Here is a 44,051-nt window from a genome sequence, read left to right on the forward strand (position 1 = left end):
CTCCGGAGGACCTGTTCGCGCCCACGGATGCGGCAGGGGAAGCGGAGTGATGGTGACGCAGCTTTGCTCCGGCGAAGCGGGATGACCGGTCCTGACCGCGTCACCCTGGTGGATCGGGAATATCATTTGCCGGCATGACCTTCCGCGCCACCATCCTGACCATTCTCCCTGAAATGTTTCCGGGCCCGCTCGGGCATTCCCTCGCGGGAGATGCCCTCGCGCGAGGCGTATGGTCCCTCGAGACCCGTGACATCCGGGAGCACGGCATCGGACGTCATCGCGCCGTGGACGATACGCCGGCCGGCGGCGGTCCCGGCATGGTCATGCGATGCGACGTCGTCGCGGCTGCGCTCGACGCCCTTGGCACGGACGAGCGCCCCCGCCTCGTGATGAGCCCGCGGGGCCGCCCTCTCGGGCAGGATCGTGTCCGTGATCTTGCCCGCGGTCCCGGCGCCGTCATTCTCTGCGGTCGTTTCGAAGGCATCGACGAGCGGGTGATCGCCGCGCGCGGGCTCGAGGAAGTCTCGATCGGAGATTACGTTCTGTCGGGTGGCGAAATCGGCGCCATCGTGCTACTCGATGCCTGCATTCGCCTGCTCCCCGGCGTGATGGGGAAGGAAGCGTCGGGCACCGAGGAGAGCTTCGAGGGCGGGCTCCTCGAATATCCGCACTATACCCGGCCGCGCGAATGGGAGGGGCGTACCATCCCGGACGTGCTCCTGTCCGGCAACCACGCCGAGATCTCGCGCTGGCGGCGCGCGGAGGCGCTGAGGATCACGCGCGAGCGGCGGCCGGATCTTCTCTCCGATACTCCGGATCAGGATTGATCACGGGCGGTGACGTCAGGCTGGACTTCGTTCACGCAGACGGTCGGATGCGGACTTTGCCTCGACAAGCTTTGTGAAACGCTGTATAGCGCGCGCCAATTCACAACAGGATGCCGAAATCCCGCGGGGCTCCAGAGGTCTGGTGCCCGGCCACGGTAGGAGTTTTGACGATGAACATCATCGAGCAGCTCGACAAAGAGCAGATCGCACGGCTCAACAAGCAGATTCCGGATTTCCAGCCGGGCGACACGGTCATCGTGAATGTTCGCGTCAAGGAAGGCGAACGGACGCGCGTTCAGGCCTATGAGGGCGTGTGCATCGCCCGCTCGGGTGGCGGCCTCCACGAGAGCTTCACGGTCCGCAAGATTTCCTACGGCGAAGGCGTCGAGCGCGTCTTCCCGATCTACTCGCCGATGATCGAATCCGTGAAGGTCGTCCGTCGCGGCGCCGTGCGCCGGGCGAAGCTCTATTATCTGCGCGACCGCCGCGGGAAGGCGGCGCGCATCGCCGAGCGCAAGGACAACGAGGGCGGGAAGGGCAAGACTCCTGCAGCCGCAGAGTAACCCTTACGACATCAACTTCGAGAGCGCGGCTTCGGCCGCGCTTTGCGTTCGGGGCGTTGCGTCGCGGGTTCTTTTCCTGAGGCGAGGCAGCGATTAGAGAGGGACAAGGTGCTGTCCCGGCCCGGCCGGTCGGGGCACGAGAATGGGCAGGGACCTGGCGATGAAGCCGCGCACACTCTACGACAAGATCTGGGACGACCACGTCGTCGACACGCAGCCTGACGGGACCTGCCTTCTCTACATCGACCGGCACCTCGTCCACGAAGTGACGAGCCCCCAGGCTTTCGAGGGGCTGCGGCTCGCGGGCCGCAAGGTGCGCCAGCCCGAGCGGACGCTGGCGGTCGTCGACCACAACGTTCCGACGACCGATCGCAGCCACGGGATCGAGGATCCCGAATCCGCGGTCCAGGTCGCGACCCTGGCCGAGAACGCGCGCGACTTCGCGATTGAATATTACGATGAGCTCGATCGTCGTCAGGGGATCGTCCACGTCGTCGGTCCCGAGCAGGGCTTCACGCTGCCCGGCATGACGATCGTGTGCGGCGACAGCCATACCTCCACGCACGGGGCCTTCGGAGCCCTCGCGCACGGCATCGGGACCTCCGAAGTCGAGCATGTCCTCGCCACGCAGACGCTGATCCAGCGCAAGGCGAAGAACATGCGCGTCCTCGTCGACGGAAAGCTGCCTCCGGGCGTCACCGCAAAGGACATCGTTCTCGCGATCATCGGCGAGATCGGCACGGCCGGCGGCACGGGTCACGTCATCGAGTATGCCGGCGAGGCGATCCGCGCCCTCTCGATGGAAGGCCGGATGACCGTCTGCAACATGTCGATCGAGGGCGGCGCCCGCGCTGGCATGGTCGCGCCGGACGAGAAGACTTACGCGTATCTCAAGGATCGGCCGAAATCACCGAAGGGCGAGGCATGGGATGCCGCAATCCGTTACTGGGATACGCTTCGCACGGATGAGGGCGCGGTCTTCGATCGCGAGATTCGTCTCGATGCAGCCAACCTGCCGCCGATCGTGACCTGGGGAACGAGCCCCGAGGATGTGGTGTCGGTCAACGGCGCCGTGCCGGATCCGGATGCCATTCCCGACGAGAACAGGCGCCAGTCGAAGAAGCGCGCTCTCGACTATATGGGGCTGACGCCGGGCACGCGGATCACGGATATCACGCTCGATCGCGTCTTCATCGGGTCGTGCACGAACGGACGGATCGAGGATCTGCGCGAGGCCGCTGCGATCGTCGCTGGACGCAAGGTGAACGAGGCCGTCAAGGCGATGGTCGTTCCGGGATCCGGGATCGTGAAGATGCAGGCCGAGGCCGAAGGACTTGACCGCATCTTCCGCGAGGCCGGATTCGAGTGGCGGGAGCCGGGCTGCTCGATGTGTCTCGCCATGAACGCGGATCGCCTCGCGCCACTGGAGCGCTGCGCCTCCACGTCGAACCGCAACTTCGAGGGACGCCAGGGAGCGCGCGGCCGCACGCATCTGGTTTCCCCCGCCATGGCGGCGGCGGCGGCGATCGCAGGCCGCTTCGTTGATGTGCGCGAGTTTGGGCGCTCCTAATACGGCGTATGGGATTTGAATGCAGAAGGCCGCCATCTGGCGGCCTTCGTTTTATCGGGCGCGGTGATCTCTACCGATAGTAGCGGTGACCAGTCGTGTAGACGCGTTCGCAGACCTGCCGCGGGGTTCGGACGATGACGCCGGAGGGCCTCACGCGCTCCCGGACGACGGTACGGCACACGACGCGGCTGCGTGGCCGCACGACGCGACGCTCGACGACACGGCCGCGGGGCCTCACATATTCGCGGTGGTACTGAACAGTCCGATAACCGGGATCGCCTGTGCGGACCCGGACATCGAAGCCCTGCGCAGATGCTCCCGTGGAGCCAACCGCCAACAACCCCGCAAGGAGCGGGAGAATCAAACGACGCATTGCACAACCTCACAAGCTCTGGCTTTGGTGAGTATGAACGCAGCTGGGCATGTCCTGTTCCGAAAGACGCAACAGTGTCACGTAAAGACGACGCGCAGCATCGCGAGCAGGAAGCCCGCGAGGTGCTCGACAGACTGGCTCGGGAATCTGAGACGCTCGGCTCGTCCGCCGCCGCGCGTGCCGCTGGATGGCGAAGCCGACTGTCGGATCATTTCAGCGGCCGGGACGCGGTCGACGAGGCGCAAGGCGGGACCGCAGACCCGATCGAGCTCTGGGGCCGCCGGATCGGGCGGATACTTTCACTCATCGGCGTCGTCGTGCTCGGTCTCTGGCTTGCTTTTCAACTCCATTGGCTCTGAGGCGCGAGTAGTGGCGTGACGGACTGGGCACAACTCCAGGCTCCAAGCCTGGATGAAATGGAACGGCTCGCGGAGACAGCTTTCGCGGGATTGCCCCTGGAGTTCCGGCAACTCTGCCGGGGAATCGTCATCCGGGTGACGGATTTCCCGGATGACGATGTCTTGGAAGCCATGAACTGCGAGAGCCCGTTTGATCTCCTCGGCCTGTTCCAGGGCGTGGGTCTCGCGCAGGCCTCGGCCACTCCGGTGACCGGCACGTTCCCGAATATGATCTGGCTCTACCGGCGTCCCATCCTCGATTACTGGGCCGAACACGAAGAAGCGCTCGGCGATCTCGTCACGCATGTTCTGGTGCACGAGATCGGGCATCATTTCGGCCTTTCGGACGAGGATATGGAGGCGATCGAGGCCGCAGCCGGCTGAACGAGATCGGCGCTCCCGCGAGTGGGTTTCGGGCAGAGCCGGATTTCACTTTCGATCGCTAAGCGCTATTGAGCCACGAGAGAGGCTTTTCATGGACAAGTTCACGGTTCTCACCGGCGTCGCGGCGCCCCTCCGCGTGGTCAATGTCGACACCGACATGATCATTCCGAAGCAATATCTGAAGACGATCAAGCGCACGGGGCTCGGGACCGGGCTGTTCGCGGACAAGCGGTATCACGAGGACGGCTCCGAAGACCCGAATTTCGTGCTGAACCAGCCGGCCTATCGCAAGGCGCAGATTCTCGTGGCCGGCGACAATTTCGGCTGCGGATCGTCCCGTGAACACGCGCCCTGGGCGCTGCTCGACTTCGGAATCCGCTGCGTGATCTCCACGAGCTTCGCGGACATCTTCTACAACAACTGCTTCAAGAACGGCATCCTCCCGATCGTCGTCTCGCCGGAGGACCTCGAGAAGCTGTTCGACGATGCGGAGCGCGGCGCCAACGCGACGCTCACGATCGATCTGCCCAACCAGGAAATCCGCGGGCCGGACGGGGGCATGATCAAGTTCGACATCGACGCTTTCCGCAAGCACTGCCTGATCAACGGCCTCGACGATATCGGTCTCACCCTCGAGAAGGCGTCGGCGATCGACTCGTTCGAGCAGAAGCTGTCGGAGCGGGCCTGGGTCTGACGCTCGGGCTTTCTCCGCCGTCATCGCGAGCACAGCGAAGCGATCCGGACGTCGGCGCTCCCGATTCCCCGATCGCTTCACCTCGTTCGCGGTGAAGAGGAGGGCTTGGGGTCGAAGCAACGCGCCCGGTGATCTGACCGGACGCTTCAGCCAGCGCCGCACTCCTGCTTGGCCCTGCCCACCGCATCGGTAAAGCCGGTGAGCGAATATGTGTCGGTGAGCTGGTTCCCGCGCGCCGACTGCACCTTCACGGTAAGGTCACGGCCCCGGATCATCGCCTGGACGGCGCGGCCTTCCTCCGCGGGATTCCTGAGCCACGCGCTCTCATTCTTCGTCAGGAGGTCGAAGCTCGTCGTCCCGACTTCCGCCTGCGCGGGCGCGTCCTCGCGGGCTGGGAAGCCTAGCACCAGCGCGACCTCGTTGCTGACGTTCTCGGCCGGACGGAACGAAACGAAAAGGTAAGCCGGGTCCCGGTTCAGGTTCTTCGGAAGCCGCTCCTTCGGCTGAGCCAGCGCGTAGCAGATCTTCGATCGGCCGACCTGGGCGGTGTAGACCTTCCAATCGCCCGAGGAGGTGACGAGGGATGCCTGCGCTCCGCCTGGCCCCGCGCTTGGGGCCTCCTGGCCGGATGGCGCTGATTGCCGGCGGCGCCTCGAGGAGCCGGCCTGAGCCAGGCGAGCCCCAGCGGCCGTCGAGACTTCCGAGCCCACGGGAGGTCGCGCCGAGTGAGGGCTCGACTGCGCCTGGACGGCTGGTGACACGAGGAGGGCGAGGGAGAGCGCGACTGCCGAGGCCGGCGCCCGCTTGTCAGAGGTGCGTCGAATCATCGGGCGAGACAATAAAGCGATAGTCTCCGAATGCCACCACCTTGGCCATGACGGCTCGGCGAACGGCGTGTGCATCCGGCGATACCCTCAATATCGGCGCAGAAGAACACGTAAAGGACGGAGCCTATTCGATCCCGGCCACTGGTCCGCAAGCTTGTTTCACGCTTCCGTGCGGAGCAGCTCGCGGGCCTGCTCGCGATGGCGGTCGGTGATGGATCCCGCGACTTGGGCGATGGCCGCTGCGAGGACCGCCGCATCGTCTGCAAGCCCGATCAGCGGCAGGAAATCCGCGATTCCGTCGAACGGCAGGATGAAATAGGCGAGGGCCCCGAACAGAACGAGCTTCACGCGGCTCGGAGTCTCCGGATCGATCGTGCAGAAATAGGCGGCAACGAGATCCTCCACGAACGGGACATGCCGTCCGAACCGCTTCAGTTTCGCGAAGAAGGCGTGCCGCCAGCGCGGCTCCGCGGCCCGTCTCTCCGCTTCCTGCTCGGCCTCGGGTCCGGCCTCGCCGCGGGCTGCGGCGCGGATCGCCTCAATCTCCGCTTTGGTGAAATGATTCCAGAAGCCCTCGGTCATCACTGATGTTCCAAAACCAAGCCTGTCGAACGTCGGCACCGCCGCGCGTGAAGCCAATCCGTCCTGCCAGCGCTCGTCTCGTACGGTAACGCGCAAATCCGCGGGAGTTCGTGGCGCATGGTGTCGCGATCCTTCAAAGCCGGGTTCGGCCGCCGCTCCCGGGGCTGCGGCGAGGCCGGTTACGCGAGCGGGTAGGCGGCCTCGACCACGTAGGGGCCGCCGCCGGTGGTGCCCCTCGACGAGAACAGGACGAACCGGTCCGCCATGAACGACAGCTTCGGAAAATGACCGCTTGTCGCGATATATCCCGCAACGTCGCGTGCCGAGCCGCTTTTCAGGCGCGCAAGGGTGACATGCGGGAAGAATTTGCGCTTTTCGGGCGGCAGTCCGGCCTTGCGTACCAGCCTTTCGATCTCGGCCTGGAGATCGTTCAGGTCGCTCGTCGGCACGGCGCGTGCAAACACGGCATGGGGCCGCGCACCCCCGAAGCTGTCGAGCGCATCGAAAGTGACGGCAATCGGGTCTCGTTGCCGTCGGCCGCCCAGGATCGAGAGGACATCGTGTGCGGTCGGCTCATCGATGTCGCCGATAAAGCGCAGGGTCATGTGGTAGTTGTCCGGATCGACCCACCGTGCGCCGGGCAGCCCGCCCCGAAATCCGGACAGCTGAAGGCGGATCTCGGGGGGAATTTCGAGGCCTGCGAACAGCCGCGGCATGCACAATCTCCTCAGCCCGCAACCTCGGCCGAGATGCAGTTCGCCGGTGCGGCTGTCGAGAGCACGACACGCTTCCGGCCCGGCGCCCCTCGCAGCAGGGACGGCCCGGCCGAGGGTATCAGGGACACGCAGGGCGATGAGCTCTGCGTGTCCGGTTTCCTGTCGGGCCCGCCCGTTGCCGACCGGGCCCGGTTCACACAGCGATCAGCCCTTCACGAGGGGGCAGCCGCCTTCGTTGAGTGGCCGGAACGCTTCTTCGGCCGGGATCGTCGCGAGGAGCTTGTAGAGGTCCCATTCTCCCTTCGATTCCGCAGGCTTCTTGACCTCGAAGAGATACATGTCGTGGATCTTGCGCCCGTCGGCGCGGATCTTGCCCTTGCCGAACAGCGGATCGTCGGTCGGCATCTCCTTCATCTTGGCGATAACCTTGGTCGGGTCCTTGTCCTTCAGGCTTTCGACTGCCTTGAGGTAGTGCAGGACGCCAGCATAGACGCCGCCCTGAACCATGGACGGCATGGCGCCGCCGTGCCGCTCGGCAAAGCGCTTCGAGAAGGCGCGCGTGCCGTCATTCTGATCCCAGTAGAAGGCTTCCGTGAGCACGAGTCCCTGTGCGGTTTGGATACCCAGAGCGTGAATGTCGTTGATGAAGATCAGGAGGCCGGCCAAGCTCTGCCCACCCTGCGTGATCCCGAAATCGGCCGCAGCCTTGATGGCGTTGATCGTGTCGCCGCCGGCATTGGCGAGGCCGATCACCTTCGCTCCCGAGCTCTGTGCGGAGAGCAGGAAGGACGAGAAATCGGTCGCCGACAGCGGATGCCTCACGGATCCGAGCACCTTGCCGCCATTCTTGGTTACCACGGCTGACGTATCGCGTTCGAGCGCATGGCCGAAGGCATAATCGGCCGTGATGAAGAACCAGGTATTGCCGCCCCTCTGCACCATCGCCTTGCCGGTGCCGTTGGCGAGCGCCCAGGTGTCATAGGTCCAGTGGATCGTATTCGGCGAGCATGCCGAACCCGTGAGGTCGGAGGTGCCGGCGCCGGAATTGATGAAGACCTTGTTCTTGTCTCGCGAGACCTGGGCCACGGCCAGCGCCACGGACGAGGTCGGGACGTCCAAGATCACGTCGACGCCGTCCTGATCGTACCAGCGCCGCGCGATCGTTGCGCCGATATCCGGCTTGTTCTGGTGGTCCGCGGAGATGATCTCGACCTGGATTCCCTTCTCGGCGGCCTTGAAGTCTTCGACGGCCATCCGGGCCGCAACCACGGAGCCTTCACCCGACAGGTCGGCATAGAGGCCGGATCGATCGTTTAGGACGCCGAGCTTGACCTGGATCTGCGCCTGGGCCGCGCTGCCCAGGGCGAGCGCGCCGCACAAGGCAGCGAGCGAGACCAGTGACTTGAATTTCATCTCGTTGAACCTCCGCTTGATTGAGTCTTGTGTCCTGGACCATCGCAGGGCGCACGAATAGGGCGTGTTGTCGATTCGAAGATGTCTCGCCCCACCGGAACTCCTGCCGCCACACCGTCCCCGTCACGACGACGGCCTCGGGCCCATTCCGGCCCATTCCGGACCGGTTATGGCCCATACACCGAAGCCGATCTCCCGGTGAATGTCGAGGGCCGTGATCGCGCGAACCTCTCCACGCTTTTGTCATCGGACAACCTTTGCGGAGATCGATTGTCCGCGCCGGCCGAAAATGCAGGGATCGGATCCGCCGTGCAGAGCTGCCCGTCGTGCCGGATCGAACGGTATCAGCGCTGCAGCGGCGGATGGCCGGCCTCGATCCGGGACAGGAAGAGTTCGACGCTCGGAAGTATGCGCTCGACGATAACCTCGACGCCTCGCGCGGTGGGATGGAGCCCATCCGGCAGGTTGAGACCGGGTTCTCCGGCGACGCCGTCCAGGAAGAACGGGTAGAGCACCAAGCCATGCTTCTCCGCGATGTCCCGGTATAGCCCGTCGAATGCACGGACATATTCGGGGCCCAGATTGCGGCTTGCGAACATGCCCGCGAGCATGACGGATATCCCCCGAGCCTTCAGGCGTTCGACGATCGTCTCGATGGCGCGACGCGTCACGGCGGGATCGATGCCGCGAAGCATGTCGTTGGCCCCGAGTTCCACGATGACGCCGGACGTGCCTTCCGGAACGGACCAGTCGAGCCGCTCGAGGCCTGCGGAGGCCGTATCGCCCGATACGCCCGCATTGGCGATCTCGACATCGTGACCTCGCGCCCGGAGGGCCTTTTCGAGGACCACGGGGAACGCCGCCTGGGCCGGGAGGCCGTAGCCGGCCGTCAGGCTGTCTCCCAGCGCCACGATCCTGAGGCGATCGCCGGAGGCAGGGCTCTGCGCGAAACAGGGCAGCGGCTGGACAGCGAGGAAGGCAAGGACGCAGGCCGCGAGACATGCGCGGACCCGTCCGACTTGGCGCATCATGCGTGTCAGTCCCATATGTGCGGGGCCGGCGAACCGGAGCGGGTCACCGGCAGGAAGGCTCTGGTGGCCCATATGAGGCCGGGGCCATACGGTGAACAGGCCACCGACGCGAGTTCGGATGAGCCTGGGGCGAGGCCGGCCGGAGCGGATCGGCGCAGGAAGTCGGGTGGACCAGGATGAATGACAAGACGATCGCGCTGCACGACGTGGAGTTGAGTCTCGGCCGCGGGGCAGCGCGGGTCCACATCCTGAAGGGGATCTCGCTCGAGGTCGAACGCGGTGAGGCGGTGGGCCTCGTCGGTCCCTCGGGGTCCGGCAAGTCGACGCTCCTGATGACCATCGCGGGCCTCGAACAGCCGGATTCCGGGCAGGTCGTCATCGACGGAACCGATCTGTCGCGCCTCGACGAGGATGCGCTCGCCCGGTTTCGGGGACGCCGGATCGGGATCGTGTTCCAATCCTTTCATCTCGTGCCGACTATGACGGCGCTCGAGAATGTCGCGCTTCCTCTTGAGCTCGCAGGACGCGACGATGCGTTCGCGAAGGCGGAAGCGGAACTCGCGGCCGTGGGCCTCGGCGAGCGGCTGCATCATTACCCGGCTCAGCTCTCTGGCGGTGAGCAGCAGCGCGTGGCGATTGCCCGCGCCCTCGTGCCGAACCCCGCGATCCTGGTCGCCGACGAGCCGACCGGAAATCTCGACGAGGGGACCGGCTCATCGATCATCGACCTCCTCTTCGCCCTGAAGGCGGAGCGGGGCGCGACGCTCGTCCTCGTCACGCACGACCTGTCCCTGGCTCGCCGCTGCGACCGCACGATTCGCCTGCGCTCCGGGCGCATCGAGGCGGATGCGACCGCCCCTGCACCCGTCCTCGTCTGAAAGTTTCCCGATGCACGGTTCGCTCGCTGCAAGTCCGCGCCCGGTTCGCGGCGTCGCACTCCCCCTCGTGCTGCGCCTCGCCTTGCGCGAGCTGCGCAGCGGGCTGAAGGGATTTGGCATCTTCCTGGCATGCATTGCGCTCGGAGTCGGGACGATTGCCGGCGTGTCGTCGGTCTCTCGCTCCTTGACCGAGGGACTCACGCGGGAGGGCCGCAAGATCCTCGGCGGCGATATGGCGTTCAATCTCATCCACCGTGAGGCGAGCCCGGCCGAGCGCGCCTGGTTCGAGACGCAGGGTGATCTGTCGGTCATCGCCATGATGCGGGCCATGGCCATGGCCGGCGAGAAAGGGTCCGGACTCGTCGAGCTCAAGGCGGTGGACAATTCCTATCCGTCGAGCGGCGAGGTTGTGACGGAACCGCCCGGCGCGTTGCCGGAGGTTCTCGCAGAGCGCGACGGCGCATTCGGCGGGATCGTCGATTCGGCGCTTCTTGCGCGTCTCGACCTGAAGCTCGGTGAGCGGATCACCGTCGGCCAGGCCACGATCGAGCTGCGCGCGACCCTGGTATCCGAACCCGACAAGATCGCGAGCGGGATCGGGTTCGGGCCGCGCCTGCTGATCTCTGACGGAGCCTTGCGCGCGACCGGGCTCCTGGAGCCGGGGAGCCTCGTCCGGTGGAGTTACCGCATAAACCTGCCGGAGGGCGCCTCCGATGCGGCCCTCGCGCGCGTCGAGGCGGAAGCCGGAACGCGTTTCCCGGAGGCCGGCTGGGGAATCCGCACGCGCACCAACGCCGATCCGCGCTTCGCGCGCAATATCGAGCGGTTCACCCAGTTCCTGACGCTCGTCGGCTTCACTGCCCTCCTCGTCGGCGGCGTGGGCGTCGCCAATGCCGTGCGTGGCTTCGTGGACCGTAAGCGCGCCTCGATCGCGACGCTGAAGAGTCTCGGCGCGCCGGGCAGCCAGGTCGTCGGCCTCTATCTCGTCCAGGTGCTGCTGATCGCTTCGCTGGGCATCCTCATCGGGCTCGCCTTCGGAGCCATTCTTCCCTTCGCGGTGGATGCGGCCTTCGGGTCATTCCTGCCGATCCCGCTCGAGCCGACGCTCGCGCCGGTCGAACTCGCAACGGCGTTACTCTATGGGCTCCTGACGGCTTGCGCCTTCGTGATCGTCCCGTTGGGGCGCGCCCATGATGTTCCGGTTTCGGGGCTCTTCCGGGACCATGTCGATCCGGGACGGCGCTGGCCGAGGCGCCGTTATCTCGTTGCCGTTCTCGTGTCGGTCGTGAGCCTCGTCGGCCTGTCGCTGGTCGCGGCTTATGACCGCAAGATCGCGCTGATCTTCATCGGAGCGGCGGCCGGGGCCTTCGTGCTCCTGCGCCTCGTTGCATCGGGCGTGATGGCGCTCGCCCGCAGGCTGCCGCGGCCGCGTACCGCCGCGCCGCGGCTTGCCCTCGCCAATATCCATCGGCCCGGCGCCCTCACGCCGTCGCTCGTCCTGTCGCTCGGACTCGGGATCACGCTGCTCGTGACCCTGGCCGTCGTCGACGGCAATCTCACCCAGCAGCTCACACGGACGCTGCCCGCGAAGGCGCCGAGCTTCTTCTTCCTCGATATTCCGAATCGAGAAGCGGAGCGATTCGAGGCTTTCCTGCACGGCAAGGTGCCGAACGCGGAGATCGATCAGGTGCCGATGATGCGCGGCCGGCTCGTGTCGCTGCACGGAGTGCCGGTCTCTGAGATCAAGGCTGCCGAAGACATCGCATGGGTGCTCGAAGGCGATCGCGGCATCACCTACGCCCGAGACGTGCCCGAGGGCTCGACCATCGTCGCGGGCTCCTGGTGGGAGCCCAATCATACGGGCTCGAATCTGGTCTCGTTCGACAAGCGCATCGCCGACGGGCTGGGTCTCGGTCTCGGCGACGAGGTCACCGTCAACGTGCTCGGCCGCAACGTGACAGCGAAAGTCGCGAGCCTCCGCACCGTGGAATGGCGGACCCTCGGAATCAATTTCGTGATGGTCTTCTCCCCGAACACCTTTGCGGGCGCCCCGCACACCCACCTCGCGACGATTACCGTGCCGGACGGAGATGACAGGAGCTTCGAGGCCAGCCTCCTGCGCGACGTCGCCCGGGAATATCCGTCGATCACGAGCGTCCGGGTCAAGGATGCCCTGGAGGCGGTCAATGACGTCGTGTCTCAGCTCGTCACGGCGATCCGCGGGGCGAGCGCGATCGCGCTGATCTCGAGCCTCCTCGTCCTCGCCGGAGCCCTCGCGGCGGGGCACCGGGCGCGCCTCTATGATGCCGTCGTGCTGAAGACGATCGGGGCGACCCGGTCCCATCTGCTGCTCGCCTATGCCCTCGAATATGGAGGCCTCGGCGCAGCCACCGCGCTGTTCGGCCTGGTGGCCGGGACCACCGCGGCCTGGTTCATCGTCACCGACGTGATGAACATGACGTTTGCACCGTATCTGACGGGCGCGCTACTTGCCGCAGCCTTGGCGGTTCTCGTGACGGTTACGCTCGGCCTTGCCGGCACCTGGCGTATTCTCAGTCAAAAGCCGGCACCATACTTGCGAAATCTTTAACCTACTCTGCTCCTGAACCACAGATGCCGGTCGTTCAATCAGCGGAACGAAATCCCTCGACTTCGTTTTTTCTTGCGGGGGCGAGAACTAGAGGCGCAAGCCTCTTGCGTAGCTTGATCTGAGCGCTCATATTCTTCTCAACGCTGGAGGTCGGCGGACCAGGGCATCGTACGCCCTCGAGGCTCGATCCATGCGGAGAGCCATTCTTTCGAGAGGACTCTGATGCAACAACCGTATCAGCAGAAGCAAGCCTACGGCGCTGGCTTTGCCCGAAGCGCCGTGCAGGTCGACCAAGGCCTGCGGACGTTCATGCTGGGCGTCTACAACAACATGATTCTGGGCTTGGCGATCTCTGCGGTCGTCGCGCTCGGCATCAACATGCTCGCCGTCGCCGATGCCTCCACGGGCGTTGCGCGGATGGGAGGCGTGTACCTGACAGAGTTCGGTCGCCTGCTCTACGGCACCCCGCTGATGTGGGTTGTCGCGCTGGCGCCGCTCGCGTTCATCTTCCTGTTCTCCTTCCGGATGGACCGGATGACGGCCGCCTCCGCGCGGACAACGTTCTTCGTCTTCGCGGCGGTCATGGGCGCGTCGCTGTCGACGCTGCTCATCCGCTATACGGGCGCGAGCGTCGTGCAGGTGTTCTTCATCACGGCGGCCTCATTCGGTGCGCTCAGCCTGTGGGGCTACACCACGAGCCGTAGCCTGTCCGGCATCGGATCGTTCCTGATCATGGGCGTGGTCGGCCTGATCATCGCCTCGATCGTGAACATCTTCCTGGCCTCGAGTGCGCTGCAGTTCGCTATCTCGGTGATCGGCGTCCTGATCTTTGCGGGCCTGACCGCCTACGACACGCAGAAGCTCAAGGAGATGTATCTCTACGGGAACTATGACAGCGAGGCTGCGGCGAAGGTGTCGGTCTTCGGTGCCCTGACCCTCTACCTCGACTTTATCAACATGTTCCAGTTCCTGCTCGCCCTCTTCGGGAGCCGCAACGAGTAAGCGGCACGGCAGAGAAGAGCCTTTGGAGGCGCTCCGGTTTCGCACCGGGGCGCTTTTTCTTTGGCGGGAGGTCGTCGGGCGGGACTGCATGACTTGCGGTGGCCCATCGAGTAGGAACCCGAGCTCGCTATTCTACCGAGCGCCCCGCGATGAATCTGACGATTCGCCCGAGCCGGGATGATGATCTTCCTGCGGTGACCGCCATCTACGCGGACGCAGTGTTGCACGGCACCGCATCATTCAAACTCACTCCGCCCTCCGAGGACGAAATGACCCGGCGCCGGGCTGTCCTGCTCGACTCCGGCTATCCGTTCCTCGTCGCGGAGTGCGATGGAGCCGTCGCGGGCTACGCCTATGCGGGGGCCTATCGCAGCCGCCCAGCCTATCGTTCGACGGTCGAAGATTCGATCTATGTCGCCCGCGAGGCCCGTCGGCAGGGTGTCGGTGCAGCGCTCCTGCCGGCGCTGATTGCAGCCTGTGAGCAGCTGGATTTCCGCACCATGATCGCCGTGATCGGCGACAGCAACTCCGCCGGATCGATCGGTCTGCACCGCCGTTGCGGCTTTCGGGAGGTCGGCATCCTGGAGGGAGTCGGCTACAAGCACGGCCGTTGGCTCGACAGCGTGCTGATGCAGCGAAGGCTCGGGCCCGGCATGGGCGCCCCCCCGCCCTGGCACGAGTCGATGACCCGGTGATCGTACCGTCATCACGAGCACAGCGAAGTATTCCGATCCGGCGCGTCCAGGCTGGATCGCTTCGCCTGCGGCTCGCGATGACGAGGGAGCAGTTGAGGGACCCGGCCAAGCCGGGATCTGTTTACGAGACGAGACGGACCGGTTTGTCGATCACCCGCAGGACGCGGTCGAGTTCGTGCCCGCGTTTCAGGATGAGGCCCGTGGCAGACACGACCGAGTATGCTCCCTGTCGCCGGGTCAGGCTCGGGTCTTTCACGATCCGGTAGAGTGGGACTTCTGACGACCGGCGGAAGACCGAGAACACGGCCCGATCGCGGGTGAAATCGATGGCGTAATCCCGCCACTCACCCGCCACGACCTTGCGTCCATAGAGATCGAGGATGAGACGCAGCTCGGCTCGGGTGAAGGAAACCTGGTGGTGCGCGGCGGGAAGACTGACCCCAGGGTCGAGACCGCCGCGCAGCGGCTCCACGCTCTCACCCTCGCTCATGCCCCCTCCCTCTCCTGATCAGTAACATTTCCGTCTTTATGATGGGCTCCACCGGCAATGGGTGCAACAGGCCCGAATGCCGCTTCGGGTCGGCAACGCCGAATTCCACAATCCCGCCTCAATCGCGCCTTTCGCCGGCCCCACTGCATGGCGATACGTAAGCCGTTGCCTCGACGGCCCGGCGTTCTGTCTCGCCGGACACGTCAGCCCCCCAGCCCCCCGGGGTTTCGGAGCGTCGGGCCACTCTTCTCGAGGCATAGGCCGCCCACCGGGCGGCCTTTCTTTTGCCCGTTTTCGGCATCGTTGCACGGCCTACCGCGCCTGGGCGTGGTATTCCGGATTGGGCCGCATATCGACGGCGGATGCCATCCGGTTCGACATATTGAAGAAACTCGCCGTGGCGGCGATGTCCCAGATGTCCCGGTCCGAAAAACCGTGATCGCGAAGCCGCTGGCGGTCTTCCGCCTCGACGGCCCATGGTGCCTCCGAGAGCTTGTGGGCGAAATCGAGCATCGCTCTGTGCCGCGGATCGAGGTCGGCCGAGCGGTAATTCATCACGAGGAACTCTCCGAGCACCGGATCGCCCGAGAGCTGCCGGACCGCTGCTCCATGCGCCGTGAGGCAATAGAAGCATCGGTTGTGGCTCGAAACGACGACGGCGATCATCTCCCGCTCGAGTTTCGACAGTCCCGAGGGCCCGAGCATGAGGTCATTGTAGAAATCGGCAAAGGCTTCGAGCTTCGCGTTGTCGAGGGAATAGGCGCGAAGCACGTTCGGGACGAATCCGATCTTGCCGTCGCATTTTTCGAAATAGGCTTTCATCTCCGCCGAGAGCTCGCCCGGCGGGCAATCGAGATCCATGACCCTTTCATTGTTCTGAGGTCTGGGCCGGAGGCCGGATTCGGGCTTCTTGGGGCGTGGCTGGTCCATATCGGCCTCCTTGTTTAATCGCCGCGGCAGCCCGGACGAAAGCTCCGGTGCCGACGCTATCGGTTTGCTGCTGTATTCTGGACTGGTGCGTCGGGGTCCTGAATGGACGATTTCCGCAGGCTACGCGACCTCGGCCTGACCGCCGAACCGGTTAGAGGCTGTTCCGGAGGCTTCCGAGTTTGTTCTGCCGACATCCGCGGGAGCTGACGGTTGCAGGGCTCCGCCGGTTCCACGGCCACGCGGGAACTGACTGTTGCGAGGGCTGCACGTTCGTGTCAACGCTTGCGGCGAGGCGCTTGCGTTTCCGTTGAAGCGCTTCCCGTCTTGGTTTCGAACGCCTTTTCCGGGGCAAGCCGGCTGGTTCCACGGAAAGGGTTCCGGCGCCGCCGGAGGGCGGTGCTGGCCGCACAGGGGAAGACATGGTCAGCGACGAAGTCACGACGTATGGCGAATCCGCGAATGCGGGGGTCATGACGGAAATCGAAGCGGCATCCACGGATACGCCACGCGATTTCGTGCGGGATCTGTTCGGGCGGGTGCCTGCGGAAGATCTCGCAGCATATAGCCCTGCTACGCTCGCAGATCTCGCACATCACGCCTTCGAGCACCTGAAGGAACGCCCGTCGCCGGGTGCGGACATCCAGCTCCTGGATCTCGACATCGAACGTCATGGACGGACGCGCGAGCTCACCATCGTCGAGGTCGTGAACGACAACATGCCGTTCCTCCTCGATTCAACGCTCGCGGAGATCGTCGACCAGGGTTACGAACCCGTTCTGGTCGCGCATCCGATCCTGGAGGTCGAGCGCGATTCGTCCGGGCATCTCGTCCGGCTCGGGGGCGACGCGACGGCCCAGATGCAGGGTTCCTCCCGCCGCGAGAGTTTCATCCATATCCATCTCGACCGGGTCGACGATGAGGAGGCCCGTCGCCGTCTGATCGAAGGTCTCCGGCAGGTCTATGCGGATGTCGCCGTCGCGGTCGCGGATTGGGCGCGGATGAGGGCACGGATCGCCGAGATCGTCGTCGAATACCGCCGCTCTCCGCCTCCGCTTCCCGCCGACGAGGTCGCGGAAGCGATCGCCTTCCTGGACTGGCTGGCAAACGACAACTTCACGTTCCTGGGGCTTCGCGAGTATCGCCTCCCGGCCGGCGATACCGCAGCCGATCCGATCGAGGGATCCGGCCTCGGCCTCCTGCGTGACCCTTCCGTGAAAGTTCTCCGGCGCGGCCGCGAACTCGTCGTCATGACACCGGAAGTGCGCGCCTTTCTGGCTCGCCGGCATGCGCTCTTCATCACGAAGGCGAACGTGAAGTCACGCGTCCACCGGCGTGCGCACCTCGACTATATCGGGATCAAGAATTTCAATGCCCGAGGCGTGCTGGAAGGCGAACTGCGTCTCGTGGGCCTGTTCACCGCGAGCGCCTACACGAACACCACCGCGGAGGTGCCTTATCTCCGGCACAAGGTCGCGAAGCTTCTCGCCCGCGCGGGCTTCGATCCGGCGAGCTATGCGGGCCGCGCACTGCGCAATGTCGCAGAGAGTTACCCGCGCGACGAGCTCTTCCAGGTCGATGACGAGACTCTTTACCGCTTCGCGCTCGCGATTCTGAATCTGTCGGAGCGCCCGCGCGTGCGGGCCCTCGCCCGGCCGGACGAATTCGAACGCTTCGTCTCCGTTCTCGTCTTCATCCCGAAAGATCACTACGACAGCCAGATCCGGCGCCGGGTCGGAGATTTTCTGGCCCGGGTCTATGGCGGCCGCGTTTCTGCGGCCTATCCCGCCTATCCCGAAGGGCCGCTGGCGCGCACGCATTTCATCATCGGCCGCGATGGCGGGCCCATTCCGCAGATCGACGAGCAGACGCTCGAACGTGGCATCGGGGCGATCGCCCGGACATGGGGCGATGCGCTCCGGGATGAGCTCATGTCCGGGATCGGCGAAGCACGGGCGCGCGCCCTCGCCCAGTCCTATGCCGGCGCTTTCACGGCTGCTTACCGCGAGGCCTTCGATGCCCGGCACGCGATCGGCGACATTCTCATTCTCGAGCAACTCTCGGACGCGCGCCCGCGCGCGGTCGACCTCTACCGGCGCGAGGGTGATGATGAGACGCGCGTCAACCTGAAGGTCTTCTCGCGCGGCGCTGCGCTGCCGCTCTCGGTCCGGGTTCCGCTTCTGGAGAATCTCGGCTTCCGCGTGGTGAACGAGAGAACCTACCGGGTGGTGCCGGCAGGAGCCACGGATGCCGACCGGATCTGGCTGCACGATATGACGCTCGAACGAGCCGTGGGCGGGCCGATCGCGATCGCCGAAATCCAGGGGCCGATCGAGGCCGCGCTCCTCGCGCTGTTCAGAGGACTGGCGGAATCCGACGGCTTCAACCGTCTCGTGCTCGAGGCGGGGCTCGGCTGGCGCGACGTCGCGATGGTGCGAGCGCTCGCACGTTATCTGCGCCAGGCCCGGATCGCCTTTGCTCAGGAATACCTCGCCGAGACATTGGCGCGCCACGCCAGGATCACCCACAAGATCATCGAACTGTTCTATGCACGGTTCGATCCCCGGGAGGATGCCTCCGGGAGATCCGACAACGAGGCACGCCTGCGACGCGAGCTGGAGCAGGATCTCGCGACGGTCACGAGCCTCGACGACGATCGCATTCTCAGACGCTTCGCCAATCTCGTAGAAGCGGCAGTCCGTACGAATTTCTTCCAGATCGACCCGAGTGGTCTGCCGCGGCAGACCATCGCCTTCAAATTCGAGTGCGCGCGGGTAGATGCGCTTCCGCTCCCGCGTCCTCTCTACGAGATCTTCGTGTATTCGCCGCGCGTCGAAGGCGTGCACATGCGCTTCGGAAAAGTCGCGCGCGGCGGATTGCGGTGGTCCGATCGCCCGCAGGATTTTCGCACCGAAGTGCTCGGGCTCGTCAAGGCGCAGCAGGTCAAGAATGCCGTGATCGTCCCGGTCGGTGCGAAAGGCGGCTTCGTTCCGAAGCAGCTGCCGCCTCCGAGTGATCGGCAAGCCTGGCTCGCGGAAGGCCAGGAAAGCTACAAGATCTTCATTCGCACGCTGCTGCAGCTCACCGACGATATCGAAGGCGATACGATCGTGCCGCCGGTCGATACCGTTCGCCATGATGGCGACGATCCATACCTCGTCGTTGCCGCCGACAAGGGGACCGCGACGTTCTCGGACATCGCGAATGCGCTCTCCGCGGAAAAGGGCTTCTGGCTCGGGGATGCATTCGCGTCCGGCGGGAGCCACGGCTACGACCACAAGAAGATGGGCATCACCGCCCGCGGCGCCTGGGTCGCGGTGAAACGCCATTTCCGGGAAATGGATATCGATGTCCAAACGATGCCGGTGACGGTCGCGGGAATCGGAGATATGTCCGGCGACGTCTTCGGGAACGGCATGCTGCAGTCGCGGGCCGTCAAGCTCGTGGCGGCTTTCGATCATCGTGACATCTTCCTGGATCCCGATCCGGATCCGGAGGCCTCGTTCCGGGAGCGAGAACGCCTGTTCGATCTGCCCCGATCGAGCTGGCAGGATTACGATCGCGCTCTGATCTCCGCCGGTGGTGGTGTGTTCTCCCGGCAGGCGAAGTCGATTCAGCTCTCGCCTCAAGTACAGGCCGTGCTCGGGCTCGACCGGGCGGAAGCAACGCCGGCCGAGGTAATGAGCGCAATCCTCAAGGCCCCCGTCGACCTCCTCTGGTTCGGTGGAATTGGGACCTATGTACGCGCGTCCTCCGAGACGGATGACCAGGTCGGCGATCGCGCGAACGATGCCATTCGCGTCACCGGAGCCGAGCTGCGCGCCAAGGTCGTCGGTGAGGGCGCTAATCTCGGGTGCACCCAGCGCGGGCGGATCGAGGCGGCCCTGAACGGCGTCCGGTTGAACACGGATGCGATCGACAATTCGGCAGGCGTGAACACCTCCGACCTCGAGGTGAATATCAAGATAGCCCTTGCTCCGCCCGAACGCGCGGGCCGACTCGATCCTACAGCGCGCGATGCGCTCCTCGTCGACATGACGGACGAGGTCGCGGCGCTCGTCCTGCGCAACAACTACCTGCAGACGCTCGCGCTCTCGCTGGCCGAACGGCGCGGAAATGCGGAGCTCGGCTTCGCCAGCCGCCTCATGCAGAATCTCGAGCGGGCCGGTCGCCTCGACCGAAGTGTCGAACAGCTTCCGGGTGAAGCAACGCTCGCGGAACGGGTTCGTACCGGCAAGACCCTCACGCGGCCGGAACTCGCCGTGTTGCTGGCTTATGCAAAACTCTCCCTCCACGACGAACTGCTCGAGAGCCCCGTTCCGGACGATCCGTATCTTGGAAAGGAACTCGATCGCTACTTTCCGACGGAGTTGCGTGAACGCTTTCCGGAAGCGATCGGCAACCACCGGCTGCGGCGCGAGATCATCGCGACGCAACTCGCAAATGCGATCATCAATCGCGGCGGACCCGCGGTCGTGCCGCGCCTCGCCGATCAGACCGGCGCCGACGGCCCGACGATCGCTGCGGCCTATACGGCGACGCGCGATACGTTCGACCTGATCGAGCTGAATGCAGCCGTCGATGCCCTCGATGGCCGCATTGCCGGAGCTCTGCAGCTTCGCCTGTATGCCGATCTCCAGGATCTCGCGATGAGCCGCACCGTCTGGTTCATCCGCCACGTCGACCTCACCAAGCCGCTCGAGCGGATCGTCTCGCGGTATCGTGGCGGCGTCTCGGAGATCGAGCGCAATCTTCCGCGCATCCTCTCCCCGGAGGCACGGGCTATCTGGGAACAGCGGACGAAGGTGCTGACCGATCAAGGCGTGCCTCAACATCTTGCGGAGCGGATCGCCGCGATTCCCGATCTCATGGCCGTTCCCGACATCGTCCTGGTCACCGACAGAACCGGGCATGATGTTCTCGACGTCGGGGCCACCCATTTCGCAGTCGAAGCCGCGTTCCGTCTCGGTGCGCTCATCAGCGCCGCACGCGAGGCGCCCACGATCGAGCATTACGACCGCCTGGCCCTCGAACGCGCCATCGACGGAATCGCCACGTCGCACCGGGCTCTCACGAGCGAAGCCATGGCTACCGGCCTGCAAGGCGCTGAGGCCGTACGGGCGTGGAGCGAAGAACGGAGCGCCGAGGTGAACCGGATCCGGACGGCGGTCGAGAGCATCGCAGCATCCGGCTTGACGGTCTCGAAAGCGAGCGTTGCGGCGAACCTTCTGGGTGACCTGACGCGGATCTGATGCAAACGGTCGAAGCGTCATCCGAGCTGCGGGAGCGATCTCTCGCGTCCGCGCATGCCATTGCGCCGGCTGCAGTGCCGCGCCGCGCCATTCTGGGCTGGATCCTGTTCGACTGGGCGTGCCAGCCCTTCTTCACGCTGGTGACGACCTTCGTCTTCGCGCCTTACTTCGCGGCATCCCTCGCGCCGGATCCCGTTACCGGCCAGAGCCTGTGGGGTTACGCGACCGCGTTCGCAGGGCTGACTCTTGGCTTTCTCTCGCCGGTCCTCGGCTCGATCGCCGATGCGAGCGGGCCGCGCAAGCCCTGGATCGTGGCCTGCGGGGTGCTGCTCGTCGTCTCCTCCGCGGCGCTCTGGTTCGCGGAGCCGGGCGCCAGTTATGCGATCGGGTTGGCGCTCGTCGCCTTCGCGATCGGGACGGTGTCGGTCGAGATCGCGACGGTCTTCAACAATGCGATGATGCCGATGCTCGTGCCACCGGAGCGTCTCGGCCGCCTGTCGGGTGCGGGATGGGCGATGGGCTATGCCGGCGGTCTCGTCTCGCTCGTCGTCGTTCTGGGCTTTCTGGCCGCGACGCCGTCGGGCAAGACCTATTTCGGCATCGACCCCCTGTTCGGACTCGATCCGATGGTGCACGAGGGAGATCGCGCCGCCGGTCCGTTCTCGGCCCTGTGGTTCATCGCCTTCGTGTGGCCGCTTCTTCTCTTCACGCCCGACGCGCCGCGTCGCGGCCGTCCCATGCGGGAATCCGTCAGGCAGGGACTGGTGCAGCTCCGGAGCACGCTTCGCGAAGCCCGGCAACGTCCGGATCTCGTGCGCTTCCTCGCCGCCAACATGGTCTACCAGGATGCGCTGGTCGCGCTGTTCGCATTCGGCGGCATTTATGGCGCGGGCGTTTTCGGCTGGACGGCGGTGGAACTCGGGCTGTTCGGGATTCTTCTCACGATCACCGGGACGATCGGTGCGCTCATCGGCGGGCGCCTCGACGACCGCTTCGGCGCCAAGGCGGTCATTGTCTGCGCGATCGTCACGCTCGCTCTCGTGTGCCTCGGCGTGCTCTCGCTCGGCCGCGATCATGTCCTGTTCGGGATCGCGACACCGGCACGTGTCCCCCAGGATGGCCTGTTCGCGACCATCCCCGAGCAGGTCTTCGTGGCCCTCGGGCTCGTCATCGGTGCGGTCGCCGGCCCGCTCCAGGCCTCATCGCGGACCTTTCTCGCGCGGCTCGTCCCGGCATCGGAGGCCGGGCGCTATTTCGGCCTGCTGGCGCTGTCCGGAAAGGTCACGTCCTTCCTGGCGCCGCTCTGCGTGGCGCTCGCGACGGACGTCTTCGAGACCCAGGCCGCAGCCCCGGCCGTGCTCATCCTGTTCTTCGCGGCCGGCCTGACGCTGATCGCGGGCGTGCGCCGCGTCTGATAATAGACAAACTTGCATCCATTATCCTTGGGTAATACCTTTCCGAGGGGAGTCCTTACCTGACGCAAGAATGGCAACCGTAACCGCAAAAGGCCAAGTCACCATTCCCAAATCCGTGCGCGATTTTTTGGGAATCGTTCCCGGTAGCGAGGTGGAGTTCCGCCGCGCCGCCGACGGCACCGTGGTGCTCACGCGTGCGGACGCTAAACGGCCAGCAAGCCGGTTTGCCAAGCTCCGTGGCCATGCCGGCGAAGGGCTTGACACTGACACGATCATGGCGCTGACGCGCGGAGAAACGTGACTCTGGTCGACACCAACGTTCTGCTCGATCTCGTCACCAATGATCCGAACTGGGCAGACTGGTCGATTGCGAAGCTCGAAGCCGCCTCACTGAACGGGCCGTTGCAGATCAACGACGTCGTCTATGCGGAGCTTTCAGTCCGCTATAGTCGGATCGAAGATCTCGACGCATTTCTCGACGAGGCTGGTCTTGAAATCGTTCCGATACCAAGAGCGGCTCTGTTCCTCGCTGGAAGGGTGTTTACTCAATATCGCAAATCAGGTGGATCGCGCACCGGTGTGCTACCGGATTTCTTCATCGGTGCTCATGCTGCCGTCAGCGAACTGCCGCTGATCACGCGTGACGTTGGCCGCTACCGAACTTATTTTCCGTCGCTGAGACTGATCGCGCCCGAGTCCTAAATGGCTCCCTGTCAGGCCGCGAGCTACGGCACGGATCCTGATCCAAGTTCATGGCGCCTCTCAGAGTAGAGAGAAGAACTCTCTCGGGAGTCGCTCGCCTTATGAGACTGACACGACAATGATCGCGTCAGCACCGATATTGACGTCTGCACGGCCGAGTTGTTTCTCGTCAGTGAAGTGTCCAAGCCAACCTGATCGGCCTCAGGAAACCGTGACGGCCGTTCCGGCCGCGGTCACCATGAGCATGCTCTCACCCTGGCCGACAGCGCCATAGTCGAGATCGACGCCGACAATCGCATTGGCCCCGAGCCTCTGCGCTTCGGAGACCATGTCCTCGATCGCCGCGTTGCGGCTGTCGCGCAGAACGCGCTCATAGGCGCCCGAGCGGCCGCCGAGGAAATCGCGCACGGAGGCGAGAAGATCGCGAAACACGTTGGCTCCCAGGATCGCCTCACCGGAGACGATGCCGTGATAGGCAACGATCCGCTTGCCTTCGATGGATGGCGTCGTGGTGACGATCATGGACGGCTCCTCGCAGCGTTCGACGCAAGCGAGATGGTGCTCGCGTCGCATCTGTCCAGATCGGTGAGGGCGCCGCCGACGTTTGCGAACACAAGCCTCAATGCCGGAAATGCCGGTGGCCGGTGAACACCATCGCGAGGCCAGCCTCGTCGGCGGCGCGGATCACCTCGGCATCGCGCATGGAGCCGCCCGGCTGGATCACCGCCGTCGCACCGGCTTCTGCAGCGGCGAGCAATCCGTCCGCAAACGGAAAGAAGGCATCGGACGCGACGACCGAACCCTTGGCGAGGCTCTCGGAGAGCCCGGCCTGGCGGGCAGCCTCGGCCGCTTTCCAGGCAGCGATGCGCGAGGAATCGACGCGGCTCATCTGGCCCGCGCCGATCCCGACGGTGGCGCGTTCCTTGGCATAGACGATCGCGTTCGACTTCACGTGTTTCGCGACCCGGAACGCGAAGCGCAGATCCTCGAGCTCCTGGTCGGTCGGTGCCCGCTGCGTGACGACCTTGAGCTCCATGTCGTCGACAACGGCATTGTCGCGGCTCTGCGTAAGGAACCCTCCAGCCACGGTCCTCACGGTGAACCCGGTCTGGCGCGGATCCGGCAATCCACCGGCCAGAAGAAGGCGCAGATTCTTCTTCGTGCCGACGATCGCGATCGCCTCCTCGGTCGCATCCGGCGCGATGATCACTTCCGTGAAAATCTCGACGATCTTGCGCGCCGCTTGCGCATCGAGCGTCCGGTTGAGAGCGACGATGCCCCCGAAGGCCGAGACGGGATCGCACGCAAGGGCCCGCTCATAGGCCGTGATCAGGTCGTCGCCCTCCGCGACGCCGCATGGATTGGCATGCTTTACGATCACGACGGCGGCCGTGCGCGCCGGGTCGAACTCTCCGACGCATTCGAAGGCCGCATCGGTGTCGTTGATGTTGTTGTAGGAGAGCTGCTTGCCCTGGACCTGACGCGCGGTGGCCACGCCGGGGCGGCGGTCCGGCGTCCGGTAGAATGCGGCACGCTGGTGCGGGTTCTCACCGTAGCGCATCGGCTCCGCGAGCACGCCGCCGAGCGCTCGATAGGCCGGGGTCGCCTCGCCGATCTCGCCGGCGAGCCAGTTGGAAATCGCAGCATCGTAGGCGGCCGTCCGCGCATAAGCCTTCTGCGCGAGGCTGCGGCGCAAAGTATGGGTGATCGAGCCGTCGTGCGTCTCGAGATCCTCGAGCACTGCGACATAGTCCTGCGGGTCTACGACCACGGCGACATCGCGATGGTTCTTGGCGGCGGCCCTGATCATGGCCGGGCCGCCGATATCGATGTTCTCGATACAGGCCTCGAAGGGCTCGCCGGCGGCCACCGTCGCCTCGAAGGGGTAGAGATTGACCACGAGGAGATCGATGAGCCCGATGCCATGGGCGAGCATCGCAGCTTGGTGTTCGGGATTACCCCGGATCGCGAGGAGGCCGCCATGCACGCCCGGATGCAGCGTCTTCACGCGGCCATCCATCATCTCGGGATAGCCCGTGACGTCGCTGACGTCGCGTACGGTGAGACCGGCGTCGACGAGGGCCTTGCGGGTCCCGCCCGTCGAGATGAGTTCGACATCGCGGGCGGCGAGGACCCGCGCGAAATCCACAAGTCCGTCCTTATCCGACACGGACAGTAGAGCGCGCCCGATGCGCTTGAGATCACTCGGCATGGCGGGGCTCCGCAGCCTTAATCAAGGAAAAGCCGGGCACTATCACGGATGTTCCGATCGCGAAACGGCCTCCTTCGACTGCAAGCGGGCGTCGGTTCCCCTTGGAGCTGGCTCAGAGGAGTTCCGGAATCCGCGCGCTGTCCGGGGCAATTGCCTCCGGGGCTCGGTCTAGCCGCTCGAAGCGCCAGCGCACCGAAGGCGTCACCGCGGGCCGAAGAGTCAGCACGATCTGCCGGGTTCGGCGCGGCCCTTCCGTGGCGGAGAAGAACACGCTGTCCTCGATCTGCGGCTCCAGCGCCGCCTCGAACTGCCAAGCCTCACGATTGGGCAGGATCAACGTGATGACGCTGCTCCGCTCGGCAAGGGTGGCCCGCACGCCGGGTGCAAGGTGGAAGCGGATCTCTGCCTCGAGATCCTCGGCCAGCGGCGCCTCCGGGACGAAGCCGTCCTCCCCTTCGAGACGGCGCCCGTCGCCCGACAGCTGCCAGCGACGCTCGTGACGGAGACCGTAGCGCGTCCGATACCCGTCATGGCTCGCGTCGAGACTCAGGATCTGGTCGCGATCGTTGCGTTCCGCCGCAATGGCGTGAGGGCCACTGAGCACCACCGGCCCGAGCCGATCGATGAGCCAGCCGGCCAGCAACCGATCCAGCCAGGGGCCGTTCCGGTCGAGGAAGCGACAGGAAGAGGCCCTCTGCACCGAGGCCGTGGAGTGCGCCGGCGTCGAACGCGCGATCCGGACGACGTCCTTCCCAGCCGTGCGGGGCAGGCCGCAATTGATGATGATCCGCTGCGCGCCGCTCGAGAACTCGAAGGAAAGGCAGCCCGCGCCTGCGCAGGCGGAGAGGCTCACGGGCGGCGCCGGTCCCACATCCGCGATGACGAGCGTGCGTCCGGCCTCGAGCCTTTGATATCCGGAATGCGGTGCCTGATGGATCGGCCGGCTGCGCATGTCGTCGTAGGTCAGGAGCGTCGCGACATGGCCCGCAACGGTGGTCCCCATCCCGTTCATGTGCGTGAGGGTGCCGTCTCCATGGCGGAACAGGCGCAGCATCGGCAGCATGCGATCGACGGCACGAAGAAGCGCCTCGGGAATATCGAGCTGCCGGCTCGCAAAGATCTGGCGAAGCGGCAGGAGATCGAAGAGGAGGTCCACGAGCGACTGCGGATTGCGGCTGATATGGCCACCATCCGGAAGGATCTGCCGATCCAGCTCGCGGGAGAGCATCCGGGTGCCGTGGCGGAGATCGGAGTCGAGTCCCTCGCAGCACAGCCCGGCGTAGCAGAGACCGATGGCGGCGGCGAGCCGGTGCTGGGGCAGCGGGTGCGTCCCTGCTGCGTGGCGGAGATCTCTCACGGCACGCCCGATCGCGCGCAGGAACCTCTGATAGAAGGTGTGGTCAGCGCCTTCCAAGATCAGCGGCGATTGGCTGATCCAGGAGATCAGGCGACGCGACAGGACGGGAATCTCGCCGGACAGCTTCGGTGCCCGGCCGTTTCGGCTGATGAATTCATCGACCAGGGAGCGCGCATTCGCCTGGGCGAGCGGGGTACCGGCGGCTCTGAGATGACGGAGCCAGCCGAAGCCGTAGAGAGCCTCGCCCCAGGCCCGGGACGGTGCGTCGAAGGAGAAGGGCGAACGCCCGCCCGTCGAGAGGGCCCTCCCGGAAAAGACGAAGTGTCCCGCATAGATATCGCCCGCGACGGTAGGATCCGCGGTGCGAAGATCCTGCGGCGCGAGGAGCAAGCGCTTGGGCCGACCCGAGCCCGGACGCAAAGCCGCGAGCGCACGGGCCGCCCCACCCCGCAGGGCGTGACCAGCCTCGCGCGCCGCCAGCCCGTAAAGCTGCCAGTGCTCACGCTTCCGGTCCACGCGCATTCCTCGAGGCTCGAGAGACGACTCTACCGGATGGCCCCACGCCAGGAGCCGGCACTGCGATGACCTCCGAGCCGCCGCGCTCCGAGGTTTCATGCAGGGCGGATCGACCGCAGGGTCGGTAGGGAACTCGCATTGTGTCAGGATAGGCTGCGAAGGTCGCCGAATGGTTAATCTTTGGTCACCGGGATGCGAAGAAACACCGCGAGGTCGCGCCCCGGCGGTTTGCTTCTATCTCAGGATGCGCGCTCGAACCGCGCGGCGAAAAAGCCGTCCACGCCACCGGGCACCGACGGCACGCTCACGGGCAGGGTTCGCAAGTCGCCGTTGGTTGTCAGCCACCCGCTCTCCCCTCCGACATCCTGAATCGTGATCGGAATGCGTCGAAAATCGGGCCACGCCGCAAGAAACCGCGCCGCCTGATGCTCTCCTTCCTCCGGTTCGAGGGAGCAGGTGCAGAAGACGAGGCGCCCGCCCGGCCGCACGAGGCGCGCCGCGGTATCGAGGAGGCGGGTCTGAAGCGCGACCAGCTTGTCGAGATCCACGGCACTCTTGGTCCAAGCGGCATCCGGGTGCCGCCGCAGGGTGCCGGTTGCGGAGCACGGCGCATCGAGGAGGATGGCGTCGAATGGCTCGGTGGTGAGGGTCTGGGCATCTGCGGTCATGGTCTCGGCCTCGAGGCCGAGCCGCTGCAGGTTCTCCCGAAGGCGATCGAGCCGCTTCGCGGACCGGTCGACCGCAAGAACCTCCGCTCCGGCCGCGGCGAGCTGTGCCGTCTTGCCTCCCGGAGCGGCGCAGAGGTCCGCAATGCGCTCGCCGGCCCGAGGCTGCAGGATGCGCGCGGGCAAGGCCGCCGCCGCGTCCTGCACCCACCAGGCTCCCTCCGAGAAGCCGGGAAGTTCCCGGATTGAGGCCCGGTCGGCCAGCCGGATGCTGCCGGTCGGCAGGAGCGTACCGCCGACCTCGCTCGCCCAGGAGGCGGCGGATGCCGGATCCTTCGGCGTCAGATCGACGGTGGCGCCGCTCCTGTGAGCGGCAGCGATCGCGACGGCCTGCTCGCCATAATGGGCGAGCCACCGTTCCTTTAACCAATCGGGCGCGTCGAGCCAGGGCGCGTCCGCAGACAGGATCGCCTCCCGCTCGCGCACGAGGCGGCGCAGAACGGCATTGACGAGGCCCGCGGCGTGGCGCGTGGCAGGCTCGTCCCGGGCGAGCCTCACCATGGTGTCGACCGCGGCATGATCCGGCACGTCGAGGAAGAGAACCTGCGCGGCTCCGGCGGCGAGGAGAGCAAACAGGCCGATATCCTTTGGCAGGCCCCGTTCGAGACGATCGGCAAGGGCCTGCCGGATCGTCCCGAAACGCCGGAAGGCGACGACGGCGATCGCCCGGGCCAGGGCCCCGTCGCGGGCCTCGAGGTCCTCTGCCCGGGTGAGCTCGTCGAGCACGTCGTCGAGCGCGATGCGGCGGCGAAGGACTTCTGCAATGGCACGCGAGGCCACGCGCCGGGCTCCAAGACCGTGACCGGCAGGCGAGGTTCTCTCCGTCACTAGCGTCGAGATCAAAATTCAGCCCCACGGACCGCGCTGGCTGCGCGCCCAGGGGCCCGTTCCCCCACGCGGCTCGGAATCGAAGGCGTGCGGCGGCTGGGCCCCCATCTCGCCGGCAAGCTCGCGCAGGGCGGCGATCCGGTTCTCCGTCGCGGGATGGGTGGAGAAGAGATTGTCCATGCCATGCCCGGAGAGGGGATTGATGATGAACATGGGAGCGGTTGCCGGGTGGCGCTCCGCGTCCGGGTTCGGAACATGCGCGACGCCGCCCGCGATCTTGGCCAGGGCCGAGGCGAGCCACATGGGCTGCCCGCAGATCATCGCTCCCATGCGATCGGCGTCGTATTCCCGCGTGCGGCTGATCGCCATCTGGATGATCATCGCGGCAAGGGGCGCCAGGATCATGGTGCCGATCATCACGAGCGGATTCGGCCGCTCGCCATCCCGGCCGCCGAACAGGAAGCCGAATTGCGCGAGAGTCGAAATCGCCCCGGCGATCGTGGCGCTCACCGTCATGATGAGGGTGTCGCGATTCTTGATATGGGCGATTTCGTGCGCGAGCACCCCGGCGAGCTCCTCGCGGCTGAGCAACCGCAGGATCCCCGTCGTCGCAGCGACGGCTGCGTTCTCCGGATTGCGTCCGGTCGCGAAGGCATTGGGCTGCGGATTCTCGATCAGGTAGACGCGCGGCATCGGAATCTCGGCCCGCGCCGCGAGATCCCGCACCATGCGGACGAGTTCCGGTGCGGTGCTCTCATCGACCTCGACGGCATGATAGGCCGCGAGCGCCATCCTGTCGGAGTTCCAGTAGGCGAACAGGTTCATCCCGGCGCCGATTAGGAGCGCGATCAGCATCCCGTTCGTTCCACCAAGCAGATAGCCCGCCACGCCGAAGAGCGCCGTGAGCGCCGCTAGCAGGAGACCGGTCTTGATGATGTTCATCGGGGTGTCCACCTCGTCACGAACGCAACCAGCGTTCGCTCGACCACATGTGGGAGCGTTACCGCAAAGGTCCAACACCACGGGCTCGACGGAGCGCCATCGACCGGATATCCCCATGGCCATGAACGAGAACAGCAAATCCACTTCGGTCGTTCCCGATTCCGGCACCATGCCCGGCAAGGAGCTGTCCCCGGCGGCACGGCGCGCCCTCGACGAGGCGGCAGCGCGACGAGCGCAGATCGACGCCAAGGCTGCCGAGATCGCCAAGTCGAAGGAGCACCAGGGTCGCGGCGGCCTGGAGCCGGTCCGCTACGAGGACTGGGAAGTGAAGGGGCTCGCGACCGACTTCTGACACCGGGGAACGGCGCCGGCTCGGTTGCGTTGCGGAATTTCGCCCGCTGGTGCAGATCTCCGCCGGGGTCGCGGCCGACCGGTCCCATGTCCATCCAGAGGGCGCCATGCACGAAGACAAGCAGATCGAGGCGGCGCGACGCCTTCTGACACATGCGGCACAGGTCCTTGCCGCGCCGGTCGCGATCAGGCTCTGGAACGGTGAAACGATCCGCCTCTCGCCGGACGCTCCGGACGATGTCGTCCTCGCAATCAACGATCCCGGTGCGATCGGCCGCCTCCTGCGGCGCCCGCGCCTCGCCAGCCTCGTCGACCTCCTCGCCGCGGGCGATTTCGATATCGTGGGCGGCACGCTCCTCGACGTCGCGGCCCGCGCCGGCACGGTCAACCGGAGGGCATTCCGGAGCCTCGACAAGAAGCTCGTCCTGAAATCGCTCTGGCCCTTTCTGTTCGCCGGCCGGGGAAACAGGAGCCGTTCGCAGGCCTATGCGGGCGCGCAGCACGCGCAGGACAGACAGGGTCGCGACAACAAGGCGCTCGTGCAGTTCCATTACGACCTGTCGAACGCCTTCTACGCGCTCTTCCTCGATCCCGAGATGGTCTATTCCTGCGCGTATTTTCCGCACTGGGACGCGAGTCTCGAGGAGGCGCAGGTCGCGAAACTCGACATGATCTGCCGCAAGCTGCGGCTGCGCCCCGACGAGCGTTTCCTCGATATCGGCTGCGGCTGGGGCGGCCTCGTCTGCCATGCGGCGCAGCGTTACGGCGTCAGCGCGCACGGAGTCACGCTGAGCGAAGCACAGTTCGAATTTGCGCGCGCGAAGATTGCGAGACTGGGTCTTGAGGACCGTGTCACCGTCGAGCTGAAGGATTATCGCGAGCTGCAAGGCACCTACGACAAGATCGCGTCGATCGGGATGTTCGAGCATGTCGGAATCGACAATCACGGCGCGTATTTCACGAAGTTGCGCGATCTCCTGCGTCCGCGCGGTTTGCTCCTCAATCATGCGATCACGCGGCCCGCGAAACGCAAGAGCTTCCGGAGGAAGCGCGCCGAATATGCGGCCATCGTGAACTACGTATTCCCGGGAAGCGAGCTCGATCACATTGGCGGCTCGGTCGCGAGTCTCGAGCGCTATGGTTTCGAAGTGCACGATGTCGAGGGATGGCGCGAGCACTATGCGCGTACGACGCGCCTGTGGTGCGAGCGCCTGTTCGCGAGACGCGACGAGGCCGAACGCGAGGTCGGCATCGAGAAGACCCGCCTGTGGCTCCTCTATCTCGCCGGCGTTTCGCTCGGCTTCGAGCGCGGCACGATCGGAATCTTTCAAACGCTCGCCTCACGGCGAGCACGCGGCTCCTCGGGACTCCCGCCGACGCGAGCGGATCTCTACGCTTCGTGATCTTGGATGATGACGCGCATCGGCGCGTTCCCTGCCGCCCCGGAAGCGACGGCCAGAACAGGCGTCGCTTGCAGCTAGCGTCCGATCCTCGACCGTTCTGGAATCTCTTCCGCCAGGACGACAAGATATGGAGTCGGCAAGAAGGGTAGGGTCTTGATTGCACCTGTTTTCCGCGCATATTAAATGCGCATATTATGCCTTCATGGGGGCGCATGTTGCATTCAGGAGCTAAGGAAACCAACCGTCGCGCAACCAACGTGACCCTGCCGGCCGATCTCGTAGCGGAGGCCAAAGCCCTGGACGTCAACCTGTCTCAGGCATGTGAGGCCGGCTTGGTGCTTTACGTGACTCGAGCCCGTCGCGCCCGTTGGCTGGAGGAGAACCAAGAAGCCATCGACGCCTACAACGAACGCGTCGAGCAGGACGGACTCATCCTCGAGGATTATCGGCGCTTCTGATGGCCCAGTTCGATGTCTACGCTGGCGTCGGTCGCTCGAACATCCATGTTCTCGATCTTCAATCCGATGCGCTCGACCAGCTTACGACTCGCATTGTTGCGCCATTGGTGCCGCGAGCTGGAACGCACGTTATCAGCATCTTGAACCCAGTGATCGAGATCCAGGGAACGCAGTTCATCATCCTGATGCAGGAGATGGCAGCCGTTCGGCTGCGCGAGTTGCAGCGCCGGATCGGTGCGCTTCAGGAATACCAGGATGAAATCAAACGCGCGCTCGATCTCGTCTTTTATGGCTTCTGAATAGTCCAAGCCCGTCAAGGCACTCACCAGTGAGCAGGAATCCTCATCACTCCGGTGCCGCTACAACTGGTCGGGATGCAAAATCAGCGTGAGACCACGACGGGCGTCCCGACGCTCACCTGATCGAAGAGATGGATGATATCTGCGTTGTGCATGCGGATGCATCCATAGGAGACGAATTTGCCGATCGACTCCGGCCGGTTCGTCCCGTGGATCGCGTATTGATCACGGTCGAGAGTCAGGGCCCGTGCTCCCATGGGATTGTTCGAGGCTCCTCCGGGGATGATGTCCGGCAGCCGCGGATTATCCCGCCGTAACTCGTCCGGCGGCGACCAAGCCGGCTTCACGTATTTTCCGTCGATCCGTGCATGCCCGGACCATTGCTTCCCGGCCCGCCCTACTCCGACGGGATAGCGCCAGGCCGTGCCGTCATCACGGACGAAATAGAGCCTGCGCTCCTCCGTCCTTACGATGATCGTCCCGGGTTCCGCCTCTCCACGATAGGGCACGATCTCTCGCGCCGAGGCCGGTGCACTGAGGAGGAAAGCGACGACAAACAGCGAAGCGCGCCGCCCGAACCTGATCATGACCGACGCTCCACCCGAAACCCGGTCCGTTCATGGAAGTAGGGAGGGAGAGCCTGTCGCTTGCTGCAGATTACATCGACCGAATCCGAATGGTCGATCATCCGGCGCTTCAGATCCATGGCTGCGGTCCCCCCGGCGCGTCAAGGTATCGCCGCAAGTGTAGGGCAGCCTCTTGCGACGGACCAGTGCAGGCTTGGCGGTTCGGATCGGAAGCGCATCATGGCGAAGTCGGATCAGTCCACCATCGAGGCGATCGTCGCCCTGGCCGAGGAGATCGGCCGGATCTCTCCCGAATGTGCCGATAAGGCCATGCAGATCGTCGACCTCGCCCGCGGTCTCGCTACGCGGCCGGACCGCAATACGATTCAGGACGCGCTCGAAGCCGACTCGCTCGAGAACAGCCTGTCGGACGTGAGCGCCCGGCGCACTGCGGACGACGTCGCCCGCGCCCTCGACGAGAGTTGAAGACACCTCCGCGCTGCAACGATTTTGATCAGGGAGGCAGTCCGCCTCGCACATGTCGTCAATGCCGGCCGCAGTCATCCAGCCCGACGCGGCTCCACTTCATAATTACGAGCCGCGGGCGCAAAGCACTGCCCGTCCCTTTGCACTCCCGTCCTTGCGAGCCGCAGGCGAAGCAATCTACCCGTCGACGAGTGCGCTCTTGAATTGCTTTACTTCGTTCGCAATGACGAAGAGGGCCTGAGAACGCGAGGAGCACTGTCGGAAACGGAATGAACTCCGGATCCACACATCGCGAGCTCTTCACGGGCAATGTTACCGCGATGACTAGCGGTCAAACTGGCCTCGTGGGTTGTCGCCGGAGTGACCTTCCGACCGAGACTCAAACCCTATCAGTAAGGCGCTCGGCGGCGAGGGCCTGTGGATCCGCTACGCGGATGCGAGCCCTCCCGAGTTCGACCAGCCCACGCCGCTTCCATTCCTGCAATTGCCGGTTGACGCTCTCGCGGGTCGCGCAGGCGAAGACGGCGAGTTCCTCCTGCGAGACCTGCAGCTCCGCCCCGTAATCCTCGACGAGTGCAGAAAGCCGCCGCGCCAGACGGGCCGAGAGTGGCAGGAGAAGACTCTCCTCCATGCGGTCACTCATCCACCGGATTCTTTCGCAGAGGAGCTCGATGAACCGGACCGCGAGAGGCGGCCGTTGCTCGAGGAGATCGAGGAAGTCGCGGCGGCGGATCATGAACAGATCAGTGGGCTCGGTGGCGGTGGCATCGGCCGTCCGGGCGCGGCCGTCGAGGAGGGCAACCTCGCCGAACACGTCGCCGGGTCCGAGCAGATTCAGCGTCAGCCGGCGGCCGGCATCCGTGCCGGTGGCGATGCGGATCTGCCCGCGCCGCACGGCATAGAGCGCATCACCTGCATCGCCCTTCTGGAACAGCACCTCCTCGCGTCCGAGCGAGCGCGTCACGCACAGGGCCGCAATCGCATTGACGGCCTCCTCGCCGAGACCAGCGAAGAACGGGTTCGCTGCGAGGAGCCGCGCCAGTGCGTTCGGTTCGGGCTTCGGCGCGAGCATGAAGTCCTCCTCCGATCCCAGAATGAACGCTCGGCCCGCCAGCCCGTGTGATCGGCATCACGGAAAGCCGCGGCCAAACGCTCAATGAAGCTCAGGGCCGGTGGGCTGCGTACTCCCGCTTTGTAGCAGCGAACGCCCAGAGAGACACGCGATGATATCGAACGCGGGCGCTGTCCATGCGGCGCCCGACCCGCGAAGCATCGAAGGATTGCCTTGAGGGGCTACCCTTACCCGTCGCCCTGTGGGCAACGGCCTCGTCCCTGGCGAGAGAAGGAACCGCTACGCTTCCCGAAGGCGCACCGCAGAATGGAGGCTGGCTCGAGCGTAGACGAATCTGGCCCGCCGCTGCGCGCGGCTCTTAATCCCCGTTCCTGCGCGCCTGGAGGAGCTTCTGCTTGAGGTCGTGCTGGGCGAACGGCTTCTGGAGGACGGGCCGGTCGCGGAACGAATCCTTGATGCCCTGGCTGCCATAGCCCGTCGAGAAGACGAACGGAATCGAGCGCGCCTGAAGAGCCTCGGCCACCGGATAGATCGATTCGCCCGCGACATTCACGTCCAGAATCGCGATGTCGACCTTTTCCTTCTCGACGGCTTCGAGCGCGGCGGCGAGGCGCGCCGACGGCCCCACGACCTCGCAGCCGAAATCGAGCAGCATATCTTCCAGCAAAAGAGAAATTGCGGCCTCGTCTTCGACCACGAGGACCCGCAGCCCGCTCAGGTCACCTGCCAGACTTTCGATCACGTCCATCCAACCCGCATTATTTTGACGAAAAGATTAGCATTCGGCTCAGGCGCCGGGAAGAACTTCATGAAGGGAACGGTTTCGTCGATTACATAGATTAAGGCGAGAGATCATTCCCCAAACAGCGTGAGCGACTAAAACACGAACGCGTCGGCTATGCGAACACGGGTTCGCCACGCTAGACTTTGCGGAACGGACAGACAAGGACTTGGGATGATGGCCTTACGATTGCTGCGCCGCACTGTGGCGGCTCTCTGTCTTGCGTGCGCTTCCGCCGCGATGTCCGGGCTGGTCTCGACGGGGGCTCTCGCCCAGTCCCGGCAGCCGGTCGTCGTCGCATCGAAGATCGATACCGAAGGAGCCCTGCTCGGCGAGATGATCGCGCTCGTGCTGGAGCATCAGGGCATTCCAGTCGAAAAGCGGGTGTCCCTCGGGCCCACCAAGGTCGTCCGCACCGCGCTCCTCTCGGGCGAGATCGATATCTATCCCGAATACACCGGAAACGGAGCCTTCTTTCACGACATCCCGAATGACAAGGCATGGACCAAGGCCCAATCCGCCTTCGAGCTCGTGAAGAAACTCGATAAGGAGAAGTACAACCTCGTCTGGCTCGACCGGGCGCCCGCCAACAATACCTGGCTCATCGCCGTCCGCGGCGACCTCGCCCGGCGAGAAAATCTCGCGACGATGGAGGATTTCGCCAGGCTCGCGAAGCGCGGTGGCGTGCTGAAGCTCGCCGGCTCCGCGGAGTTCGTCGAGAGCCCGGCCGCCCTCCCGGCCTTCGAGCGCGTCTACGATTTCAAGCTCCCCCGCGATCAGATCGTCATTCTGCCGGGAGGCGACACGGCGGTCACGATGCGCGCCGCGGCCCAGGGCGTGAGCGGCGTGAACAGCGCCATGGTTTACGGAACGGACGGAGCCATCGCGGCGCTCGATCTCGTCGTGATGGAGGATACGCGCGGCGCGCAGATCGTCTACGAGCCCGCTCCGGTCGTTCGCGCCGAGGTGCTTAATCGCTACCCCGCCATGGCGCAGACCCTCTCCCGCGTCTTCGGCTCGCTCTCGCTCAATCGTCTCCAGAGCTTGAATGCGCAGATCGCCGTCGAGGGGCAGCCGGCCCGCGAAGTCGCCAAGAGCTATCTCGAGCAGCAAGGCCTGCTGCCCTGAACTCCGAGCCTCCAGAGGAGCGGGATCCGGAAAAAAGCGGGTTGGGTGCGGCTCTTGCAATCCGGCTCGCCTTTGCCGTCGTCGCCGTCGTGGCCCTGGCCGTTCTCCCGACACTCTCCGTCGCCCCCAACCGATTGCTGCCGGGCCGGCCGGTCGCGGCAGCCGATGCCCTGGGAATCTGGCTCTTCGGAGCCGCAGCCCTGGTTATCGGGGCCGAGCTCCTGTCGAGATCGGCCGTGGATTCCGCACGGCTCATGGCTCCCGTGCTGACCCTGGCGGCTCTCCTGGGGATACTGGCTTTGGCCGGCAGGGCAGCCGAAGCGGCGCTCGCCGGGCAGTCACCCTCGGCACGCGCAGCCCTCGGGGCCGGCTTCTGGCTCGGCGGCGCCGCGCTCCTGGCGCTCGCCTGGGAGCAGGCCCGGCTCGCCATCCCCCGCTCTGGCCCGTTCCTCGTCTCGGCCGTGTTGTTCGTGGGTCTCGCTGCGCTCGTGACGGCAGGATTCCTCGACCATCTGTCCCTCGTCGTCGAGGCCAGGGCCAGGTCGCAGGCATTGCAGGCCGCGATCTTCGAGCACCTCGTGCTCTCCGCCGGGGCGCTTGCCCTGGCGCTCGTCGGCACGCTGCCGATCGCCGCCCTTTCGCTCGCGGCGCCGCGGCCGGCCGCGGCAGCCCAGACAGCCCTGAGCGTCGTTCAGATCATCCCGGCCGTGGCTCTCTTCGCCCTGCTCCTCCCTCTCATCGCAGCCCTGCTCGTCCAGATGCCCGTCCTGAGGCAGATCGGAATCCGGGCCATCGGACCCGCTCCGGCGCTGATCGGCGTAGCTGCCTACTGCGCGCTCCCCCTGCTGCGAGGGCTCGTCGGCGGGTTGCACAGCCCTGATCCGGCGGTGCTCGAATCCGGGCGGGCCATGGGTTTCAGCCGCTGGCGACTGCTCGTCGCCGTGCGCCTTCCGCTCGGATGGCCCGTCCTCGCATCGGCGCTCCGGGTCGCGGCCGTCCAGAGCATCGGGCTCGTCACGCTCGGAGGACTGATCGGCGCCGGCGGGCTCGGCGCCCTCGTGTTCGAGGGAATGGCGCAATTCGCGACGGACCTCATCCTCCTTGGGGCGCTTCCGATCATCGTCCTGGCCCTGGTCGCCGATGCGATCCTCGGGCTGGCGCTCCCCCGGTCCGGAGCGCGGCGATGAGCCTCTCCCAACGCGGTGTGGTCCCGGTCTGTCGTCCGGCAGTAATCTCCGATGCGGCCCGCGGGCTGGTGCTCCCGCCGAGCGGAAAGCCACGATGATCGTCTTCGAGGATGTCACCGTCCGTTATCGCGGCGTACCTGCCCTGGAAGGCGTCAATCTCACGATCCAGGAGGGCGCTTTAGGGGTATTGGTCGGGCCGTCCGGATCCGGCAAGTCGACCCTGATCCGGCTCGTCAACCGGCTGGTGGAGCCCGACCGCGGCCGGGTTCTCGTGCGCGGCATCGACGTGATGGCGCTCGATCCACCCGAGCTCCGCCGCTCGATCGGCTATGTCATCCAATCCGTCGGCCTCTTTCCGCACCGGACCGTCGCCCGGAACATCGCCACCGTGCCACGGCTCCTGGGCTGGCCGCGCGCTCGCATCGATGCGCAGGTCGATGCGATGCTCGAACTCGTCCGCCTCGATGGTTCGTTTCGGCACCGCTACCCGGACGAGCTCTCAGGCGGCCAGGCACAACGGGTCGGGCTGGCACGGGCGCTCGCCGCCGAGCCCGACATCCTGCTCATGGACGAGCCCTTCGGGGCGGTGGATCCGATCACGCGCCGCGAATTGCAGGGAGAGCTGACGCGGATCCATCGGGAGACCGGCAAGACGATCCTGCTCGTCACGCATGACCCGCGGGAGGCGCTCGATCTCGCGACCCTGATCGTCGTGCTCCGCGCCGGACATATCGTTGCCGCGAGCCGCCCGGAGATCCTCGCCCACGAGCCCGGGGCGTTTGCGCGCGACCTCTTTGGGGCCGACACCTTGATTCTCGATCGCCTCCGCCGCCGCCATGTCGGGGCCTTCGTGTCCGGCGAAGCACAGGACGAGGATCCGTCGATTTCCGCCGAGGCCCCGCTCAGCGAGGCCCTCCTGTGCATGATGGAGACTGGCCGGGAGCGCTTGCGGGTGGTCGATGCCGAGGGGCGGGCGATGGGCAGCATCACATTCCACGCCATCTTGGAGACGGCGCCGTGAGCGACGGGCGGACCAGTCCGGCCCCGCTCCTGGTGCTCGCCCTGATGGCGGCCGTGATCGCTCATCCCGCGGTTGCCGCGATGTTCCTCCAGGGCCTCGGCCGGCCGGCCCAGAGTTCCGTCCCGGTGGAGCGCTTGATCGTGCTCGCGATGGATCATGCGGCCGTTGCAGCTTTCGGTGTCACCCCCGCGCTCATCCTGGGCATGGGTCTCGGTATCCTGGTGACTCGCAAAGGCTTCGTGACTTTGCGGCCCTTCGCGGATTCGCTCTCGACGCTCGCCCAAGCGACCCCGCCGGTCGTCGTGGTCGCGCTCGCCTTCCCAATTCTCGGATTCGGCATCCTGCCGACCGTCCTTGCGCTCGCGATCTACGGCATCATGCCGGTCTACCGCGCCACCGCCGCGGCTTTCGAGACCTTACCGGCCACCATTCTCGAGGCGGCGCGGGCTCTCGGAATGTCGCGGCGCCAGATCCTCGTCGAGGTCGAGCTGCCGCTGTCCGCACCGCTGCTCGCCGATGCGGCCCGAACGGTCCTTCTCCTCGGCATTGCGACGGCTGCCGTCGGTGCTTTGGCAGGCGCCCAGACTCTCGGCACGCCGATCATCACCGGCCTGCAGACCCAGAACGACGTCACGGTCTTGCAGGGGGCCGCCGCAACGGCGGCGATGGCCTGCGCGGCCGATGCTCTTTGCCTGCTCGTCATGCGCTGGTGGCAGGTGCAGCCGGCGTCGGATGCAAGCACGAGCCTTGCAGGAGACGCGATACGCGCAACATAATTCATCATGGATTTCTTCTCGGGCTTTCGTGACTTGATCGACAGGGCGCTCGGGCCCGAACCACCCGAGGAGCACGATCTCCATGTTGCGGCTGCCGCACTCCTCATGCTCGTCGCGAAGGTGGATGGCCGCATTCTCGATGTCGAGGAGCGTGCGCTGCACACCCTGCTCGCGGCCCGCTTCGGCCTTTCCGAGGCAGAAGCCGAGAGGCTCCTCAAAATCGTGGACGAGACCGAGTCCGATCTGTCCGACCCGCAGACCGTGATCAATCGCATCCTGCACGAGGTCTCCGTGGAAGAGCGCGGGCGTCTGCTCGCCCTCGGCTTCAGGATCGCTGCCATCGATGGCGTCGTTCACGACTTCGAGGACGATCTGCTTTGGCGCGTGGGGATGCGACTCGGATTCTCAGACGAGGAAGTCGTCGCCCTGCGTGAGGAGGCGATACGCCATCTCGTCTCGCCCCCTCTCGACACGCACTGAATGCGAATCCCTTCCGCTTTCGACCATTCCCTCCAGCCATGCTTTCCGTGTTCACAGATTTCGTCCATGCGTCCTGATCCGGATCGAAAGAAGACCCGGAGGCGCAAACCAAAGTCCCCGGTGCTGATCGTGCTTCATCAGGAGCATTCGACGCCAGGGCGGGTCGGGCGCCTCCTGCAGGAGCGGGGCCATCCGCTCGACATCCGTCGTCCGCGCTACGGTGATCCCTTGCCGTCGACGCTCGCCGAACATGCGGGCGCAGTGATCTTCGGCGGCCCGATGAGCGCGAATGATCCCGAGGATTACGTGAAGGCCGAGATCGACTGGATCGAGGTGCCCTTGGGCGAGAACAAGCCCTTTCTCGGCCTTTGCCTCGGTGCGCAGATGCTGGCACGGCAACTCGGCGCGCAGGTCTGGGCGCATCCGGAGGGGCGCGCCGAGATCGGATATTATCCCCTCGTTCCGACCTCAGCCGGCGAGACATTGTCGTCGGAAATCGGCGCGCCCTGGCCGAGCCATGTCTATCACTGGCATCGGGAGGGCTTCGACTGCCCTCGCGGTGCAGAGACGCTCGCGACAGGGGACGATTTCCCGACCCAGGCGATCCGCGTCGGCGAGAGTGCTTTCGGCCTGCAGTTCCACCCCGAGGTCACGCACGCGATGCTGTGCCGGTGGACCATCCGCGCCGCAGAGCGACTTTCCCTTCCGGGCGCTCAGGACCGAGCACGCCAGATCGAGGGCCGCCTGATGTACGATCCGCACGTCTCGCACTGGCTCGACGCCTTCCTGGATGCCTGGCTGGGTGACGGTGCCGCTCCTCGCCGCGCGTCGCACGGAAGAGGCGCACGTCAACGCAGGGAATGATGACGGTGCGCAGCGCGCCCTTGTGACGTTCTGCGCGCGTGTGTCTTCATCGTCAGTCACAGACGACAATGCACGGTCCGTGACTTGCCTCTTCGTCATCACGAGCCGGGGCGGTGCGCACAGCCCTTTCCGCCACACTCCCGTCATTGCAAGCCGGAATCGTGATGCACTGCCCATTCCGTTGCACTTCCGTCCTTGCGAGCCAGAGGCGAAGCAATCTACCCGTCAACGGATGCGCCGCTGGATTGCCTCACTGCGTTCGCAATGACGAGGAGGGCGTGAGAGCCGGGTGAGCACTGCCGGAAATGAAAATAGTCACAAAGTCCACTTCCATCACAGCACACGCAATGACGGTGACACCTACTTCTGCGCCGTCACCGTAGGAGTCGGTTGTGGATCGCCGAATGCGATCCAGGCCAATTCGTCCTGGCCTTCCTGCTTGATGAAGTGGTAGCCCGTCTCGTCCCAGGGAAGGACGGCGCCGACGGTGTTGTCGAGGACGAAGTCGCCGCGATCCGTGTGGACGAGGAGCACGGCGTGCCCCGCGCCGGCCCGGTCGAGCACGACGGCCATCCTGAGGGCCCGCCGCGGCAGACCCGCTTCGACGAGGCGCTGGCGCTTCAGGAGCTGGATGTCCTCGCAATCACCCTGCCCATCGTCCGGATAATCCCAGCGATCCTCGACGCCCCAATGCACATCGTCCGGGATTGGCGCGATCGCGAGGTTCACCTGCTCGTTGATGGCGACGATCCTGCTCCAGACATCGGAATCGAGCGTAATACGGCTGGCTTCGGATCGATCGATTGTGCATTCGGCAGGGGTTCGTGTGCAGAACTCCGACCAGGCCAGCGTCGGGCGTGCCTCGAGGCCGGATGTAGGAATGGATGTCGAGAGGGGGATGGGCCCGGCATTGTCCTCGGCGCGTGCTGTGTCGGGATGCATGCCTACAAAGAGGAGGCCCGCGACGATGACGGTCCTCCACGCCCAGTCGAACAAGCCCGGCATACTCCCCTCGCTCGCTTGTCATTCTCCCGAGAGCAAGCAAGTCGCGGGCCAGACCGAGGCGATGGAGGCGGGCCGGCACGATGTCCTGCCCCATCCCTCCTTTCACGGCCCGTCGGCGAAACGGTGCTCATTCGACAATTGAGCTGTAAATTTCTTAACAGGTCGTGCCTTACATCACGCCTTGGATTTCAGACCCGATGATGACGAACGAGGCCATGGCTTGCGCTCCGTCAGGAGCGGCATCAGCGACCGCGGCAGAGCCGCGGCGATCACTGGCCTGGAGCTTTCTTCTCCCGGGGGGCGGCGCAATCCTGGTCCTCACCGGCGCCCTCGCGCTCTACACGCGCCATGCTGTGCTGGCCGCCGCTCTCGAGACGGCGGCATTGATGGGCGAGCCGCCGCTCGACCGGATTCTGGCCGACGCCGAACGGCTTTCCTCGCACCTTGTACTCGCCGTGATCCTCACGGGCGTGGTGCTGCTCGTCCTGCTGCTTGCGAACATGTTGCGGCTGACGAAACCGATACAGGATCTCACCATGATGGCTCGCACGCTCGCGGCCGGCGAAATGCAAGGCCATTTCGCGCATCTGGAGCGGGAGGACGAACTCGGTGCGATCGCTCGCGCCTTGCAGGTCCTGCGCGGACAGCAAGTCGAGCTCGCTGTCGCGAAGGACCGTGCAGAGGCCGCCGCACAGGCACAGGCCGAATTTCTCGCCAATATGAGCCACGAGATCAGGACGCCGCTCAATGGCATTCTCGGTTACACCGAACTTCTCCTCGAACGATCGGAACTCGGCGGCGACAAGCGGCGCGATGTCGAGCGGATCCAGACGGCGGGCGCGGCGCTCCTGACTGTCGTGAACGACATTCTCGATTTCTCGAAGATCGAGGCCGGCGAGATCGAGCTGGAGCCGCACCCCTTCTCGCCCGGCGCGCTCGTCGACAATGCCGTGTCGATCGTGAAGAGTGTCGCCGTCAAGCGAGGGCTCGCCGTCCATAGCGAGATCGACGATGAGCTGCCGACGCATCTCGTGGGTGATCAGGATCGCTTGCGTCAGGTTCTGCTCAATCTGCTGAACAATGCGGTCAAATTCACGGCAGCTGGAAGCATCACGATTCGCGTGCAGCGGCTCGGTGCGGGCGATCATTGCGTGTTGCGGTTCTCCGTCAGCGATACCGGAATCGGCATCCCGGCGGATCGCAAGGAGTTTCTCTTTGAGCGGTTTAGTCAGGTGGACGGGTCCATTCGACGCCAGTTCGGAGGAACCGGTCTCGGTCTCGCCATCTCGAAACGTCTCATCGAGCTCATGGGGGGAGAGATCGGCGTCGACAGCGAGCTTGGCGAAGGATCCACCTTCTGGTTCACCGTCGATCTACCGGTCTTCGAGAATCCCGCGCGCGACGTTCCTTCCCATTCCGCCGAGGCCTCCTTTCAACCGGCTTCGATCCTTCTCGTCGATGACAATGAGATCAACCAGGAGATCGCGCGCTCGGTTCTCCAGGCAGCGGGTCATACCGTCGATATCGCGAGCGACGGCGCCACAGCCGTGATGGCGGTTCAGAAGAACAGCTATGACGTTGTGCTGATGGATATCCAGATGCCCGTCATGGACGGCATGACGGCGACACAGCGCATTCGCGCGCTCGATGGGGAAGCGCGCCATGTCCCGATCGTTGCCATGACGGCGAACGTGCTCCCGCAGCAGGTCCGTGTCTTTCTCGAAGCCGGCATGAACGATCATCTCGGAAAGCCGTTCAAGCGCGACACTCTGCTGGATGTGATCGCGCGAACGCTGCGTGCGGCACGAAAGGTCGAACCAGCGGGTTCTGCGGCTTGAATCCCGGTCTCGTATGATCTCGGCTCACAGCGACGTGGGTGAATCGTTTGGAGCGGCATCCCGATTGCCGGAACACGGATGAGCCACGCGATCGAAGGCGTGCCCGTCGGGAACCCGGCGTCGGAGGCAGCCGTTCACGCGCTAGCTTGCCCTTGCGATCACCGGTACTCCGAGATGAGCAATCTCATTCGCGTTCTCCTCGCGATCCTCCTCCCGCCCGTCGGTGTCTTTTTCACCGTCGGTTTCGGCGGGGCCTTCTGGCTCAACATCCTTCTGACGATTCTGGGCTACATCCCGGGTATCGTGCACGCCGTCTGGATCATCGCGAGGCATTCACGCTGAAGGGCTCGCCGCCCGAGGCGAGCCCTATCGCGCCGTCTCCGTCTGTCGCACGCCGGCCCGCCCGGTGCAGGCCATCCGATCTCCG

Annotated in this window: 45 protein-coding genes (1 of these 45 only partly in view); 28 read left to right on the forward strand and 17 right to left on the reverse strand. The window is 65.3% G+C overall.

The annotated features are described in order from the left end of the window. The 4 genes from rimM to leuC all read left to right on the forward strand — a co-directional run. A protein-coding gene (rimM, locus tag BN1233_RS01910; protein ID WP_082145088.1) for a ribosome maturation factor RimM crosses the window boundary here: on the forward strand, window positions 1-50 show its end. 571 nt of this gene lie to the left of the window's left edge; the window shows 50 of its 621 coding nt (coding positions 572-621); its start codon lies beyond the left edge, outside the window; it ends in the stop codon at window positions 48-50. An 84-nt stretch (window positions 51-134) separates the two neighbouring features. Beyond that, on the forward strand, window positions 135-827 hold the full coding sequence (gene trmD / locus BN1233_RS01915) for a tRNA (guanosine(37)-N1)-methyltransferase TrmD (protein WP_046861789.1): 693 nt from the start codon (window positions 135-137) through the stop codon (window positions 825-827). A 170-nt stretch (window positions 828-997) separates the two neighbouring features. Beyond that, window positions 998-1,390, forward strand: coding sequence for a 50S ribosomal protein L19 (gene rplS, locus BN1233_RS01920; RefSeq protein ID WP_046861790.1), 393 nt, complete (start codon window positions 998-1,000; stop codon window positions 1,388-1,390). A gap of 160 nt (window positions 1,391-1,550) precedes the next feature. After that, complete coding sequence (gene leuC, locus BN1233_RS01925) at window positions 1,551-2,960, forward strand: 3-isopropylmalate dehydratase large subunit (RefSeq protein WP_046861791.1); 1,410 nt, start codon at window positions 1,551-1,553, stop codon at window positions 2,958-2,960. Window positions 2,961-3,030: 70 nt separating this feature from the next. On the opposite strand, the gene BN1233_RS01930 is transcribed toward leuC, so the two are convergent. Further along, entirely contained in the window at window positions 3,031-3,333 is a 303-nt protein-coding gene (locus BN1233_RS01930; RefSeq protein WP_046861792.1) for a hypothetical protein, read from the reverse strand. A 74-nt stretch (window positions 3,334-3,407) separates the two neighbouring features. Between BN1233_RS01930 and BN1233_RS01935 the strand changes: the two genes are divergently transcribed. The 3 genes from BN1233_RS01935 (at window position 3,408) to leuD (ending at window position 4,809) form a co-directional block, all read left to right on the forward strand. Next, the gene (locus BN1233_RS01935; RefSeq protein WP_046861793.1) at window positions 3,408-3,692 is read left to right on the forward strand and encodes a hypothetical protein; all 285 of its coding nucleotides are present in this window, start codon (window positions 3,408-3,410) and stop codon (window positions 3,690-3,692) included. A 57-nt stretch (window positions 3,693-3,749) separates the two neighbouring features. Further along, window positions 3,750-4,115 carry a metallopeptidase family protein gene (locus tag BN1233_RS01940; protein WP_046861794.1) on the forward strand — a complete coding sequence of 122 codons (366 nt, stop codon included), beginning with the start codon at window positions 3,750-3,752 and terminating at the stop codon, window positions 4,113-4,115. Between the two features lie 91 nt (window positions 4,116-4,206). Further along, window positions 4,207-4,809, forward strand: coding sequence for a 3-isopropylmalate dehydratase small subunit (gene leuD, locus BN1233_RS01945; RefSeq protein WP_046861795.1), 603 nt, complete (start codon window positions 4,207-4,209; stop codon window positions 4,807-4,809). Between the two features lie 146 nt (window positions 4,810-4,955). Here the strand turns inward: leuD and BN1233_RS01950 are convergent, their stop codons facing one another. From BN1233_RS01950 to BN1233_RS01970, 5 genes are all read right to left on the reverse strand, one after another. Continuing rightward, complete coding sequence (locus BN1233_RS01950; protein ID WP_147706924.1) at window positions 4,956-5,636, reverse strand: invasion associated locus B family protein; 681 nt, start codon at window positions 5,634-5,636, stop codon at window positions 4,956-4,958. Between the two features lie 159 nt (window positions 5,637-5,795). Continuing rightward, window positions 5,796-6,218, reverse strand: coding sequence for a YkvA family protein (locus tag BN1233_RS01955; protein WP_082145089.1), 423 nt, complete (start codon window positions 6,216-6,218; stop codon window positions 5,796-5,798). A gap of 179 nt (window positions 6,219-6,397) precedes the next feature. Further along, the gene (gene thpR / locus BN1233_RS01960) at window positions 6,398-6,934 is read right to left on the reverse strand and encodes an RNA 2',3'-cyclic phosphodiesterase (RefSeq protein ID WP_046861796.1); all 537 of its coding nucleotides are present in this window, start codon (window positions 6,932-6,934) and stop codon (window positions 6,398-6,400) included. Between the two features lie 204 nt (window positions 6,935-7,138). Further along, window positions 7,139-8,347, reverse strand: a complete 1,209-nt coding sequence (locus BN1233_RS01965; protein ID WP_046861797.1) for an ABC transporter substrate-binding protein — start codon at window positions 8,345-8,347, stop codon at window positions 7,139-7,141. Window positions 8,348-8,691: 344 nt separating this feature from the next. Next, window positions 8,692-9,378, reverse strand: a complete 687-nt coding sequence (locus BN1233_RS01970; RefSeq protein WP_082145090.1) for an arylesterase — start codon at window positions 9,376-9,378, stop codon at window positions 8,692-8,694. A 176-nt stretch (window positions 9,379-9,554) separates the two neighbouring features. Between BN1233_RS01970 and BN1233_RS01975 the strand changes: the two genes are divergently transcribed. The 4 genes from BN1233_RS01975 to BN1233_RS01990 all read left to right on the forward strand — a co-directional run bounded on the left by BN1233_RS01975 (window position 9,555) and on the right by BN1233_RS01990 (window position 14,543). Further along, on the forward strand, window positions 9,555-10,256 hold the full coding sequence (locus tag BN1233_RS01975; protein WP_046861798.1) for an ABC transporter ATP-binding protein: 702 nt from the start codon (window positions 9,555-9,557) through the stop codon (window positions 10,254-10,256). A gap of 10 nt (window positions 10,257-10,266) precedes the next feature. Continuing rightward, on the forward strand, window positions 10,267-12,846 hold the full coding sequence (locus BN1233_RS01980) for an ABC transporter permease (RefSeq protein WP_046861799.1): 2,580 nt from the start codon (window positions 10,267-10,269) through the stop codon (window positions 12,844-12,846). Window positions 12,847-13,068: 222 nt separating this feature from the next. After that, window positions 13,069-13,848, forward strand: coding sequence for a Bax inhibitor-1/YccA family protein (locus tag BN1233_RS01985; RefSeq protein ID WP_046861800.1), 780 nt, complete (start codon window positions 13,069-13,071; stop codon window positions 13,846-13,848). 149 nt (window positions 13,849-13,997) lie between these two features. Then, window positions 13,998-14,543: a GNAT family N-acetyltransferase gene (locus BN1233_RS01990; protein ID WP_046861801.1), complete on the forward strand. Its 546-nt coding sequence runs from the start codon at window positions 13,998-14,000 to the stop codon at window positions 14,541-14,543. Between the two features lie 121 nt (window positions 14,544-14,664). On the opposite strand, the gene BN1233_RS01995 is transcribed toward BN1233_RS01990, so the two are convergent. Both BN1233_RS01995 and BN1233_RS02000 read right to left on the reverse strand, forming a co-directional pair. Beyond that, window positions 14,665-15,033 (reverse strand): DUF2794 domain-containing protein, encoded by a 369-nt coding sequence (locus BN1233_RS01995; protein ID WP_046861802.1) that lies wholly within the window; start codon window positions 15,031-15,033, stop codon window positions 14,665-14,667. A 312-nt stretch (window positions 15,034-15,345) separates the two neighbouring features. Next, on the reverse strand, window positions 15,346-15,894 hold the full coding sequence (locus BN1233_RS02000) for a peroxidase-related enzyme (protein WP_244470863.1): 549 nt from the start codon (window positions 15,892-15,894) through the stop codon (window positions 15,346-15,348). 488 nt (window positions 15,895-16,382) lie between these two features. Between BN1233_RS02000 and BN1233_RS02005 the strand changes: the two genes are divergently transcribed. The 4 genes from BN1233_RS02005 to BN1233_RS02020 all read left to right on the forward strand — a co-directional run bounded on the left by BN1233_RS02005 (window position 16,383) and on the right by BN1233_RS02020 (window position 23,329). Next, window positions 16,383-21,212: an NAD-glutamate dehydrogenase gene (locus BN1233_RS02005; RefSeq protein ID WP_052763668.1), complete on the forward strand. Its 4,830-nt coding sequence runs from the start codon at window positions 16,383-16,385 to the stop codon at window positions 21,210-21,212. Further along, window positions 21,212-22,627: an MFS transporter gene (locus tag BN1233_RS02010; RefSeq protein ID WP_052763669.1), complete on the forward strand. Its 1,416-nt coding sequence runs from the start codon at window positions 21,212-21,214 to the stop codon at window positions 22,625-22,627. Before BN1233_RS02005 ends, BN1233_RS02010 begins: the two co-directional genes overlap by 1 nt. 70 nt (window positions 22,628-22,697) lie before the next feature. Further along, window positions 22,698-22,928 (forward strand): AbrB/MazE/SpoVT family DNA-binding domain-containing protein, encoded by a 231-nt coding sequence (locus tag BN1233_RS02015; RefSeq protein WP_046861804.1) that lies wholly within the window; start codon window positions 22,698-22,700, stop codon window positions 22,926-22,928. Further along, complete coding sequence (locus BN1233_RS02020; RefSeq protein WP_046861805.1) at window positions 22,925-23,329, forward strand: type II toxin-antitoxin system VapC family toxin; 405 nt, start codon at window positions 22,925-22,927, stop codon at window positions 23,327-23,329. Before BN1233_RS02015 ends, BN1233_RS02020 begins: the two co-directional genes overlap by 4 nt. A 201-nt stretch (window positions 23,330-23,530) precedes the next feature. Here BN1233_RS02020 and BN1233_RS02025 read toward each other — a convergent pair whose 3' ends face one another. From BN1233_RS02025 to htpX, 5 genes are all read right to left on the reverse strand, one after another. Next, complete coding sequence (locus BN1233_RS02025; protein WP_046862375.1) at window positions 23,531-23,851, reverse strand: heavy metal-binding domain-containing protein; 321 nt, start codon at window positions 23,849-23,851, stop codon at window positions 23,531-23,533. Window positions 23,852-23,948: 97 nt separating this feature from the next. Beyond that, window positions 23,949-25,541: a bifunctional phosphoribosylaminoimidazolecarboxamide formyltransferase/IMP cyclohydrolase gene (gene purH, locus BN1233_RS02030; protein ID WP_046861806.1), complete on the reverse strand. Its 1,593-nt coding sequence runs from the start codon at window positions 25,539-25,541 to the stop codon at window positions 23,949-23,951. 112 nt (window positions 25,542-25,653) lie between these two features. Further along, window positions 25,654-27,420 (reverse strand): heparinase II/III family protein, encoded by a 1,767-nt coding sequence (locus BN1233_RS02035; RefSeq protein ID WP_074078240.1) that lies wholly within the window; start codon window positions 27,418-27,420, stop codon window positions 25,654-25,656. A gap of 233 nt (window positions 27,421-27,653) precedes the next feature. Next, window positions 27,654-28,919 carry an RsmB/NOP family class I SAM-dependent RNA methyltransferase gene (locus tag BN1233_RS02040; protein ID WP_342341633.1) on the reverse strand — a complete coding sequence of 422 codons (1,266 nt, stop codon included), beginning with the start codon at window positions 28,917-28,919 and terminating at the stop codon, window positions 27,654-27,656. Window positions 28,920-28,985: 66 nt separating this feature from the next. Further along, complete coding sequence (gene htpX, locus BN1233_RS02045) at window positions 28,986-29,909, reverse strand: zinc metalloprotease HtpX (protein WP_046861807.1); 924 nt, start codon at window positions 29,907-29,909, stop codon at window positions 28,986-28,988. A 121-nt stretch (window positions 29,910-30,030) separates the two neighbouring features. Between htpX and BN1233_RS02050 the strand changes: the two genes are divergently transcribed. From BN1233_RS02050 to BN1233_RS50930, 4 genes are all read left to right on the forward strand, one after another. Further along, window positions 30,031-30,261 (forward strand): DUF1674 domain-containing protein, encoded by a 231-nt coding sequence (locus BN1233_RS02050; protein WP_082145159.1) that lies wholly within the window; start codon window positions 30,031-30,033, stop codon window positions 30,259-30,261. A gap of 106 nt (window positions 30,262-30,367) precedes the next feature. Next, window positions 30,368-31,663, forward strand: a complete 1,296-nt coding sequence (locus tag BN1233_RS02055; RefSeq protein ID WP_046862379.1) for an SAM-dependent methyltransferase — start codon at window positions 30,368-30,370, stop codon at window positions 31,661-31,663. 212 nt (window positions 31,664-31,875) lie between these two features. Continuing rightward, window positions 31,876-32,121 carry a type II toxin-antitoxin system CcdA family antitoxin gene (locus BN1233_RS02060; protein ID WP_046861808.1) on the forward strand — a complete coding sequence of 82 codons (246 nt, stop codon included), beginning with the start codon at window positions 31,876-31,878 and terminating at the stop codon, window positions 32,119-32,121. Beyond that, complete coding sequence (locus tag BN1233_RS50930) at window positions 32,121-32,420, forward strand: CcdB family protein (protein ID WP_046861809.1); 300 nt, start codon at window positions 32,121-32,123, stop codon at window positions 32,418-32,420. Before BN1233_RS02060 ends, BN1233_RS50930 begins: the two co-directional genes overlap by 1 nt. A gap of 83 nt (window positions 32,421-32,503) precedes the next feature. Here the strand turns inward: BN1233_RS50930 and BN1233_RS02070 are convergent, their stop codons facing one another. After that, entirely contained in the window at window positions 32,504-33,007 is a 504-nt protein-coding gene (locus BN1233_RS02070; RefSeq protein WP_046861810.1) for a L,D-transpeptidase, read from the reverse strand. Between the two features lie 219 nt (window positions 33,008-33,226). Between BN1233_RS02070 and BN1233_RS46585 the strand changes: the two genes are divergently transcribed. Further along, window positions 33,227-33,472 carry a hypothetical protein gene (locus BN1233_RS46585; RefSeq protein ID WP_147706925.1) on the forward strand — a complete coding sequence of 82 codons (246 nt, stop codon included), beginning with the start codon at window positions 33,227-33,229 and terminating at the stop codon, window positions 33,470-33,472. A gap of 379 nt (window positions 33,473-33,851) precedes the next feature. Here the strand turns inward: BN1233_RS46585 and BN1233_RS02080 are convergent, their stop codons facing one another. Further along, entirely contained in the window at window positions 33,852-34,544 is a 693-nt protein-coding gene (locus BN1233_RS02080; RefSeq protein WP_046861812.1) for a Crp/Fnr family transcriptional regulator, read from the reverse strand. 358 nt (window positions 34,545-34,902) lie between these two features. Continuing rightward, window positions 34,903-35,292 (reverse strand): response regulator, encoded by a 390-nt coding sequence (locus BN1233_RS02085; protein WP_046861813.1) that lies wholly within the window; start codon window positions 35,290-35,292, stop codon window positions 34,903-34,905. A gap of 210 nt (window positions 35,293-35,502) precedes the next feature. On the opposite strand from BN1233_RS02085, the gene osmF reads away from it, so the two are divergent. The 6 genes from osmF to BN1233_RS02115 all read left to right on the forward strand — a co-directional run bounded on the left by osmF (window position 35,503) and on the right by BN1233_RS02115 (window position 40,781). Further along, the gene (osmF, locus tag BN1233_RS02090) at window positions 35,503-36,453 is read left to right on the forward strand and encodes a glycine betaine ABC transporter substrate-binding protein OsmF (RefSeq protein ID WP_046862380.1); all 951 of its coding nucleotides are present in this window, start codon (window positions 35,503-35,505) and stop codon (window positions 36,451-36,453) included. A gap of 41 nt (window positions 36,454-36,494) precedes the next feature. Continuing rightward, the gene (locus tag BN1233_RS02095) at window positions 36,495-37,640 is read left to right on the forward strand and encodes an ABC transporter permease subunit (RefSeq protein WP_046861814.1); all 1,146 of its coding nucleotides are present in this window, start codon (window positions 36,495-36,497) and stop codon (window positions 37,638-37,640) included. Between the two features lie 94 nt (window positions 37,641-37,734). After that, window positions 37,735-38,661, forward strand: a complete 927-nt coding sequence (locus BN1233_RS02100; protein WP_046861815.1) for an ABC transporter ATP-binding protein — start codon at window positions 37,735-37,737, stop codon at window positions 38,659-38,661. Beyond that, entirely contained in the window at window positions 38,658-39,437 is a 780-nt protein-coding gene (locus BN1233_RS02105) for an ABC transporter permease (protein ID WP_244470856.1), read from the forward strand. The genes BN1233_RS02100 and BN1233_RS02105 overlap by 4 nt, the downstream gene beginning before the upstream one ends. Before the next feature lie 6 nt (window positions 39,438-39,443). Then, window positions 39,444-39,917, forward strand: coding sequence for a tellurite resistance TerB family protein (locus BN1233_RS02110; RefSeq protein ID WP_048708887.1), 474 nt, complete (start codon window positions 39,444-39,446; stop codon window positions 39,915-39,917). A gap of 66 nt (window positions 39,918-39,983) precedes the next feature. Beyond that, the gene (locus BN1233_RS02115) at window positions 39,984-40,781 is read left to right on the forward strand and encodes a glutamine amidotransferase (RefSeq protein WP_046861816.1); all 798 of its coding nucleotides are present in this window, start codon (window positions 39,984-39,986) and stop codon (window positions 40,779-40,781) included. A 360-nt stretch (window positions 40,782-41,141) separates the two neighbouring features. Here BN1233_RS02115 and BN1233_RS02120 read toward each other — a convergent pair whose 3' ends face one another. Next, window positions 41,142-41,786, reverse strand: coding sequence for a transglutaminase-like cysteine peptidase (locus BN1233_RS02120; RefSeq protein WP_046861817.1), 645 nt, complete (start codon window positions 41,784-41,786; stop codon window positions 41,142-41,144). 197 nt (window positions 41,787-41,983) lie between these two features. On the opposite strand from BN1233_RS02120, the gene BN1233_RS02125 reads away from it, so the two are divergent. Both BN1233_RS02125 and BN1233_RS44410 read left to right on the forward strand, forming a co-directional pair. Continuing rightward, window positions 41,984-43,624 carry an ATP-binding protein gene (locus BN1233_RS02125; protein WP_052763670.1) on the forward strand — a complete coding sequence of 547 codons (1,641 nt, stop codon included), beginning with the start codon at window positions 41,984-41,986 and terminating at the stop codon, window positions 43,622-43,624. 174 nt (window positions 43,625-43,798) lie between these two features. Further along, complete coding sequence (locus tag BN1233_RS44410; RefSeq protein ID WP_046862384.1) at window positions 43,799-43,966, forward strand: YqaE/Pmp3 family membrane protein; 168 nt, start codon at window positions 43,799-43,801, stop codon at window positions 43,964-43,966. Window positions 43,967-44,051 lie beyond the last annotated feature (85 nt).

The organism is Microvirga massiliensis, assembly GCF_001006805.1.
GTDB classification, from domain to species: Bacteria; Pseudomonadota; Alphaproteobacteria; order Rhizobiales; family Beijerinckiaceae; genus Microvirga; species Microvirga massiliensis.

Coding starts and splice junctions, on each gene's coding strand:
- trmD (WP_046861789.1), top strand. CDS start 135: ATGACCTTCCGCGCCACCATCCTGACCATTCTCCCTGAAATGTTTCCG.
- rplS (WP_046861790.1), top strand. CDS start 998: ATGAACATCATCGAGCAGCTCGACAAAGAGCAGATCGCACGGCTCAAC.
- leuC (WP_046861791.1), top strand. CDS start 1,551: ATGAAGCCGCGCACACTCTACGACAAGATCTGGGACGACCACGTCGTC.
- BN1233_RS01930 (WP_046861792.1), bottom strand. CDS start 3,333: ATGCGTCGTTTGATTCTCCCGCTCCTTGCGGGGTTGTTGGCGGTTGGC.
- BN1233_RS01940 (WP_046861794.1), top strand. CDS start 3,750: ATGGAACGGCTCGCGGAGACAGCTTTCGCGGGATTGCCCCTGGAGTTC.
- leuD (WP_046861795.1), top strand. CDS start 4,207: ATGGACAAGTTCACGGTTCTCACCGGCGTCGCGGCGCCCCTCCGCGTG.
- BN1233_RS01950 (WP_147706924.1), bottom strand. CDS start 5,636: ATGATTCGACGCACCTCTGACAAGCGGGCGCCGGCCTCGGCAGTCGCG.
- BN1233_RS01955 (WP_082145089.1), bottom strand. CDS start 6,218: ATGACCGAGGGCTTCTGGAATCATTTCACCAAAGCGGAGATTGAGGCG.
- thpR (WP_046861796.1), bottom strand. CDS start 6,934: ATGCCGCGGCTGTTCGCAGGCCTCGAAATTCCCCCCGAGATCCGCCTT.
- BN1233_RS01965 (WP_046861797.1), bottom strand. CDS start 8,347: ATGAAATTCAAGTCACTGGTCTCGCTCGCTGCCTTGTGCGGCGCGCTC.
- BN1233_RS01970 (WP_082145090.1), bottom strand. CDS start 9,378: ATGATGCGCCAAGTCGGACGGGTCCGCGCATGTCTCGCGGCCTGCGTC.
- BN1233_RS01975 (WP_046861798.1), top strand. CDS start 9,555: ATGAATGACAAGACGATCGCGCTGCACGACGTGGAGTTGAGTCTCGGC.
- BN1233_RS01980 (WP_046861799.1), top strand. CDS start 10,267: ATGCACGGTTCGCTCGCTGCAAGTCCGCGCCCGGTTCGCGGCGTCGCA.
- BN1233_RS01985 (WP_046861800.1), top strand. CDS start 13,069: ATGCAACAACCGTATCAGCAGAAGCAAGCCTACGGCGCTGGCTTTGCC.
- BN1233_RS01990 (WP_046861801.1), top strand. CDS start 13,998: ATGAATCTGACGATTCGCCCGAGCCGGGATGATGATCTTCCTGCGGTG.
- BN1233_RS01995 (WP_046861802.1), bottom strand. CDS start 15,033: ATGAGCGAGGGTGAGAGCGTGGAGCCGCTGCGCGGCGGTCTCGACCCT.
- BN1233_RS02000 (WP_244470863.1), bottom strand. CDS start 15,894: ATGGATCTCGATTGCCCGCCGGGCGAGCTCTCGGCGGAGATGAAAGCC.
- BN1233_RS02005 (WP_052763668.1), top strand. CDS start 16,383: ATGGTCAGCGACGAAGTCACGACGTATGGCGAATCCGCGAATGCGGGG.
- BN1233_RS02010 (WP_052763669.1), top strand. CDS start 21,212: ATGCAAACGGTCGAAGCGTCATCCGAGCTGCGGGAGCGATCTCTCGCG.
- BN1233_RS02015 (WP_046861804.1), top strand. CDS start 22,698: ATGGCAACCGTAACCGCAAAAGGCCAAGTCACCATTCCCAAATCCGTG.
- BN1233_RS02025 (WP_046862375.1), bottom strand. CDS start 23,851: ATGATCGTCACCACGACGCCATCCATCGAAGGCAAGCGGATCGTTGCC.
- purH (WP_046861806.1), bottom strand. CDS start 25,541: ATGCCGAGTGATCTCAAGCGCATCGGGCGCGCTCTACTGTCCGTGTCG.
- BN1233_RS02035 (WP_074078240.1), bottom strand. CDS start 27,420: ATGCGCGTGGACCGGAAGCGTGAGCACTGGCAGCTTTACGGGCTGGCG.
- htpX (WP_046861807.1), bottom strand. CDS start 29,909: ATGAACATCATCAAGACCGGTCTCCTGCTAGCGGCGCTCACGGCGCTC.
- BN1233_RS02050 (WP_082145159.1), top strand. CDS start 30,031: ATGAACGAGAACAGCAAATCCACTTCGGTCGTTCCCGATTCCGGCACC.
- BN1233_RS02055 (WP_046862379.1), top strand. CDS start 30,368: ATGCACGAAGACAAGCAGATCGAGGCGGCGCGACGCCTTCTGACACAT.
- BN1233_RS02060 (WP_046861808.1), top strand. CDS start 31,876: ATGTTGCATTCAGGAGCTAAGGAAACCAACCGTCGCGCAACCAACGTG.
- BN1233_RS50930 (WP_046861809.1), top strand. CDS start 32,121: ATGGCCCAGTTCGATGTCTACGCTGGCGTCGGTCGCTCGAACATCCAT.
- BN1233_RS02070 (WP_046861810.1), bottom strand. CDS start 33,007: ATGATCAGGTTCGGGCGGCGCGCTTCGCTGTTTGTCGTCGCTTTCCTC.
- BN1233_RS46585 (WP_147706925.1), top strand. CDS start 33,227: ATGGCGAAGTCGGATCAGTCCACCATCGAGGCGATCGTCGCCCTGGCC.
- BN1233_RS02080 (WP_046861812.1), bottom strand. CDS start 34,544: ATGCTCGCGCCGAAGCCCGAACCGAACGCACTGGCGCGGCTCCTCGCA.
- BN1233_RS02085 (WP_046861813.1), bottom strand. CDS start 35,292: ATGGACGTGATCGAAAGTCTGGCAGGTGACCTGAGCGGGCTGCGGGTC.
- osmF (WP_046862380.1), top strand. CDS start 35,503: ATGGCCTTACGATTGCTGCGCCGCACTGTGGCGGCTCTCTGTCTTGCG.
- BN1233_RS02100 (WP_046861815.1), top strand. CDS start 37,735: ATGATCGTCTTCGAGGATGTCACCGTCCGTTATCGCGGCGTACCTGCC.
- BN1233_RS02110 (WP_048708887.1), top strand. CDS start 39,444: ATGGATTTCTTCTCGGGCTTTCGTGACTTGATCGACAGGGCGCTCGGG.
- BN1233_RS02115 (WP_046861816.1), top strand. CDS start 39,984: ATGCGTCCTGATCCGGATCGAAAGAAGACCCGGAGGCGCAAACCAAAG.
- BN1233_RS02120 (WP_046861817.1), bottom strand. CDS start 41,786: ATGCCGGGCTTGTTCGACTGGGCGTGGAGGACCGTCATCGTCGCGGGC.
- BN1233_RS02125 (WP_052763670.1), top strand. CDS start 41,984: ATGATGACGAACGAGGCCATGGCTTGCGCTCCGTCAGGAGCGGCATCA.
- BN1233_RS44410 (WP_046862384.1), top strand. CDS start 43,799: ATGAGCAATCTCATTCGCGTTCTCCTCGCGATCCTCCTCCCGCCCGTC.